46 protein-coding genes are annotated in these 50,082 nt (G+C 62.6%); 32 read left to right on the forward strand and 14 right to left on the reverse strand.

All coding sequences use genetic code 11. From position 1 onward, the window contains the following. Positions 1-86: 86 nt before the first annotated feature. From AC1RT2_RS31050 to AC1RT2_RS31090, 9 genes are all read right to left on the reverse strand, one after another. A complete protein-coding gene (locus AC1RT2_RS31050; RefSeq protein WP_493108230.1) occupies positions 87-1,400 on the reverse strand; it encodes an aspartate aminotransferase family protein in 1,314 nt (437 codons plus the stop codon). A 14-nt stretch (positions 1,401-1,414) separates the two neighbouring features. Then, complete coding sequence (locus AC1RT2_RS31055; protein WP_493108232.1) at positions 1,415-2,083, reverse strand: cysteine hydrolase family protein; 669 nt, start codon at positions 2,081-2,083, stop codon at positions 1,415-1,417. Further along, positions 2,080-3,108: a branched-chain amino acid ABC transporter permease gene (locus AC1RT2_RS31060; protein ID WP_493108234.1), complete on the reverse strand. Its 1,029-nt coding sequence runs from the start codon at positions 3,106-3,108 to the stop codon at positions 2,080-2,082. The genes AC1RT2_RS31055 and AC1RT2_RS31060 overlap by 4 nt, the downstream gene beginning before the upstream one ends. Positions 3,109-3,120: 12 nt before the next feature. Next, positions 3,121-4,011, reverse strand: coding sequence for a branched-chain amino acid ABC transporter permease (locus AC1RT2_RS31065; protein WP_069063518.1), 891 nt, complete (start codon positions 4,009-4,011; stop codon positions 3,121-3,123). 3 nt (positions 4,012-4,014) lie between these two features. Continuing rightward, a complete protein-coding gene (locus AC1RT2_RS31070) occupies positions 4,015-4,722 on the reverse strand; it encodes an ABC transporter ATP-binding protein (RefSeq protein ID WP_493108236.1) in 708 nt (235 codons plus the stop codon). Beyond that, positions 4,715-5,449 carry an ABC transporter ATP-binding protein gene (locus AC1RT2_RS31075; RefSeq protein WP_493108238.1) on the reverse strand — a complete coding sequence of 245 codons (735 nt, stop codon included), beginning with the start codon at positions 5,447-5,449 and terminating at the stop codon, positions 4,715-4,717. The genes AC1RT2_RS31070 and AC1RT2_RS31075 overlap by 8 nt, the downstream gene beginning before the upstream one ends. Before the next feature lie 143 nt (positions 5,450-5,592). Next, on the reverse strand, positions 5,593-6,762 hold the full coding sequence (locus tag AC1RT2_RS31080) for an ABC transporter substrate-binding protein (RefSeq protein WP_493108240.1): 1,170 nt from the start codon (positions 6,760-6,762) through the stop codon (positions 5,593-5,595). A 124-nt stretch (positions 6,763-6,886) separates the two neighbouring features. Continuing rightward, positions 6,887-7,537 (reverse strand): cysteine hydrolase family protein, encoded by a 651-nt coding sequence (locus tag AC1RT2_RS31085; protein WP_493108242.1) that lies wholly within the window; start codon positions 7,535-7,537, stop codon positions 6,887-6,889. Further along, on the reverse strand, positions 7,537-8,343 hold the full coding sequence (locus tag AC1RT2_RS31090) for an N-formylglutamate amidohydrolase (RefSeq protein WP_493108244.1): 807 nt from the start codon (positions 8,341-8,343) through the stop codon (positions 7,537-7,539). Before AC1RT2_RS31090 ends, AC1RT2_RS31085 begins: the two co-directional genes overlap by 1 nt. A 156-nt stretch (positions 8,344-8,499) precedes the next feature. Here AC1RT2_RS31090 and AC1RT2_RS31095 point away from each other — a divergent pair, with 156 nt between their 5' ends. From AC1RT2_RS31095 to AC1RT2_RS31130, 8 genes are all read left to right on the forward strand, one after another. Continuing rightward, positions 8,500-9,402 (forward strand): MurR/RpiR family transcriptional regulator, encoded by a 903-nt coding sequence (locus tag AC1RT2_RS31095; protein WP_493108246.1) that lies wholly within the window; start codon positions 8,500-8,502, stop codon positions 9,400-9,402. Further along, positions 9,392-10,705: a type I glutamate--ammonia ligase gene (locus AC1RT2_RS31100; protein ID WP_493108247.1), complete on the forward strand. Its 1,314-nt coding sequence runs from the start codon at positions 9,392-9,394 to the stop codon at positions 10,703-10,705. Before AC1RT2_RS31095 ends, AC1RT2_RS31100 begins: the two co-directional genes overlap by 11 nt. Before the next feature lie 26 nt (positions 10,706-10,731). After that, a complete protein-coding gene (locus AC1RT2_RS31105) occupies positions 10,732-12,045 on the forward strand; it encodes a M20 family metallopeptidase (protein ID WP_493108249.1) in 1,314 nt (437 codons plus the stop codon). Positions 12,046-12,093: 48 nt separating this feature from the next. Then, the gene (locus AC1RT2_RS31110) at positions 12,094-13,308 is read left to right on the forward strand and encodes an ABC transporter substrate-binding protein (protein ID WP_493108251.1); all 1,215 of its coding nucleotides are present in this window, start codon (positions 12,094-12,096) and stop codon (positions 13,306-13,308) included. Positions 13,309-13,376: 68 nt separating this feature from the next. Next, positions 13,377-14,126, forward strand: a complete 750-nt coding sequence (locus tag AC1RT2_RS31115) for an ABC transporter ATP-binding protein (RefSeq protein ID WP_493108253.1) — start codon at positions 13,377-13,379, stop codon at positions 14,124-14,126. After that, positions 14,110-14,835: an ABC transporter ATP-binding protein gene (locus AC1RT2_RS31120; RefSeq protein ID WP_069063507.1), complete on the forward strand. Its 726-nt coding sequence runs from the start codon at positions 14,110-14,112 to the stop codon at positions 14,833-14,835. The genes AC1RT2_RS31115 and AC1RT2_RS31120 overlap by 17 nt, the downstream gene beginning before the upstream one ends. Before the next feature lies 1 nt (position 14,836). Beyond that, positions 14,837-15,724 carry a branched-chain amino acid ABC transporter permease gene (locus AC1RT2_RS31125; RefSeq protein ID WP_493108255.1) on the forward strand — a complete coding sequence of 296 codons (888 nt, stop codon included), beginning with the start codon at positions 14,837-14,839 and terminating at the stop codon, positions 15,722-15,724. A gap of 7 nt (positions 15,725-15,731) precedes the next feature. After that, complete coding sequence (locus tag AC1RT2_RS31130) at positions 15,732-16,721, forward strand: branched-chain amino acid ABC transporter permease (protein ID WP_493108257.1); 990 nt, start codon at positions 15,732-15,734, stop codon at positions 16,719-16,721. Between the two features lie 484 nt (positions 16,722-17,205). Here the strand turns inward: AC1RT2_RS31130 and AC1RT2_RS31135 are convergent, their stop codons facing one another. Both AC1RT2_RS31135 and AC1RT2_RS31140 read right to left on the reverse strand, forming a co-directional pair. Next, positions 17,206-17,445, reverse strand: a complete 240-nt coding sequence (locus AC1RT2_RS31135; protein WP_493108259.1) for a hypothetical protein — start codon at positions 17,443-17,445, stop codon at positions 17,206-17,208. A 102-nt stretch (positions 17,446-17,547) separates the two neighbouring features. Next, on the reverse strand, positions 17,548-18,504 hold the full coding sequence (locus tag AC1RT2_RS31140; RefSeq protein ID WP_493108261.1) for an AraC family transcriptional regulator: 957 nt from the start codon (positions 18,502-18,504) through the stop codon (positions 17,548-17,550). Between the two features lie 241 nt (positions 18,505-18,745). On the opposite strand from AC1RT2_RS31140, the gene capB reads away from it, so the two are divergent. Both capB and capA read left to right on the forward strand, forming a co-directional pair. Further along, positions 18,746-20,506: a caprolactamase subunit beta gene (gene capB, locus AC1RT2_RS31145; protein WP_493108263.1), complete on the forward strand. Its 1,761-nt coding sequence runs from the start codon at positions 18,746-18,748 to the stop codon at positions 20,504-20,506. Between the two features lie 12 nt (positions 20,507-20,518). After that, a complete protein-coding gene (gene capA, locus AC1RT2_RS31150) occupies positions 20,519-22,600 on the forward strand; it encodes a caprolactamase subunit alpha (RefSeq protein WP_493108265.1) in 2,082 nt (693 codons plus the stop codon). Between the two features lie 136 nt (positions 22,601-22,736). Here capA and AC1RT2_RS31155 read toward each other — a convergent pair whose 3' ends face one another. After that, positions 22,737-23,747: a GntR family transcriptional regulator gene (locus AC1RT2_RS31155; RefSeq protein ID WP_493108307.1), complete on the reverse strand. Its 1,011-nt coding sequence runs from the start codon at positions 23,745-23,747 to the stop codon at positions 22,737-22,739. A 546-nt stretch (positions 23,748-24,293) separates the two neighbouring features. Between AC1RT2_RS31155 and AC1RT2_RS31160 the strand changes: the two genes are divergently transcribed. The 12 genes from AC1RT2_RS31160 (at position 24,294) to AC1RT2_RS31215 (ending at position 36,138) form a co-directional block, all read left to right on the forward strand. Further along, a complete protein-coding gene (locus AC1RT2_RS31160; protein WP_493108267.1) occupies positions 24,294-25,367 on the forward strand; it encodes an ABC transporter ATP-binding protein in 1,074 nt (357 codons plus the stop codon). Between the two features lie 45 nt (positions 25,368-25,412). Next, entirely contained in the window at positions 25,413-26,318 is a 906-nt protein-coding gene (locus AC1RT2_RS31165) for an ABC transporter permease (protein WP_493108269.1), read from the forward strand. Between the two features lie 2 nt (positions 26,319-26,320). Next, on the forward strand, positions 26,321-27,166 hold the full coding sequence (locus AC1RT2_RS31170; RefSeq protein ID WP_493108271.1) for an ABC transporter permease: 846 nt from the start codon (positions 26,321-26,323) through the stop codon (positions 27,164-27,166). Then, positions 27,166-27,903, forward strand: coding sequence for an SDR family NAD(P)-dependent oxidoreductase (locus tag AC1RT2_RS31175; RefSeq protein WP_493108273.1), 738 nt, complete (start codon positions 27,166-27,168; stop codon positions 27,901-27,903). Before AC1RT2_RS31170 ends, AC1RT2_RS31175 begins: the two co-directional genes overlap by 1 nt. A gap of 2 nt (positions 27,904-27,905) precedes the next feature. After that, positions 27,906-28,685 carry an SDR family NAD(P)-dependent oxidoreductase gene (locus tag AC1RT2_RS31180; protein WP_493108275.1) on the forward strand — a complete coding sequence of 260 codons (780 nt, stop codon included), beginning with the start codon at positions 27,906-27,908 and terminating at the stop codon, positions 28,683-28,685. 78 nt (positions 28,686-28,763) lie between these two features. Next, positions 28,764-29,996: an ABC transporter substrate-binding protein gene (locus AC1RT2_RS31185; protein WP_493108277.1), complete on the forward strand. Its 1,233-nt coding sequence runs from the start codon at positions 28,764-28,766 to the stop codon at positions 29,994-29,996. 63 nt (positions 29,997-30,059) lie between these two features. Next, positions 30,060-31,163, forward strand: coding sequence for an ABC transporter ATP-binding protein (locus tag AC1RT2_RS31190; RefSeq protein ID WP_493108279.1), 1,104 nt, complete (start codon positions 30,060-30,062; stop codon positions 31,161-31,163). Positions 31,164-31,204: 41 nt separating this feature from the next. Continuing rightward, complete coding sequence (locus AC1RT2_RS31195) at positions 31,205-32,086, forward strand: polysaccharide deacetylase family protein (protein ID WP_493108281.1); 882 nt, start codon at positions 31,205-31,207, stop codon at positions 32,084-32,086. A gap of 54 nt (positions 32,087-32,140) precedes the next feature. Continuing rightward, entirely contained in the window at positions 32,141-32,473 is a 333-nt protein-coding gene (locus tag AC1RT2_RS31200; RefSeq protein ID WP_493108282.1) for a hypothetical protein, read from the forward strand. Further along, the gene (locus tag AC1RT2_RS31205; protein WP_493108284.1) at positions 32,466-33,542 is read left to right on the forward strand and encodes a CobW family GTP-binding protein; all 1,077 of its coding nucleotides are present in this window, start codon (positions 32,466-32,468) and stop codon (positions 33,540-33,542) included. The genes AC1RT2_RS31200 and AC1RT2_RS31205 overlap by 8 nt, the downstream gene beginning before the upstream one ends. Continuing rightward, a complete protein-coding gene (locus AC1RT2_RS31210; RefSeq protein ID WP_493108286.1) occupies positions 33,542-34,774 on the forward strand; it encodes an ABC transporter substrate-binding protein in 1,233 nt (410 codons plus the stop codon). The genes AC1RT2_RS31205 and AC1RT2_RS31210 overlap by 1 nt, the downstream gene beginning before the upstream one ends. A gap of 2 nt (positions 34,775-34,776) precedes the next feature. After that, entirely contained in the window at positions 34,777-36,138 is a 1,362-nt protein-coding gene (locus AC1RT2_RS31215; RefSeq protein WP_493108288.1) for an amidase, read from the forward strand. 21 nt (positions 36,139-36,159) lie between these two features. Here AC1RT2_RS31215 and lhgO read toward each other — a convergent pair whose 3' ends face one another. Further along, complete coding sequence (gene lhgO / locus AC1RT2_RS31220) at positions 36,160-37,365, reverse strand: L-2-hydroxyglutarate oxidase (protein ID WP_493108309.1); 1,206 nt, start codon at positions 37,363-37,365, stop codon at positions 36,160-36,162. 26 nt (positions 37,366-37,391) lie between these two features. After that, on the reverse strand, positions 37,392-38,120 hold the full coding sequence (locus AC1RT2_RS31225; RefSeq protein ID WP_493108290.1) for an ABC transporter ATP-binding protein: 729 nt from the start codon (positions 38,118-38,120) through the stop codon (positions 37,392-37,394). Positions 38,121-38,284: 164 nt separating this feature from the next. Here AC1RT2_RS31225 and AC1RT2_RS31230 point away from each other — a divergent pair, with 164 nt between their 5' ends. The 10 genes from AC1RT2_RS31230 (at position 38,285) to AC1RT2_RS31275 (ending at position 49,880) form a co-directional block, all read left to right on the forward strand. Further along, the gene (locus AC1RT2_RS31230; RefSeq protein WP_493108292.1) at positions 38,285-39,481 is read left to right on the forward strand and encodes an ABC transporter substrate-binding protein; all 1,197 of its coding nucleotides are present in this window, start codon (positions 38,285-38,287) and stop codon (positions 39,479-39,481) included. 106 nt (positions 39,482-39,587) lie between these two features. Beyond that, positions 39,588-40,346, forward strand: coding sequence for an ABC transporter ATP-binding protein (locus AC1RT2_RS31235; RefSeq protein WP_286157338.1), 759 nt, complete (start codon positions 39,588-39,590; stop codon positions 40,344-40,346). Positions 40,347-40,356: 10 nt separating this feature from the next. Next, complete coding sequence (locus AC1RT2_RS31240) at positions 40,357-41,271, forward strand: branched-chain amino acid ABC transporter permease (RefSeq protein ID WP_083243111.1); 915 nt, start codon at positions 40,357-40,359, stop codon at positions 41,269-41,271. Further along, a complete protein-coding gene (locus AC1RT2_RS31245) occupies positions 41,271-42,329 on the forward strand; it encodes a branched-chain amino acid ABC transporter permease (RefSeq protein ID WP_493108295.1) in 1,059 nt (352 codons plus the stop codon). Before AC1RT2_RS31240 ends, AC1RT2_RS31245 begins: the two co-directional genes overlap by 1 nt. After that, complete coding sequence (locus AC1RT2_RS31250) at positions 42,322-43,026, forward strand: GntR family transcriptional regulator (RefSeq protein ID WP_493108297.1); 705 nt, start codon at positions 42,322-42,324, stop codon at positions 43,024-43,026. The genes AC1RT2_RS31245 and AC1RT2_RS31250 overlap by 8 nt, the downstream gene beginning before the upstream one ends. Positions 43,027-43,052: 26 nt before the next feature. Then, entirely contained in the window at positions 43,053-45,083 is a 2,031-nt protein-coding gene (locus AC1RT2_RS31255) for a hydantoinase/oxoprolinase family protein (RefSeq protein WP_493108299.1), read from the forward strand. Positions 45,084-45,094: 11 nt separating this feature from the next. Beyond that, positions 45,095-46,792, forward strand: coding sequence for a hydantoinase B/oxoprolinase family protein (locus AC1RT2_RS31260; RefSeq protein ID WP_493108301.1), 1,698 nt, complete (start codon positions 45,095-45,097; stop codon positions 46,790-46,792). A 4-nt stretch (positions 46,793-46,796) separates the two neighbouring features. Continuing rightward, the gene (locus AC1RT2_RS31265) at positions 46,797-46,988 is read left to right on the forward strand and encodes a hypothetical protein (RefSeq protein ID WP_069062488.1); all 192 of its coding nucleotides are present in this window, start codon (positions 46,797-46,799) and stop codon (positions 46,986-46,988) included. Positions 46,989-47,085: 97 nt separating this feature from the next. Next, positions 47,086-48,390: a 4-aminobutyrate--2-oxoglutarate transaminase gene (gabT, locus tag AC1RT2_RS31270; protein WP_493108303.1), complete on the forward strand. Its 1,305-nt coding sequence runs from the start codon at positions 47,086-47,088 to the stop codon at positions 48,388-48,390. Beyond that, positions 48,387-49,880, forward strand: coding sequence for an NAD-dependent succinate-semialdehyde dehydrogenase (locus tag AC1RT2_RS31275; RefSeq protein WP_493108305.1), 1,494 nt, complete (start codon positions 48,387-48,389; stop codon positions 49,878-49,880). Before gabT ends, AC1RT2_RS31275 begins: the two co-directional genes overlap by 4 nt. The last annotated feature ends 202 nt before the right edge of the window (positions 49,881-50,082 follow it).

Below are 50,082 nucleotides of genomic sequence, written 5' to 3' on the forward strand. Positions count from 1 at the left end.
CAAGGAGATCGGTCCGGCAGCCTATGCGGTCGAGATCGACGTGACGCGGCAGGCCTCGATCGATGCCGCGGTTGCCGAATGGCGAGCTACCAGCCGGCAAACTCTGCAAGCAGGCCTTCGTCGACCCGCCCTGCCGCGACATCGGCAAGGGCCTGATCAAGGATGGCGACACCCTCCTGCGCTTGGTTTTCGGTGAGCGTCAGGGGCGGGGTGAGTTCGAGCACGTTGGAGTGGACCCCGACGTAATAGAGCACGAGGCCGAGCTGGAAGGCGCGGTAGACGGTGAGCGCAGTTTGCCGTGCTGCTGGTTCTCGGCTCGCGCGGTCGGTGACGAGTTCGACGCCGAGAGCTAGGCCGCGGCCGCGTACGTTGCCGATCAGCGCCTGGCGGGCAGCGAGGCGGTCGAGGGCCTCGCGCAGCACCGTGCCGGTTCTCTCGGCGTTCTCGACGAGATAGTCGCGCTCGATCGTCTGGAGCACGGCAAGGGCCGCGGCGGCGCAGACGGGATTGCCGTGTACCGTTTGAAGCGAAAAGGCGACGGCGTGGTTCATGATGGCTTCCGGACCGACCACCGCCGAAATCGGCAGGCCACCGCCAAGGCCCTTGCCGAAGACGACGATGTCCGGCTCGATGCCGGAATGTTCGAAGGCGTTGAAGCGGCCGCTGCGGCCGAGGCCGACCTTCACCTCATCCGAGACGAGCAGGATGCCGTGCTTGCGGCAGAATGCTTCCACCGCCTTGAAGTAGCCGTCCGGTGGGACCAGCATGCCGCCGTCCGACTGGATCGGCTCGATGAAGAAAGCGGCCACCTCTTCCGGCGGCACGTCCGTCGCGAAAAGCGTTTCGAGATGGGCAAGTGCTGTATCCTTCGCGGCTTCCGGGCTGCCGGCGGCATAGCTGTTGGGATAGGGCACGAGCGTCAGGCCTTCGGCCCGAGTGCCTTGCTGTGCCGGATGGCCGGAGACGGCCATCGAGCCGACTGTGCCGCCGTGATAGGCGCCGCTGAAGGCGAGGATGCGCGGCCGGCCGGTGGCGGCAACGACCATGCGGGCGACCGTCTCGTTGGCGTCGGAGCCCGAATGGCCGAACCAGACCCGACCGCGGGCGCGCTCTGGCACCAGCGACAGGAGCTTTTCCGCAAGCAGCACGCAGGGCTCGTTTGCGGTCGAAAGGTAGCTGGCGCCCGCCTGGTCCGAGAGCGCACGATCGACCGCCGCGCGGACCGCCGGATGGGAGTGGCCGAGGCTGGCCGCGCCCCAGGAGGCGGCGAAGTCGAGGAGTTGTCGTCCGTCGTCGCCGGTGAGATAGGCACCGCTGCCGCCGACGATCGCCTGCGGGAAGAACCGCAGATGCGCCATTTTCGAGACCGATCGGCTTTCGCGGGCGTAGAGACTGGACATCGTGCTTTCCTCGCCTATTTGAAAAAGGTCAAAACCTCGTCGAGCTGGACGACATGGCAGTAGATCATGTTGATGATCTCGAGTTCCCGCCGGTGCAGTTCATCCGTTGCCGCAGCACCACAATCGTCGACGACCACCACGCCAAAACTTTCGTCGGCGAGGCTGCGCACCGTGGAGGAGACACACTGGTCGGTGAAGATGCCGCAGCAGATGACGTCCTTGATGCCCATATTGGCAAGGATCAGGCGGAGGTTTGTGCCGGTCAGCGCGCTGTCGGTCGTCTTGGTGATGACGATTTCGTCGGGGCGCGGCTCGAGCTCCGGTACGATCTGGCCTTCCGGCAGCTCCTTCGGCAGAAGCAGGTAGTTGAAGCCGGGCTTCTTCTGGCTGAGCGACCGGTCACGGCCATCCGGCTTCTGGCAGGCGATGCGGGCGTAGATGACCTCCACCTTGCGCTTGCGGCATTCGTCGATCAGCCGTGCGGTGTTCGGGATTACGGTCCCGCGCACGCGGTCGTAGAACGGTTGCCAGCGGGCGGTTTCTTCCGGCGTGTCCTTCGGGTCGAGATAGGTGTTCTGGAGGTCGATGACAAGCAACGCCGTCGTTTCCGGGTCGAGCACGATGTCGTCCGGCGCCTCGGCATTGGCGTAGTAGAAGGAACGGTAGGCGGTCTTCCAGCTCATGGTGCGGTTTCCTTCTTGCGTCGGGCGCGGGTGAGGATGTGGCCGATCTCGCGGTTCGGGAAGAGACCGCCGGGTTTCAGGATCATCACGGCGATCATGGCGAGCGCCAGCACGATTTCGGTAAGACCGATGACCTGGCCGGCGCCGACGGACGTGGCGTTCAGCGCCGACTCCGTGCTGCGCAGGCCCTCATAGGCGACGGTGATGAGGACCGTGCCGGCGACAGCGCCGGTCACCGTGTTGGCGCCGCCGATCACCAGCATGGTGACGATCAGGAAGGTCTCCTTGAGGTAGAAGGCTTTTGGCGCAAAGGACGTGATGAAGTGACCCCAGAGCGCGCCGCCAATGCCGGCGATGAAGGCGGCGAGGATGAAGGCACGCCAGCGCAGATGCGGGATGTTGGCGCCGAGGGCTGCGGTCGCGACTTCGTCCTCGCGGGAGGCGCGCAAAAGCTTGCCGGTGCGCGATTCCTTGAAGAGCAGGGCCACGATGACGACGATGCCGGCGACGATGGCGGCGATCGGCATGTCCGTCGTCTTCGGCAGGCCGAAAAGCGTGCGTGGGCCGTTGGTGAAGGCGCTCCAGTTGTTCATGACCGTGTAGAGCACGACGAGCAGCGCGAAGGAGGTGATGACCGACGCCGCATCGGAAAGCCGCATCAGCGGATAGGCGACGACAGCAGCAACGACTGCGGCCAGAACGCCGGCGGCGAGCATCGCGATAAGGGGCGAGACTTCCACCAGCTTCATAAATTCATAGAGATCCGGGAGCGCCATGCCCTTCATCTGCGCCGGGATGGTGAGCACGGCGGAGGTGTAGGCGCCAAGCCCCATGAAGCCGATATGGGCGAAGGACAGCAGGCCGGAATTGCCCATGAAGGTCTGCAATCCGATGACCAGCACCAGCGAGATCAACAGGTTGGTGGCGATGCGGTCATAGAGGCGGATGCCGAGAAGCTGGCTGCCGACGCCGATGACGAGGATGACGCCGATGAGGATGAGGGCGGTGAGATAGGAATGTTTCATGGGTTCCGCTCCTCAGGTCCGCTGACCGCTTGCCGGACCCTTGATGAGGCCTTCGGGGCGCCAGAGCAGGATCAGGATGACGAGGCTGAAGGTGAAGGCGTCGCGGAACTTCAGGAGGTCCTGCGACAGGGTATAGTTGAGCGTCGTGTCGATGAGCGCCAGCAGGAACCCGCCGACGACAGCGCCGGGCAGGCTGCGCATGCCGCCGATGACGGTGGCGATGAAGGCAATGAGCAGCGGCTCCAGGCCGACGCCCGGCACGACCGTGCCGATGCGACCGATCCACAGGATGCCGACCACGCCGGCGAGGAAGCCGGAGAGCGCGAAGGCGGACGAGATGATGAGGTTTGCCGGCACGCCGAGCATGCGCGCCATGGTGAAATTGGTCGCCGCTGCGCGCATGGCGATGCCGAGTGTCGTCTTGCGCATCAGGAAGGCGACGGCGGCGAGCAGCACGATGGAGGCTGCAATGGTAATGAGATTGCGCACCGGCGTGATGGCGCCGCCGATGGAGACGGTCTCGGAGAAAATCTCCGGCAGCGGCACGTTGCGCGGACGGGGGGAAATGAAGAGTAGGGCCGCGTTCTGCAACAGGTTGGAGAAGGCAAACGAGGTGATCAGCACTGCCGTGACCGACTTGGCGCGCACCGGGCGGAAGGCGGCATAGTCCGTGATGATGCCGAAGACGATCGCCATGACGACGGCGAGCACTGCCATGATGATCCAGGGGAGGCCGGAGCCGCTGGTGAGGAACATGGTGTAGCCGGCGACCATGATGAGTTCGCCATAGGCGAAGTTCACCAGCCGCAGGATGCCGTAGATGATGACGAGGCCGAGTGCCATGAGGGCGTAGGCGCCGCCGAGGCTCAAGACGTCGATGACGAACTGGATTGCGAAAGCCATGGGTCAGCCTCCCAGATAATGCGCGCTGAGATCGCTGGTTGCGCGGATCTCGTCGGGCGTGCCGGATGTGACGACCGCGCCGAGCCGCATGACATAGGCGCGATCGGCGACGGCGAGTGCCTGGTTCACGTTCTGCTCGACGAGCAGGATGGTGAGGCCGGACTTTTTCAGCGTCTCGATCATCTCGAAGATGCGTTCGACGATCGCTGGCGCAAGCCCGAGCGAGGGTTCGTCGAGCAGCAACACAGTGGGGCGCGACATCAGCGCACGGGCAATGACGAGCATCTGTTGCTCGCCGCCGGACAGCGTGCCGGCCGGCTGGCGCGAGCGCTCGGCAAGGCGCGGGAACAAGGTGTGCTGCCGTTCAAGGTTCTGCCGATTGCCGGCCTGGTCGCGGCGGTGGATGTAGGCGCCGAGCATCAGGTTTTCGGCGACTGTCAGGTCCGGAAACACGTCGCGGGTTTCGGGTACGGTGGCGAGACCGGCGCGCACAACCTGTTCGGGGCTGGCAGACGTGATGTCCTTGCCGTCGAGCGTGATGGACCCGCCCGACGCCTTCAACGCGCCGGCAATGCATTTGAGCGTCGAGGATTTGCCGGCGCCGTTCGCGCCGAGCAGGCTCACCAGCTCGCCCTCGCCAACGGTGAAGCTGATGCCGCGCACCGCGCGGATCGTGCCGTAGCTGACGGAGAGGTCGCGGATATCAAGCATTGGCCGCTCCCTTGCCGAGATAGGCCTCGATGACCGCCGGGTGGCCGCGGACATGGGCAGCATCCCCTTCCGCGATGGTGCGGCCGGAGGCGAGCACGTGCAGCCGGTGGCAAAGGCGCATGATGAGACCCATGTCGTGGTCGATGATAAGAAGGCCGAGGCCGCGTTTCTTCGGCAGCTCGGAGAGTGTGTGCAGCAAGGTTTCCGTCTCGGCGTCGTTCATGCCGGCCGCCGGTTCATCGAGCAGAAGGAAGCGTGGTTCGGCGGCGAGCGCCCGGGCAATTTCCACGCGCCGCTTGTCGCCGTAGCTCAGGCTTTCGCCCAGCTCGTCCGCCTTGGCCGTCAGGCCAAGTTCGTTCAGCAGGCCTTTCGCGCGCTCGGCGGCGACAGCAAGCGAAGCGCCCTTTGCCAGCGCTGCGGCCTCGACGTTTTCCAGAACCGTCATCGTGTTGAACAGCCGCACGATCTGGAACGAACGGCTGATGCCTTGCAGCGCGATCTCGCGCGGGGAGAGACCAGACAGCCTGGTATCGTCGGCGGTGATCGTACCGCCTGCCAGTTTCACCTGGCCGGTAATGGCGTTGATGAGCGTCGTCTTGCCGGAGCCGTTCGGCCCGATGAGGCCGACGATCTCGCCGGTCAAAACGGAGAGCGACACATGGTCGAGGGCGCGGAGGCCGGTGAATTCCACCGACACGTCGTTTACCGCGAGGCGCGTTTCAGACATGGCTTTTCCGAAGGTGATGGGCCGGTCGCCCCAGCAGCAGGCGTTGCCTGTTGCTGGAGCGCTTTTCGTTTGCGCATAATCCTTTCTTCAAATCGTTCCGATTTAAAGGGTTATGCGCGCAGCCGGCCCGTAAACGGGAACGATCAGGGCTTCGGCAAGGATTCCGGCTTGCGCCATCCGACGAAGGTCGGCTTGCCACCCTTGAGCTCGATCAAAGCCGCGGCCTTGTTCGGCACATGGCCTTCCTCGTTCGTACCGTAATCGAGGTCACCCGTGAGCAGCTTGAACTGGCCGTCTTCCAGTGCCTTGGCAACGGCTGCGCCATCGGTCGAGCCGGCCGCGGTAATCGCCTGGGCGAGCATCATGATCGTGTCCCAGCCGGTCGAGACGAAGGAAGTGTCCGGGTCCTTGCCGAACATCTCCTTGTAGAGGCCGATGAATTTTTCCATTTCTGGATCGGCCCCCGCTCCCATCCAGGTGTGGGTGACGAAATAGACGTTGTTGCCGAATTTCTCGCCGAGCGCTTCGTGCATGGCCGGGTCGTCATAGGCATCGCCACCGAGGATCGGCGCATCGTAGCCGACTTCGCGCAGGGCGCGGATGATCACGCCGATATCCGTGCCGTAGGACGAGACAAAAATCACGTCCGGCTTCTTGCCAAGCGCCTGGAGACGCGCGAGCTGGGCGGAAAAGTTGTTGTCGCCGTTCGTATAGGTGTCTTCGAGCAGGATCTCGCCGCCATCGGCCTTGAACTGTTCGACGAAGTATTTCGACAGCGACTTTGTATAGGCGATGAACTGGTCGGTGACGACATAAGCCGTCTTCCAGCCCTTTTCCTTGACCGCGAAGTCGGCGGCCGTCGCACCCATCGTGGTGTTCCACATGGAGAGCGTGAACTGCTTGTCGCCGAGCGACCACGAGGAATAGAGCGGGTCGGAAGCGCAGGTGGAGATGCCGACGAGGTTGGCGGTCTGCGCCTCGCGGCTGGCCGGCGAACCGAAGTCGAAGTCGCAGGGCGCGACGATGACCTGGGCGCCCTTGTCGATCAGCTCGACGGCGACGTTGCCGACCGTCACTGGATCCGATTTGCCGTCGATGTTGATGAACTCGATCTGCTTGCCGAGCACGCCGCCATTGTCGTTCAGATATTTCACGGCGACTTGCGCGCCATTATAGCCAGGCGTGTCGAGTGGTGCCTGAATGCCCGTCATCGACAGTGCCCCGCCGATCACGATCTTGTCGTCGGCGGCAAAGGCCGTGGTGGAGGCGAGCGCAAAACTCGCCGCCAGAAGCAATGTGGAAGTCTTCATCATGGTCGTTCCCCTTAGTGATGCCTTTTCGGCAATGAATGGATCAGCGGTCCGGCCTTTTTGTTTTGTTGTGCGGCCCGCTTTCGAATGCTCCTCGTTTCCGTCCCGTCGGTTCGCTCCGGGCTTCTTACTGCCCGATTTCCTTCAGGAGATCGTCGGTCGAAATCTGCCGGCAATAGCCCTTGATTGCGCTGAGCGATGTGTTGTGGCGTTCCTCGGAATAGGTGCCGCAGGCATCCGGCACGAGCGTCACTAGGTAATTGAGATCGCAGGCGTCGCGGATCGCCGATTCCACGCACTGGTCGGTGAGCAGTCCACAAAGCACAAGTTGCTTCACGCCGAGATTGCGCAGCGTGTAGTCGATATGCGTGGAGACGAAGACACTCGACGAACTTTTCGGGAAGACGATTTCGTCTTCCAGCGGCTCCAGCTCGTCGATCACCTTGCCGTCCCACGAGCCCTTCGGCACGTTGAAGCCGGTGATCTTGTAGTCGAGGCTGCGGTCGCGGCCGTCCTTGGTCAGACTTTCGATCGTCGTGTGCAGTACCTCGATGCCGGCCTTGCGGAAACCGGCTAGCAGGCGCTGCATGTTCGGGATCGCCACCTCGTGGATGCGCTTGAAATAGTAGCCGTATTTGCCGTCGATTTCCGCGTCGGAAACGTCCTTGAACTCGCCGCCCTCGCGGCGCACGGAAAAGTTCTGCACGTCGATGAAGAGGATGGCGGATTCCGCCGGATCGAGCGGTATTTCGCGGGTGGTGAGATGGTTAGCGGCCATCAGGCTTTTCCTTCGATTCTGTCTGCTGCAAGACGGAGGGGGCGGGCCAGACGGTCGGCCCATTCCTCCTGCCCGCGGGCATCGGTGATGAGATCGTTGCGCACTTCGAGAAGCACGTGCGGAATGCCGCGCCTCTCGCCATGCACGGGGATGGTGTAATCGGAGACGTCGTCGACATGATACGGCGCGTTGAGCTTGACGGTGACGTCCGGATTGGCGGCACGAAAAGCCTCCGCCAGCCGTTCGGCAAGGCGGGCGTCGCGATTGTAGAGCAGGCCGAGTTCAAAATCCCGCACGGCGCCCGTCGCACGCATGACCGGCGTGAAGCTGTGCACCGAGACGAGGAAGAGCGGTTTTCCGCTCGCCTGGCGCTGGTCGAGTGCCACGGCGATCGCCTCGTGCAGCGGCTGGTGGATTTCAACATAGCGGCGGGAGCGATCGAGATCCGTGATGTCGGCGTTGACCGGAACCACCGTGCCGTCGCTTTGCGTGACGATGCAGTCCTTTGCCTCCAGCGGGCGATTGCAATCGATGACGAGACGGCTGTAGCGCTGAAGGATGAGCGCCGCATCGAGCCGCTCGGCAAGGCCACGCGCCACACCCTCGGCGCCGACGTCATAGGCGATATGGCGCTCCATCTCCTCGGCCGGAATGCCGAGATCGCCGAGGGCGCGCGGCACGGCACGGCCGGCATGCTCGCAGGTCAGGAAGATCGGTGAAGAGCCGGCGGAGTTGATCCACTCCACGGGATCGGGGTCGCCCGTCTGCAGCAATCTGGTCGTGTCGCGGCCTGCGAACCTGAGCATGGAATGGCATCCGTCATGCGGCTCGGCGAGGGCCGGGCGCTGGCTTCTTATGGTGAGCAGTCAAAGAAATTTCTCGATCATAGTCAACATAATTTTTCCATTTGACTATTTTTTTTCATAGCGCAATATCCACGCCAACAACGGGAACGAACACCAATGAGCGATGGGAAATCATCGACGACGATCCGAACGAGGATCCGCGAGGCCGCAGCGCAGCTGACGGCGAGCGAGCGCAAGATTGCCAATGCCATCCTTGCCGACTACCCCTTCACGGGCCTCGAGAGTATCCAGGAACTGGCGGCGAAGACCGGGGTCAGCGCACCCTCGATCACCCGTTTCGTCAGCAAGATCGGCTGCAGTGGCTTCCAGGACCTGCAGCGCCAGTTGATCGCCGAGCTGAAGGAGGGGCAGCGCTCACCGCTGGACCTGAAGTCCAGCCAGAAGCCGGTCGGACATTCGGAATTCCTGTCGGAATATGTCGGCCGCGTTTCCGCCGTCATGCAGGAAATGACGGCAACGGTGTCGCAGGCGCAGTTCGACATTCTCGCCGGCCTGCTCGCCGATCCGTCGCGCAACATCTTCCTGCTCGGCGGTCGTGTCAGCGACAATGTCGCCGCGTTCCTGTCGATCCATCTCAGGCAGATCCGCAGCGGCATCTACCACATGGCGGACAACCCGGAATTCTGGCCGGAGCACGTGCTGCGCATGCGCAAGAAGGACGTTGTGCTGCTCTTCGATTTCCGGCGCTATCAGCTCAGCCTTTCGCGTCTTGCCGAAACGATCGCGGAAAAACGCGGCGCGACGATCGTCGTCGTCACCGACAAGTGGATGTCGCCGGCCGCTCGCAGCGCCGATCATATCGTGGCCCTGCCGATCGATGCCGGTACGGCGTGGGACACGGTGGCCGCTGCCATGGCGCTTGTCGAGGCGCTGATCGTGCGCGTCTCCGAGACCGATTGGGAAGCAACGCAAAAACGCATCAAGGATTGGGACGGCATTCGCTTCGAGATGCCGGGCTATGACCAGGACAAGATCAACGGGGACGCAGATGAAACGTGAGGAAATGATGGTTGCCTGCTGTGGCGACCTTTCGGGCAAGGTGCGCGGCAAGGCTTTTCCGTTGGTGCAGATGGAGAAGCGCCTGAAGCGGGGCGTTGGCTGGACGCCAACCAACGTGCAGATCACGTGCTTCGACAACATTGCCGAAAGCCCATTCGGCTCGCTTGGCGATCTCGTGCTGATTCCGGATCCTGCGACCAGCGTCAGCATCGAGAGCGAAGAGGGGGCACCGAACGAAAACTTCGTGCTCGGCAACATCCGCTACACGGATGGCCGGCCATGGGAATTCTGCACACGCTCCATCCTGGAAGCGGCGCTGGAGCGCCTGCAACGGGTGGCGGGCGTCACGCTCTACGGTGCGTTCGAGCACGAGTTCCAGATCAAGCATCTCGTCTCCGACATCGGCAAGGCCTTCACGCTCGGCGGCTTCCAGGAGGAGCGGCATTTCTGCGAGGCGATCATCGCCGCCATGCGTCAGGCGGGGGTCACGCCCGATACGATCCTCAAGGAATTCGGCGCCGGCCAATTCGAGGTCACGATGGGGCCGCAGAAGGGTGTCACGGTCGCCGACCATTCGCTGATCACCCGCGAACTCGTCGGCCTCGTCGCCCGCGAGCTTGGCTACGATCCGACGTTCACCCCGATCCGCGATCCGGCCGGTGTGGGCAACGGCGTGCATGTGCATATCAGCATGCTGGATTCGGTTGGCAATCCGGTCACGTACGATCCGGATGGTAAGCACGAGCTTTCCGATGTCGCCGGAAAATTCGTGGCCGGCATTCTGAAATATCTCGATTCGATCATCGCCATCACCGCGCCGAGCGTCGTCTCCTACCTGCGTCTCACCCCGCATCGCTGGAGTGCCGCCTTCAACAATCTCGGCTTCCGCGATCGCGAGGCCTCGGTGCGCATCTGCCCGGTCTCCGATATCAGCGACATCGCCCGAGCCGCCCAGTTCAATTTCGAATTCCGCGCCGCCGACGGCACCGCCAACCCGCACTTGACGCTCGCCGCGATCATCCACGCCGGGGTGCAGGGCATCGAGGAAGGGCTGGAGGTGCCGGAAGCGACGCAGGAGGACCTCTCGCTTCTGAACGTGGAGGCGCTTGCTGCACGCGGTTACGTCCGCCTGCCGCAAACGCTCGAAGCCGCCCTCCAGCGCTTCAAGGAGAATGCCACAGTTTGCGGCTGGTTTCCGGAAGGCTTTGCGGATGTCTACGTCAAGCACAAGGAAGGCGAAATCGCCTATCTCGCCGGCAAGACACAGAAGGAAATCTGCGAAGCCTACGAGAGTGCCTACTGAGGTAAGCGGGAAAAGGAGGATATTTCATGCACAAGCAGGATGCCATCAAGGCGGTTTGGGACATCATCGACGCGGATAGCAGCCATGTCGTCGGTTTGACACAGGATCTGGTACGAAGCCCGTCCGTCAATCCAAAATTCTTCCAGGATGCCGCGCAGAACCGCGAGCCCGAGGTCCAAAAGCGTTTGCAGGCGGAACTCGAAGATCTGGGCTTCTCCTGCGAGCAGTGGGATGTATTTCCAAACCGTCCCAATCTCGTCGGTACGGTTGCCGGGAACGAGGAGAAGAGCCTTATCCTCTGCGGCCACGTCGATACGGTGCCAATCAGCGATGAAAGCAAATGGACGGTCGATCCCTTCGGCGGAGAAATCAAGGAAGGCAAGCTCTACGGACGCGGTGCGCTCGACATGAAGGGCGGCGTCGCCGCTTGCGTTGCAGCCTATGCGGCGATCCGCAAGGCGGGCCTGACGCTTGATGGCCGGCTTTCGATACATGCCGTCGTTGACGAGGAGGCCGGTGGTTTCGGCGCGATGGATGCGGTAGCCAAAGGCAAGCTTGCCAAATCGGTGCTGGTTGCCGAGCCGACCTGGGGCGACATCCTGCCATGCGAGGGTGGCCTGCACTGGGTGCGCCTGACCATCAAGGGTCGGCAGGGCCACGCCGGCTGGCGCTTCAATGAGGTCTGGCCTCAGCCGGATTCACCAGGCCGGATTCAGCCGGGGGTCAACGCCGTCGAACTCGCCGCTCGCTTCCTGAATGCCTTGCGCGACTATGAAAGCATGCGCTGCCGCACGACCCATCATCCGCTTGTGCCGCCGGGGCTGAACACGATCAATCCGGGCGTGTTGCGCGCCGGCGCTGGCCTTGGCCCGGACGGACTGCCTATGGTGATGGGCAACCCCGCAATCATTCCCGATGTCGCAGTCCTCGACCTCGATTTCAAGTTCCTGCCGAACGAATCTCCGGAGCAGGTGCGGGCGGAATTCGAGGCCTTCATCCATCACTTCTGCCAGCAGGACCGCTGGCTGCGCGATAATCCGATCGCGATCGACTGGTATCTCGCCGATCTCTATTTCCCGCCGATGGACACGCCGGTCGACCATCCGATCGTCGCCTCGCTGGCAAGGCACAAGACGGCGTTGGGCAAGCCCTTCCGGATTCGTGGCTTCGAGGCCGTGTGTGATGCCGCGCACTATGCCGGCGCGGGTGCCGCGGGCGTCATCTACGGGCCGGCCGGCGACGGCCTGCATGGCTTTGACGAATTCGTCACGATCGAATCCCTCGTGGAAGCCACGAAAGTCATTGCCGCAGCGACGATCGATTTTTGCGGAACTAAATAGCCATAAAACAAGGGAACCGAACGCATGCGACACATCACAAGAACATTCATGCTGACAGTAGCGCTGTCATCCGGCGCGCTTGCTGCCTTGCCTGCGCTGGCGCAGGAGAAGATCGCCAGGATCGGCATATTGGCACCAATTTCCGGCGGTGCTGCGGCAGACGGGCAGGACACCCAGCAAGGCGCTACGCTTGCGGTCGAGGAGATTAACGCGGCTGGTGGTGTCAACGGCTACAAGCTCGAAATCGCTGTCGCCGATACGCGTGACCTCGGCCCTTCCGCTGTCACCAGTGCCGTCGAGCGCCTGCTGAGCGACGAAGGCGTCAACATGGTCATGACCGGCTATGCCAGTGCTTCCAACTTCGAGATTGAAGCGATGGCCGAGGCCGGCATGCCCTATTTCCTCGCCGGAAACTCGACACAGACCGCCGATATCATCGCAGATGCGCCGGACGATTTCCCGACGATCTGGTCCTTCGCCCCGTCCTATGATCTTTATGAAACCGGCATCATGCCTGTCATAGAGCGCTGGCAGAGCGAGAAGAAGCTGAAGCTTTCCAACAAGAAGATCGCCTTCATCACCTCCGACAACCCTTACTCCAAATCGATCTATGAAGGCATGATGGAAGATGCCAAGGCGCGCGGTTGGGAAATCACGGCAACGGAAGTCGTGCCGTTCGGCGAAATCAACGACTGGCGGGCGTTCCTCAGTAAAACCAGGCAGGATCCGCCGGCCGTGATCATCAATACGGATTACCTGCCCGGCAACGCGGCGACTTTCACCAGCCAGTTCCTGGAGAACCCGACGCAATCGCTGGTCTTCATCCAATATGCCCCGACGGTCCCCGAATATCTCGAGCTGACCAAGGAGAAGGCGACCGGCATCATCACCTCCACGATGATCGGCGTGCTTCCAAACGAGCGCGCGGCGGCGATAAACAAGGCATACAAAGCGCGCTATGACATTGATGCAAGCACCTATGCCCAAGCGCTCTACGAAATGGTCTACATCTATCGCGACATTCTTGCAGCGGGCGTCGACCCGGCGGATCGGCTCGCGGTCAGCAAGGCGATCGGCGACGTCAAGGATCGCGTCACTGCGCTCGGCATCGTTTCGTTCGACCCCAAGACGCACCTGGCCGTCGCTGGAGACGATTTCATGCCGCTGCAGATTTTCCAGGTCTGGGACGGTAAGCGCGCGCTCCTGTCTCCCGCACGCTGGGCAAACGGCGAGCTCCAGACGCCACCATGGCTGAAGAAGTAAGGTTGCCGGCGGCCGTAAACACGGCCGCCGGACTACCCGATCGTCCGAAAGCCAGCCAGGAGAACCAGATGGCGGCAATTCTTCTCGATGTCGGCAACGTCACCAAGCGCTTCGGTGCCTTCGTGGCGGTGAACGACGTCACGTTCGACGTCCGTGAGGGCGAAGTGCTCGGTATTGCCGGCCCGAACGGCAGCGGCAAGAGCACGCTCTTCAACATATTGACTGGAATCCCCTTCGGCCGCGACGCAGGCGAAATCCGCTTTCGCGGCCAGTCGGTCGAGCGGTTGAAGCCTTTCGAGATCGCTCGCCTCGGCCTAGTGCGCACGTTCCAGAAGGATAGCGACTTCAAGACCCTCTCCGCATTTGACAATGTCATGATGGGCACATGGTGTTGCGGCCCGATATCGGTCTCGCAAAAGCGCGATCTTGCGGCGGCGGCGCTCGATAAAGTCGGCTTCGCGCTCGAACGCTTCCACCTTACGGCCGGTGACCTTTCGGTCTTTGACAGAAAGCTACTGATGATCGCAAGCGCGCTTGTCTCCTCACCGCACTTGCTGATGCTCGACGAACCGGCCTCCGGCCTCACCAAGCCGGAGATTGACGCCCTGCGGGACCTGTTGATCGAGCTCAACGCCGGCGGCTTGACGATCGTCGTCATCGAACATGTGCTGCCCTTGCTCATGGCCGTGGCACAGCGGCTGATCGTGCTTAACGAAGGACGCATCCTTAGTCAGGGCGATCCTCAGGTGGTCGTTCGCGACGAGCGCGTCATCAGCGCCTATCTCGGAGGGCAAGCGAGCCATGCACACGCTTCTTGAAGTCGAAGACCTGACGGCGGGATATGGTGACCATCAGGTTCTGAACGGCCTATCGTTCAAAATGGCTAAGGACGAGAATATCGGTCTCTTTGGCCCCAACGGGCATGGCAAAACGACACTTTTCGAAACGATCAGCGGATTGATCAAACCGGCATCCGGCAAGATCACTTTCGACGGGCGCGACATAACCGGTCGCTCGCCGCGCGACATCGTCGAGATCGGCCTGATCCATGTGTCCCAGGGCAATCGGCTGTTTTCCGACATGATGGTCGGCGAGGTTCTCGCACTCGGTGCCTATTCCCGTCGGGCAAGAGCCCGCATGCGGCAGAACATCGAAATGGTGGAGGCGCTTTTTCCGCGGCTGGCGGAACGGCGCCGGCAGAAATGTGGCACGCTTTCGGGCGGCGAGCGGCAGATGCTGAACCTCGCCGTCGGGCTGATGGCCTGTCCGCGCCTCCTCATTCTGGATGAGCCCACGCTCGGCCTTTCGCCGCGATTGAAGGACGAACTTGCAGCGGCGATCGCGCGCATTGCGGAGGGCGGCATGCCGCTTCTCGTGGTCGAGCAGGATATCGATTTCCTGCTGCGGCTCGCCTCGCGGCTCTACCTCGTCAATCACGGCGTGGTCGCCCGCACAATCGAGGTCGGTAGCGACAGCTTCGGCCATGCCGATGTCATGAAGGAGTATTTTGGGATGACGGGGCACTGACATGGCTGATATCATCGTCTCGATCCTCGTCAGCGGCCTCGTGCTCGGCTCCCTCTACGCCCTGATGGCGAGCGGGTTGTCGATGGTCTGGACGACACTCGGCATCTTCAATTTCGCCCATGGCGTTTCGATGACTGTCGGGGCCTATGTGGCCTATGAAATCGCCCAGCGCCTGGGCCCCGGCCTATGGGTAGGATACTCGATCCTCATCGCGCTCGTCGTCATGGCCGCCATCGGCGCGGCGTTCGAATATCTGCTGATCCGTCCCTTCTATGGCCGCGACGACATGGTGCTCGTCACCATCATGACCACGCTTGCGGGCCTGACTTTCCTGGAAAACGGCGTGCTGACCGTCTGGGGGCCGCGGCTGAAGCAGTTGGAGCCGCTAATTGGCGGAAACATCTCCTATGGATTGGTGAACATCTCCCGGCAGGAGCTGATCATCGTGCTTGTCGCGCCGGTCATCCTCATGGCGCTGTTCTTTGTGCTCAACCATACCCAGATCGGCCGGGCAATCCGGGCGGTGGGGCAGAACCAGAAGTCTGCGCAACTGATCGGCATTCCGGTCACGCGGATGTTTCTCGTCTCCTTCGGGCTTGCGGCAGCGCTTGCCGGCCTCGCTGGCATGCTGCTTGCCGGGGTGCGGCTGATGACACCGACCATGGGCGCCGACCCGCTTATGAAGGCCTTGATTGTCGTGATCTTCGGCGGGCTGGGCTCCATCGGCGGCTCGATCGGGGCGGCCTATGTCATCGGCTTCCTCGAAGCGATCCTCATTTTTACGGTCGGTATCTACTGGACGCCGTCCATGCTGTTCCTGCTGATGGTTCTGGTTCTGCTGTTTAGGCCGCAAGGCCTGTTCGGTGCAAAAAACCCGTCGTCGCTATGAGGTGGATATGATCAACCGACCGCTCGCCATCGCCGCAGCCCTCATGTTGTTGCTGCTGCCGCTCGTCCTGCAAGGGCCGTACATTCGTCATCTTTTCATCCTGGCCTTTCTCTTTGCGATCGTTGCTGCGAGCTGGGACCTGACGCTCGGTCTCACCGGTCTCTTCAATTTCGGCCATATTGCCTTCTTCGGGCTCGGCGTCTATACGGCCGGAATCCTGACCACGCAGGCCGGCGTCGATCCATGGCTGGTCATTCCAATCGCCGGTATCGTCGCCGCGCTGGCTGCGTTGGTGGTGGCGGCGCCGACGCTTCGGCTGCGCGGCATCTATGTTGTGCTCGTCACCTTTGCCTTCTCGCAGCTTTGTCTGCAGGTCGTGATGAGCCAGGGCGATCTCACCGGTGGAGCCGGCGGCATCGTACGCGTACCCAGCCTCCGGATCGGTGACTACAACCTCGCCCGCGATCAACGGCTCGGCTACTATTATGTCTCCCTTGTCCTTTCCCTTGCCTGCATAGCGGCTCTTATCGCGATCGCGCGGTCGTCTCTCGGCAAGACGGCGCGGGCCGTGCGCGACAACCCGGAATACGCCGCTGCGCGCGGGATCGACCAGACACGCATCCGGCTGACGATGCTGGTTATCAGCGCCATTCCTACCGGTATTGCCGGCGCGCTCTACTGCATCTACTTCCGCGTCGCCGCGCCGGAAGTCTTCTCCTTCAGCACCTCGACGCTGATCCTCACGATGCTTCTGGTGGGGGGCGCCGGCAGCATCGTCGGCCCTGCGGTCGCGGCGGTCGGGATCGTCATGATCAGCGAGTATCTCGAACAGTTCCCCGATCTCAAGGCGACCAAGCACATGCTGCTCGCGGTTGGCATCATCCTGGTGCTGCGTTTCTTTCCCGGCGGATTGGCGCAGATATCGTCCAACATGTTCGCTAGGCCCGCCAAGACGGCCGACACCACCCCGGAACGATCTGAAAAGGTAGGCCGGTAGGTGAGCCATCGCTCTAAGGTTCAGCAGTTGGTGTTTGCGCGGCATGTGGATCATTTCGATGGCAGGCATTGTCGCGACCGCGGATTGGAAGGACTTTAAGGGGCAGAACAAGAGCAGCGCAAAATCGCACGCTAAGGTCGAGGGGACGGGCGAACGTCGTGCAGCGCGAAGGGTTCGGCCTGGAAGGGCAACGGCCTGAAGCCCTCCAGCATCCGCTGGGGCGTCCTAAGAATAGATGCCGGTGAGATTTACGTGCTCCCAACTGAGCGGCGAGATGTGCTTGAGCAATTCGTTAAGAATAATCCGGCGCTATTGTCGTTTGGCACTTAAATGGGGCTCTGACGCGCATTTTCTGACGTTTCGCGTTCTACGATGCGCCGATCAGTCGTGCTCGCAACAGATCGAGTTTTGCTCTCCCGTACATCTGGAGTTTGATGAGCTTTAAGCGAGTAATCTGATCTTCCGTTTGGCCGTTTGATCAGGGTTAGGTGATTGCGTTTCTGACAGCATCGAGGTCCTTTGCAACGCCGCGGGCAAACGATCCGACCAAGCTGTTCCTTGCAGCTTCTAACCATTCGTCGAGCTTTCGCGCGGTCTTTGAGCGGATCATGGACTGGAAGTCGCCGATGGCCGTACGGGCGACTACAAGTTCGGTAACGTTCACCTCAATTGCCGCCACGAGGATCGCCTCGGATTTTGCGAGGTCATCGCGCGCGGTGGTCATGAGCCGGGCGATGACCCGTGCGGAGGGCGTTCTGGCGAGCCCACGCTGATTAGCTTTTTCCGCACCTACCTGATAGACATTAGCCGCGGGGGATCCGCCTCTTCAGCGCCGTTTCTGGCATTCGGCTCGGAACTCTCCCGGCGGCACGCCGAACTGCGCCTTGAAGACGCGGGAGAATTGCGTCTGGTCGCCAAAACCCCAGCGGTAAGCGATCTCGGCGGCGGTCTGGACGTTGTCCGGGTCTTCCAGCGCCTCGCGACAGGCGGCCAGCCGCTGGTCGCGGATCCAGCTCCTTACCGTCTCGTTGGTGTCGCGAAACAGCTCATGAAGGTACCGGGTGGAGATGCCGCAGGCGCGCGCGATGCGGTCGGGGTCGAGGCGGAAATCCTGGAGATTGGCGCGGACATAGGCCTCGATGCGGGCCAGGTGGGCGGTGCGCACGGTCGAGTTGCCGGAGGCGAGCACCCGGTCGTCGGCCTTGATCGCCAGCACGAGCAGGTCCACCAACTGGCGGCCGACCGTCACCCGCGCTTCCTGCGTCATCCCGTCGAAACGGGCAGGCAGGAGATGCAGCATGTCGGTGAAGAGGCCGCCGGCACCGTTGTTTGCCTCGAACTGCAAGGTGCAGAAGCGGTCGGGCGCGCGCATACGCCCGCCAAGTGCATCGGCCTCGACCTTCAGCACCCACATGTCGGCGGCTTCCGCATGGCTGAACTGGTAGGGCTCGCTGCTGCGCTCCAGGAAGAACCCGCCGGGCCGGCATTTGACGTCGCGGCCGCCCTGGGAAAAGAACACTTCCGCCTTGGCCGGCACGGTGACGAGGAATTCCTCCTCGCGTGCCGCGCGGAAGTGATGCGGTAGCCGCAGATATTGCAGTGCATCGCAGGTGAGCCGCGAGATCGAAACGTCGCCGAATTCCCAGGTCGTCAGGTCACCGGAAAACTCGTCAGCATCGCGAAAGCGAAGGTCGAGCGGAAAATAGGCCGAGGCGATGGCCTCGTGCCAGTGGCGGCTGCGGTCCGGTGCGCGCGTCGCGCTTGTGGTGATGCTCGTCTTCATGCGGCTTCCCCTCTTGCAACAAAGGTATGCACATGGCCGCTGTCCGGCAATGAAAATGGCAGACTGTGCGTTCTGACGCAATTTGTTGTTCCCGCGCTGCAAAGACCGCTGCGGAAAACTCTGCCTAGATTGGGCCAGCTTCAACGGTGCGACAGATACCGGCGGCTCCGGGAACAGACATTTCGACCTATCCACGCAGTTTCCAGACCGTCGGTTCTCGCCCTCAACCAGCGTGAACACGATGCTTCATACCCAGACTTCGAAAGTAGACCCGATCATGCTCTCGGTCGTGCGCGGCATGCTCGAGACGACCCAGCGCGAAATGACGCTCGCGCTGGAAAAGACGGCGCGCTCGTCGGTCTTTAACCTGGCGCACGACTATTCGACGGCGCTGTTCAATGCGCGGCCGGAAATGATCCTGCAGGGCCAGGACATCCCGATCCATCTCGGCTCGCTTATTCCAGCGATGAAGGCGGTTGCCGGCTTCTTCGGCGACGATATCCACGAGGGTGACCTGATCCTCCACAACGACCCGGCCTTCGGCGGCAGCCATGCCATCGATACCTGCATGTACAAGCCGGTTTTCTACAAGGGTGAGCTGGTCTACTGGACCGTCTGCAAGGGCCATCTCACCGATATCGGTGGCCCGGTGCCGGCCGGCTACAATCCCAATGCGACCGAGATCTACGCCGAGTGCCTGCGTATTCCGCCGGTCAAGATCTGGGACCGCGGCAAGCCGCGCAACGACGTGCTCAACATGATCTTCACCAACATGCGAGCGCGCCGCGACCAGGAGGGCGATTTCCGCGCCCTTATCGGCGCCTGTCAGGTCGGCGAGCGCAACCTCATCGCCATGCTCGACAAATACGGCAAGGAGCAGGTGGACACCTGCGTCGACACGCTGCTCGACATGGCCGACCGTCACATGCGTGCGCTGATCGCCACCGTGCCGGATGGAACCTATCAAGGCGCGGCCATCCTGGAGGATGCCGGCCACGGTTTTGGCGATTTCGAGATCAAGGCTACGGTCACGATCACGGGAGACAGCTGCCATATCGCCATCGATAGCCCGCCGCAGATCCCCTATTTCATCAATTCCTACGAGGGCAATTCGCATTCCGGCGTCTATCTCGGCCTGATGATGTTTGCCGCACTGCCGCCGCCCTACAACGAAGGGCTCTATCGCTGCGTCAGCGTCGATTTCGGGCCGAAGGGCACGTTGTGCAATGCGCAAGAGCCGGCGCCGCACATGAACTGCACGACGACGCCGATGGAGACGCTGACGGATGCCGTGCGCCTCGCCTTCGAAAAGGCCATGCCCTCTAAGGTCTCCGCCTCCTGGGGCCATGCCAACGGCCTCAACATCGCCGGCCGCGACGCCCGCACCAACGAAGAATTCGTGACCATGGTGCTCGCCACCATCATCTCCGGCGGCGGTGCGACGCCGAAACAGGACGGCTGGCATGCGGTCGGCCCGGAATGCTGCTTCGGGGCGCTGACCTCCGGTGATGTGGAACTGCTCGAATATTCCTATCCGATCATCATCCATCGCTATTCGCTGATGACCGATTCCGGCGGCGCAGGAAAGTTTCGGGGCGGCTCGGGCACGGCCTGGGAAGTGGAGCCGCTCAACGGCGACATGCTGTGCATTGGTTTTGGCGAGGGGCGCCGTATCCCGGCCATGGGCGCTGCTGGCGCCAAATCGGCGGTGGTCGATACCAAGGTCGGCCGCGTCGAGCTGCGCCGCGATGGCGCCGTGCAGGTGGAACGCAAGAACATCATCGAGACGATCAAGCCAGGCCAGACGATCACCAACCTCAATCCGGGCGGCGGTGGCTACGGTAATCCCTTTGAGCGCCCCGTGGAGAAGGTGGTGTCCGACGTGCTGAACGGCCTCGTCTCGATCGCCGGTGCGCGCGCTGACTACGGCGTGGCGATCACGGACCGGGAGACCCTCGAGGTCGATCAGGCGGAAACCGAACGGCTCAGAGCCACTGCGTAAGGAAGACGAAACATGACCCTGCATTCCTATCGCCTCGGCATCGACGCCGGCGGCACCTTCACCGACTTCGTGATCGCCGACCGCGCCAGCGGAGAGGTCAAGCTGTTCAAGGCGCTCTCCACGCCGTCCGATCCCACACGGGCGATCGAGAACGGTCTCGGCCTGATCGCCACCGATCTGGCGCGACCGATCGAGGAGATCATCGCCAACTGCGACCTCTGCATCAACGGCACCACCGTCGGCCTCAACGCGCTCATTACGCATCGCGGCGGCAAGACGGGGCTGATCTGCACCGCGGGCCACGAGGATTCCATCGAGATCCGTAACGGGCATAAGGAAGACGGCTTCCGATACGATCCGGAATATCCGGCAGCGACCATGCTCGTGCCGCGTTATCTCCGGCGCGGCGTGCGCGAACGCATCCTCTCCGATGGCTCGGTGCGCACGCCGCTGCAGGAGGAAGACGTGCGCGACGCCTGCCGGCTCTTCCTCAAGAATGGCATCGAGACCGTCGCCATTTCCTTCGTCTGGTCGGTGCTCGATTCTCGGCATGAGGCGCGGGCGGCCGAGATCGTGCGCGAGATGATGCCGGATGCGATCCTGACCGTCGGCAGCGAGCTCTATCCTCAGGTCCGCGAATATACGCGTACCTCGACCGCCGTGACCAACGCCTATCTGGCACCGGTCATGCGCCGCTATGTTTCCGCCGTGGACGCCTATTTCCGCAAGCTCGGCGCCAAGCAGCCGGTGCGTTACTTCCAGTCGAACGGCGGGCTGGCGGTCGGCCAGGTCATGACCGACCGCTCCGTCTACGCCATCAATTCCGGGCCGGCATCGGCGCCGCAGGCCGGGCTCTATGCCGGTGCGCCTTTCGACCAGAAGAACGTCATCACCGTCGACATGGGCGGCACGTCCTTCGATATCACGCTGACCCGCAACGGACAGACCAACCTCAACAAGAACATCGATTTCCTGCGTTATCGCATCGGCGTACCGATGATCCAGGTCGAGACGCTGGGGGCGGGGGGCGGCTCGATCGGCTGGATCGATCCGCTCGGCCTGCTCCAGGTCGGCCCGCAATCGGCGGGCTCCGAACCCGGCCCCGCCTGCTACGGCCAGGGCGGCGTGGAGCCGACGACATCGGATGCGAACCTCGTGCTCGGCTACCTCAATCCCGATGGCCTGCTTGGCGGAAAGCTGCCGCTCGATATCGAAAATGCGCGCACGGCCGTGGCAAGGGTCGCGGAGCCGCTCGGCATTTCCGTCGAGCAGGCGGCCTATGGCATGTTCGCGATCGTCAACAACAGCATGGTCAACGGCATCCGCCGCGTCTCGGTCGAGCGCGGCTATGACCCGCGGGATTTCGTGCTGGTGGGGGCAGGCGGCGCCACGGCCGCGCATATCACCGCGCTGGCGCGGGAGATGGGCATCGACACCATCATCCTGTCGAAACTCGCCTCGGGGCTCTGCGCTTTCGGCCAGATCATCTCCGACGTGAAGTACAATTACATGGCCCCCGCGCCGGTGCGGCTCGACAATGCGGCCGCCTATGAGCGCATCGACAGCCTGTTCTGCGAGATCGAGGCCAAGGGTGTCGCCCATCTAGAAGCGGACGGCTTTGCACCTGCGGCGATCGATATCAAGCGCTCGATCGACATGCGTTATGTCGGTCAGGTGCATGAATGCACGGTGGATATCGGCACCTTCGCCATCGACGAAAGCACGATCGACCAAGTGAAGGACGCTTTCCACGCCCGACACGAGGAACTTTACACCTATTCCGAACGCCACAGCGCGGTCGAAGTGGTCAATCTCGAATCAACCATCTACGGCCGCATTGAGAAAGTCCGCCCGCCAAAACTCGCCGAAGGCGGAGGGGCGGAACAGGCGCTGAAGGGTTTTCGCGAGGCGATCTTCGACCAGTCCGGCAAGACCACATCCACGCCGATCTACGACGGCGGAAAGCTCGGGGCGGGTGCCCGCATCCATGGCCCTGCCATCATCGAGGAGGTGACGACGACCATCGTTATCGAGCCCGGCTGGACGAGCGCGCTGCATGAAAGCGGCAGCTATCTGCTGACCAGAGAAAACTGAGATTCACCCCGGTCGATCGGAAGCTGTCGACCGGACCTGACCAGTACAGGGGGTTGCCATGGCAGGGTCGCCACTCTTCGCAAAACGTGACCGCGGAAAAAGGGGCGCCGGTGGCGGCGCCCCGCTTGGTGGCCGATCAGTCGGGCATTGGTGTCAGATAGGCGGCCGTGACACTGGGGCCAGGTATGATCGCGACGATCTTCATCTGCGCGATGGTGCGATTGAGCGAGGCCTCGATGTGGGTCTCCAGCATCGACGCGGCTGCTTCCGTCGCGCCGCGCAGCAGAAGCTCCACGATCAGCCGCAGCTCCGTGATGATCGCCGGATCTCCCGGCAGGCCGAGACGACGGAGCAAACGATCGGTCGCGGTGACCGGAAGCAGGTTGTTGCGCACGAGGTCCTTCAGCCGCTCGTTCGGTGCGGCCAGCACGCAGTGCTCGATGAACTCGGCCTGCATGATTTCGATACCCCGCAAGGATCCGGAGGAGCCATCCGCTTCTGCCACGAGCAGTCGCTGAAGCAGGACCTCCAGCCGGGTCTGGCTTACCGTCCGTGCGCCGAGCCGAATCGCGGGCGGCTCCAGGATTTTTCGCAGCACGAAGTGGTCTTTCACCATCTGCGCCGTGAGCGGGCCGGCAATCCAATGCGAACTTTGGTTCTTTCGGACCAGCCCGCGCTCGCGCAAACGGGTCAGGACATCCCGCACCACTGTGCGGCTGACATTGAAATGGTTGGCAAGTTCCATCTCGACGATGCGGTAGCGGCCGAAGACCACGCAACCGGCGACGTCCGCCTCCACCTCGTTGTAGATCCGTTCCCAGGAGGACCGGCTCTGCAGCGCTTCGTCGGCATGGCGCGGCACGATCAGGCCCAGCGCCTTGATGTCGGTCCTGTTCGGTTCGATACCGGCGCCCGGTGGGCCGACGAGAAAACCGCGACCCGCAAAGCGATGCACCAGTCCTTCTGCCTCGATCGTTTGCAGGGCTCTTTGCACGGGTGCACGCGAAATCTGCAGGATATCGGCGATAGGACCTTCAAGAAGCACGAGCCCCGGTGGCAGGACGCCAGCCTCGATATTGCTGCGCAGCACGTCTTCGGCGATCTCGTAGCGCTTCTGCGTGCCGGTGGCTGTCTGTTCGTCCTTCATGGTTTCCATCGTCTCTGGCAGCGGTGGGAAGGCCGCACTCTGACGCATTCTCCACGGGAATGAAAGCGACGTACGAATGAGCATTGAATACAAAGTTTGAAATATTTTAGACCCTTGGTTGGCGGCCTACGTCGGCCTCGTGGCTTTGGTGGTTGCGGGCCGCCGCGCGGTGGAATGCTGTTTTCGGCGAGAAGCGGGAGTTACAGGCGAAGTATGGATGATTATTCGCCAAGTTTCGTCAAAAAATGAAAATGGAAAATCTTCCACTGTTGCGTAAATCGGCGCCGCATCATGCGAAACGCCCGGCCGCAAGAATTCATTAAAAGGCCTATTGAATACAAAAGACATTCATGCCATGCTTTTTACACCAAGGCGCCAGGAAGAGTTGCCGCAGGTGGAACGAAACGAAATGCCAAGGAACATCGCTGCAGCCTTCGCCTGATCTCAGGGCGAGAGGGTAGCCTGCTGCGTCGGGATGCCATTGCATCCGGCGGGTGCGGAGCTATGCGCGGAGACGTTCCCGGCTTCAAACTGGCAGGAACAGACGTGTCATCCGTCCTCCAACTGAAAAATGTCCGGAAGTCGTTTGCAGGCGTGCCCGCGCTGGCATGCATCGACGCCGCGCTTCCTAGGGATGCGTATATCTCACTGCTCGGGCCGAGCGGTTCGGGTAAGACGACTCTGCTGCGTGTCATAGCAGGCTTCGAACAGCCGGATGGCGGGGAGATTGTCTTCGCTGGGCGGCGCATCGACGGCGTGCCGCCCCATGAGCGCGGCATCGGCTTCGTCTTCCAGAATTTTGCGCTTTTCCCGCATCTGAGCGTTGCGCAGAACATCGCATTCGGGCTTAAGAACAGGGCGATCGACGCCATAGTTGACCCGAGGATTGTCGCGGCCAAAGTGCGCGACATGATTGCGCTGGTCGGCCTTTCCGGTCTGGAGGACCGCGCGGTCACGCAGATTTCCGGCGGCCAGAAGCAGCGAGTGGCCCTCGCGCGCACTCTGGTGACGGAGCCGAGCATGGTGCTTCTCGATGAGCCGCTCGGCGCACTGGATGCCAACTTGCGCACGCGTATGCGCAGCGAACTTCGGACGATCCGCGAACGCTGTGGCGTGACCTTTCTGCACGTGACGGGCAGCGAAACCGAGGCGCTTGCCATGGGCGATACGGTGCTCGTGCTCGATAGCGGGCGTATCGCCCAGTCCGCCGATGCCGGTACACTCTACAGCCAGCCCGCGTCTGCGGACGTGGCACGCTTCCTCAACTGCTACAACATTTTTCCCGGCGATGTTGCGGAGGAGGGGTTTAAAAGCCCCGTCGGCATGTTCGTACTCGGCGGCGCATGCCAGCCCTCCGGCAAGCCGGCCTATGCCATCCGCTATGACCGCGTTGCGATCCTTCCCGTAGATGCGGTGGCGGCTGGCGACGAAGTTCGCATCGAGGGCAGCTTCGTCGCCAGCGAATATTCCGGGGCCGCAATCAACTCCTTCTTCACGCTCGACGATGGCCGTGTCTTCGAGGTCGAGACGCATCTGAGCCACGCGGCGCCGGAAGCCTATGAGGAGCGCGGTCGCTACGCCCTCGTCTGGAAGCGGGAGGACGCCCTTGTCTTCGTCTGAACCCCGGCGTCCCGCACCCGTCCTTGCCCCATCGGAGAACGAGAGATGACGATGGCCGCCACCAGCCGTGATACGCCTGTCGAAACCACGCAAACGCCCACGCGTAAACAACCGGATCGCACATTCTGGCTGCTCGCTCCCGGCGTTCTTTGGATGCTGCTCTTCCTCGTCGCGCCGATCCTGATGATGGTCTACGTGTCGTTCTGGACGCAAACGACCTTTAAGATCGAGCCGACGCTGACGCTGAAGAGCTGGGTCACCTTTTTCTCCAGCGACACCTATCTCGGCGCGCTTTGGACGACGATCCGCATCTGGCTGATCGTGCTGGTTTCCACCGTTCTCGTCGGCTATCCGGCTGCGCTCTTTGTCGGGCTTTTCGTGAAGAACAAGACGCTCTCGACGGCGCTGCTGGTTCTCTGCGTCATTCCTTTCTGGACCTCCTTCCTCATACGCGTGCTGGCCTGGCGGCCCATGCTAGGCAAGGAGGGAGCTATCAACATGATCTTCATGTCTCTGGGCATCATCGACCAGCCGATCGAGGTGTTGCTGTTTTCCGAGCTGTCGGTGATCATCGGTATGACGCAGATCTACTGCGTCTTCATGGTCGGCCCGATCGCCTTCATGTTGGGGCGCATCGATCCGTCGGTGATCGAGGCGGCGCAGGATCTCGGTGCCAGCTCCTGGCGAATCTTCCGCACCATCATCCTGCCGCTCTCCATGCCGGGTGTGGTGGTTGGCGCGATCTTCGTCTCCGTCATGGTGCTCGGTGAGTTTGCCACCTCCGCAGCGCTCTCTGGCCGCAAGGTCAATTTGCTCGGCAACATCATCGTCACCCAGGTCGGTTCGCTGAAATGGGCGTTCGCCGCTGTCGCCGGCGTCGTGCTCACCATCCTGATGGGCGCTGTCGTCGCTGCCCTGTTGCGGGTCGTCGATCTCAGGAAGGAGCTCTGATCATGAATGCTACCGGCACCAAGTTCGGCCTCGGCCTCTACACGACGCTCTTCATCGTCTTCCTCTATGGTCCACTCGTCGTGCTTGCGATCCTCTCCTTCCAGACGGGACCGGAGGGCGGGCCGCAATTCCCGATCATCGAATGGTCGACCTACTGGTATAAACATCTTTTTGGCTTAACTCCGCCGTCACGCATTGCTCCGCTGCCGATCGAACAGGCGCTGGTGCGCTCGCTGGCGCTCGCCGTCATGACCATGATCGTCTCGACCGTGCTCGGCGTTACCGCCGCCCAGGCCTTCCGCAAAAAATTCCGCGGCTCGGGCATCGTCTTCTACCTCATCGTGCTTGGCATGATGGTGCCTGGCGTGCTGGTCGGCCTCGGCATGGCACTCGTTGCCAATACACTTGGCATCGACCGGCACTGGTGGGGTACAGCCTTCGTGCTGCACGTCGTCTACACTTTTCCCTTCGCCTTCCTGGTGATGCTCGCGATCTTTAACCGCTTCGATCCAAGCGTCGAGGAAGCCGCCTGGTCGCTCGGCGTCACTCCGGCGCGCACCTTCCGCAAGATCACCTTTCCGCTGATCTTTCCCGGTGTTCTCTCGGCCATGCTGTTTGCCTTCACGCTCTCCTATGACGAATTTTCGCGCACGCTGTTTGCCTCGGGCCGTGATCTGACGCTGCCGCTAGCGATCTACGGTACCTTTTCCGTGGAGGTGCATCCCAACGTCTTTGCCTTCGGCGTGCTTACGACGATCTTCTCCTTTGCGCTGCTCGGCACCTACGCGTTTCTCATGGCGCTCTCGGTTCGCCGCGCCAAGCGCCTCGCGATACAGGAGGAGGCGTGATGGCGGCCCGCTCTGCAATCGTCACCGGCGCCGGTTCCGGCATCGGCCGCGCCATCGCCATCAAACTCGCTGCCATCGGCTATGCCGTGACCGTCAACGACCTTTCTCTCGAGCGTGCCGAAGCCGTAGCCCTTGGAATCCGGACAACGGATGGAACCGCTGTGGCTGTCGCGGGCGACGTTTCCCGCGAAGCCGATGTCGCTGCCATCTACGCCGCCGCCGTCGTGGCACACGGGGAGGCCTCGCTGCTCGTCAACAATGCCGGGATCGCCCATCAGGCGTTGTTCGAGAACCTGACGGTGGTGGATTTCGACCGGATGTTTGCCGTCCATGTGCGCGGCAGCTTCCTGATGACCAAGGCCGTGCTGCCGGCCATGCTTTCCGCAGGCGAAGGCGTGATCATCAACATCGCCTCACAGCTCGGCCAGATCGGTGGCGTCGAACTCGTGCATTATTCCGCCGCCAAGGCGGCGATCATCGGCATGACCAAGGCGCTTGCCCGCGAGGTTTCGGCCCGCGGCGTGCGCGTCAATGCCGTCGCACCCGGCCCGATCAACACGCCACTGGTCATGGAGCTTTCCGAGGACTGGCGCGCTGCCAAGCGCGCAGGCCTTCCACTCGGCCGATTCGGCGAGTCGGAAGAGGTGGCCGAGACGGTCGCATTCCTCGCGTCACCCGCCGCCAGCCTCTTCGTCGGCCAGACGCTTGGACCCAATTCCGGCGATGTGATGCTTTGAACATGGAGCAACCCGTGACCGCAGAGAAAAAACGGATCGTTATCGTTACAGGTGCCGGCATCGGCATCGGCCGGGCAATGGTGAAGGCGTTCGGAGCGCTGGGCGACCACGTCGTCGTCACCGACGTCCTCGAAAGAGAGGGCCGCGAAACGGCGGAGGCTATCATCGCGGCAGGCGGCTCAGCGGAGTTCCGCTTCTACGATGTGCGGTCGACGGAGGAGACCGACCGGCTCGTCGCCCATGTCGAGGAACGCCATGGGCGGATCGACGTGGTCGTCGCCAATGCCGGCATCGCGCACCGCGTGCCGCTGGCAACCCTCACCGACGAGAAGTGGGACCTTACCTTCGACATAGACCTCAAGGGCATCTTCCGCCTCGTGCGTGCGGTCGCTCCTGGCATGCGTGCCCGCCGTTCAGGCGCTGTCATCGCACTCTCATCGATTATGGGCGTCGCCTATGGATGGGATGAGCATGTTCACTATTCCGCCGCCAAATCCGGCGTGGTGGGTCTTGTGCGCGGCCTTGCAGTGGAGATGGCGCGCGACGGCGTCAGGGTAAACGGCATTGCGCCGGGCTACATCCGCACCGCACAGCTTCTCTCCGAAGAAAACTCCCTCGGGCCGGCGGGTGCGGAGAAGGCTGCCGAATTCATTCCGATGGGACGGCTCGGGACGCCGGAGGACATTGCCGATGTCGCCACGTTCCTCGCCTCCGACAGCGCGAGATACATGACCGGCCAGGTGCTGGTCGTGGATGGCGGCCTGCTCGTGGGCCGGTACTGAAACGTCCCGCCGCAATGGGGCGAAAACAAGGGGTCGCGGAGCGGCTCCGGGGAACGATAAACAAACTGGAGAAGAGATATGATCAAGTCGGAAATCAATCGCCGCTCGCTCCTGAAGCGCTCGGCCGGCGTGATGGCGCTGGCGATCGGCGGTGGCGCGCCATTCCTGTCGTCGCGGATGGCCTTCGCACAGGCGGCGGACCTCGCCGGACAACAGTTGCGCACCATTGGCCTCTCGGTCACGGTGCAGGAACGCATCCTCGACGAATTCAAGAAAGCGTCCGGAGTCGGCACCACCTCGGGCACTGCCGCGACTTTTCCGGACGCGCAGACCAAGATCCTCTCCGGCTCGAAGGATTATGACTGCTGGGAGATCATCGCCGAGCGCCTGCCCTCCATCGTCATGACCGACAACGTCGAGACGATCCCAGCCGCTTCGCTCAAGAACTGGGCAAACATCCGCGACACGTTCACCACCGCAAGCGAGAAGTGGGACCGGGCTTCGCAGATCGTCGGCCAGATTTGGGCGGACGAGGCTCAGACCGTGCTGAACATGGTGCCCGCCGTCTACAACTACGATTCCATCGGCTATAATCCGGATGTGCTCTCCGACGAGGAGGCCAACACCTGGACGGCGATCTTCGATGCGAAGTGGAAGGGCAAGTCCGGTCTCAACACCGATCCGCTGATCGCCTTCGGCCAGGCCATCATGGCGATGAACACGCTCGGCCTTTCCGACGTAAAGAATCCCGGCAACCCCACCGTTGCCGAAATCGACGAGGCCGCCGCCTTCCTCGTCTCCAAGAAGAAGGAAGGTCAGTTCCGTGCGCTCTGGGGCGATTTCGGCGAACTGGTCAACCTCATGGCTTCCGGCGAAATGGTCGTCTGCGACGCCTGGCAGCCCGCCGTCATGGCCGTCAAGGCGCAGGGAAAACCCTGCAAATATGCCGTGCCGAAGGAAGGTTATCGCGGCTGGGCAATCGGCCCCTCCATGATCGCCGGCACGGCGAACCGGGACGCCGTCATCGCCTATGCTGACTACTGGCTCTCGGGCGAGCCGGGCATCACCGTTTCCGAGCAGGGTTACTATTCGCCTTCCACCAAAATCAAGGATGTGATGGCGCCGGAGAAATATGCCTTTTGGTACGAGGGCAAGCCCTGGGTCGGTGCCGAGGAGCGCGGCATCAAGGAAGGCGACCTGCGCGACGGTGGCTCGCTCGAAGAGCGCGCCAAGAACGTCGCCTACTGGCACCAGTGGCCGGAAGAATACGATCACCTCATCCAGAAGTGGGACGAGTTTCTCAACGCATGATCCTAAGACTGCGGACCGGGGCTAGATGCCCCGGTCCCGACCGATCCTCCGGGAGACGCCCCCATGATATTCGATCTGGAACTCAACACTGTCGGCAAGGTTTATGACAACGGCACGCCGGCGGTCATCGACTTCAACCTGTCGGTCGCCAAGGGTGAGTTCATCGCCTTCCTTGGCCCGTCCGGCTGCGGCAAGACGACGACGCTGCGCATGATCGCCGGCTTCGAGAGCATTTCCTCGGGCGAGATGCTGATCCGCGGCGAGCGCATGAACGATGTTCCACCGCAACGCCGCCCGACCTCAACGATCTTTCAGAACTACGCGCTCTTCCCGCACATGTCCGTGCGCCGCAACATCGGCTACGGGTTGGAAGTGAAGGGAACAGCCAGGGCTGAACGCGACGCGAAGGTGGATCGCATCCTCGCAACGCTCGGTCTGGAGGACATCGCCGAACGCAAGCCGGACAGGCTTTCCGGCGGCCAGCGCCAGCGCATCGCGCTTGCGCGCGGCCTCGTCGTGGAACCGGACATCCTGCTGCTCGATGAGCCGCTCGGCGCTCTCGACGCCAACCTGCGCAAGGCGATCCAGAACGAGCTGAAGCTGTTGCAGAAGCGCCTCGGCGTTACCTTCATCTTCGTCACGCATGCCCAGTCGGAGGCGCTGGCGCTTTCCGACCGCATCGTGGTGATGAACCAGGGCCGCGTGGAGCAGGTAAGCCCGCCGCACCAGCTCTATACGCGGCCCAACACGCCCTTCGTGGCGCAGTTTATCGGCCGCAATACCGTGCTCTTGGGCGAGGTTGCCGGCAATGATGGCGCCGACATCGTGGTGGCGACGGGGATCGGCACGCTTGCCGGTCGCGCCAACGGCACGCTCGCGGGCAACAGCCGCGTCAACCTCGTTATTCCGGCAGAAGCCATCGAAGTGCACGCGGTGGCACGGCGCGAAGCGCTCGCCGCAGCCGGCACACGCAACCTCGTCGATGCCTGCATCGAGCGTTCCGAGGTAGTGGGGCATATCGCCCACCTGACGGCGCGCCTCGGCGACGGGCGCTCCGTTTCTCTGGAAGCCCATGTCGACAAGTACCGTCCGGGCGATTTTCCGGCCGGAAGCAACGTGTTCCTGAGCTGGAACCCCGCCGAGGCGACGGTCATTCCCGCTCATTGACGATCCTAGAAGACCCAAGGAAACCAAAGGAGAGACACCCAATGGCGAAAGAGATATTGTGTAGTTTCGGCGTCGATGTCGATGCTGTGGCCGGATGGATCGGCTCTTATGGCGGCGAGGACTCGCCCGACGACATTTCGCGCGGCATTTTTGCCGGAGAGGTCGGCAGCCTGCGGCTCCTGAAGCTGTTCGAGCGCTTCGGGATCAAGACGACGTGGTTCATCCCGGGCCATTCGATCGAGACCTTCCCCGAGCAGATGCAGGCCGTGGCCGATGCCGGGCACGAGATCGGCATCCATGGTTATACCCACGAAAACCCGATCGCAATGACGCGCGAGCAGGAGACGGAAGTGCTCGACAAGAGCATCGAACTCGTCACCAAACTGTCCGGCAAGCGGCCGACCGGCTATGTCGCGCCGTGGTGGGAGTTTTCCAACGTCACCAACGAACTGCTGCTGGAACGCGGCATCAAGTACGATCATTCGCTGATGCACAACGACTTCACACCCTACTATGTGCGTGTCGGCGACAGCTGGACCAAGATCGACTATTCGCGCAAGCCTTCCGACTGGATGATTCCGCTGAAGAGGGGCAAGGAAACCGACCTGATCGAAATCCCGGCCTCATGGTATCTCGACGACCTGCCGCCGATGATGTTCATGAAGAAGGCGCCGAACAGCCACGGCTTCGTCAACCCGCGCGATATCGAGCAGATGTGGCGTGACCAGTTCGACTGGGTCTATCGCGAGATGGACTATGCCGTCTTCCCGCTCACCATCCATCCGGATGTGGCCGGTCGCCCGCAGGTGCTGATGATGCTCGAACGCCTCTATGCGCATATGATCAAGCATCCTGGCGTGAAGTTCGTGACGATGAACGAGATGGCAGACGACTTCGCCAAGCGCGCGCCGCGCAAGACATAAGGGCAGGAGGGAGCGGGTTTGCCCGCTCCCTCGAACGATTGGAAAGGAAGTGCCATGTGTTCGCTTTGCGGTGTGCTCGGTGGAAATGAGCACTGGACGGATGCCGTTGCACGGCCCGGCGTTTTCACACGTAATGTCGAGCGGCTCGACCGGCGCCGTGAGCGGGCGCGGCGGGTGACGGTCGCCAACCGCACACTCGCGGCCTTCGGCATGAGCCTGTCCGATTGGCAGGGCTCGTCCTTCGTTCTCTCCACGCAGACCGGCAAGAGCGAGGTGATCGAGGATCTCGGTCATCTGTGGCCGGCGGCCGAACGGCTGTCGGGTCGTCTGTGTGACCCACTCGATCCGCTCCTCATTGCGCGTATGGAAGAGGGCAGGGATGGTTGATGCACCGGTCTTCACGCCCGTCCACCTGCTGACCGGCTTTCTCGGCTCCGGCAAGACGACACTGCTGAAACGGCTGCTTGCCGATCCGGCACTTGCCGACACCGCCGTGCTGATCAACGAGTTCGGCGAGGTCGGCCTCGACCACCACCTCGTCGAACGCATCGATGACACGGTGGTGTTGCTGCAATCCGGCTGCGTCTGCTGCACCGTGCGCGGCGAGCTTGCCGATTCCCTGCGCGAACTGCACTCGAAGCGTGAACGCGGTCTCGTGCCTCCGTTCACGCGCGTGGTGATCGAGAGCACCGGACTTGCCGATCCCTTTCCGGTTCTCTCGACGCTCAAGTCCGATCCTGTACTGCGCCACCATTTCCGGGCCGGCAGCGTTGTGACGACTGTCGATGCCGTCAACGGCCTTGCCCAGCTCGCCACCTATGTCGAATCCAATCGCCAGGCGGCCATCGCCGACCGGATCGTCATCACCAAGGCGGATCTTTGCGAGGGCGCGACCGTCTCCGCGGCGCTTGTCGAGCGACTGGCACAGCTCAACCCGGATGCGATCCGCCATATCGCGACAACGGACGGCCCCGACGCCGAAACGTTGCTCGGTGCCGGAGAGGCACAGCGCGCGGCACAACTGCAATCGGCGAGCGGCTTCTACTGCGATGCCGCCGCGACGCTGCTGACGGCAGACGGCACGACGCATCAGACGGCAATCTCTTCTTTCGTGATCGCCGTCGACGAGTCGATCGACTGGACCGGTTTCGGGGTGTGGCTCACCATGCTCCTCAACCGCCACGGCGAACGGGTGCTGCGGGTGAAGGGCATTCTCGACATTGCAGGCGAGGAGCGACCCGTGGCCATTCACGGCGTGCAGCATCTCGTCCATCCGCCGGTGCATCTGGAGGCCTGGCCCACGGCGGAACGCGTGTCGCGGATCGTCTTTATTGTTGACGGTCTCGACGCGAACCTGTTGAAACGGTCATTCAGCGCCTTCTCGCTTGTCGGGAGGGTAGCTGGCAATCCGCAGCCAGAGGCGGCAGCGCAGGCCCGTAACGCCCAGAGCACTTGATGAACAAACATTCCCCGAAACCGGAACCTTCAGCACCGGCCATCCACACGGCTGGCCGGCCGAAATTGCGCGTGCTCGGCACCGCAATCTCCCTGCTGGAAGAGTTGCGGGTAAAGGCTGAGGCCGATCTCGGTATCGATGTCAGTTTCGACAACAATGACTTCATCGTCACCCAGCACAAGGCCGCGCAGGAGCCGGACAGCTACGACATCTACGACCAGTGTTTCCACAACCTGGACATCGTCTGGTACTGGCGTGCGATCCAGCCGATCGAGATTTCGCGCATCGCGCTATGGGACGAGATCAACGACCTGACGAAGACCGGCCAGATCAGTCCGAGCGCCCGCATGGGACAGGGCGACGTGCCGGCCCGCAAGCTCTACGTCCAGCCAAGCCTCGCCCTTGGCGATACGCCGACCGGACGGATTTCGATGCTGCCGACGACGCATAATTTCGACAGTTTCGCCTATCGCAGCGATGCCGTCGAGCACCTGCCATCGATGAACAGCTGGGCAGCTCTTTTCGACGAGCGTTGGAGCGGCCGCGCTGCCCTCGTCGACGAGCCGGCGATCGGCATCTTCGATGCGGCGCTCGCGGCGCAGGCGTCCGGCCTTATGACCTTCGGCAATATCGGCAACATGACCGTCGCCGAAATCGACCAGCTGGTGGACATTCTGGAGGCTAGGCGCAAGGTGGGCTTCTTCCGCGGCTTCTGGCGCACGGCGGAAGACGCCGCCGCGCTGATGATCGACAGCGAGACCGATATCCAGAGCATGTGGTCGACGGGAATCGGCATCCTTAACGGCCGCGGCTTCCCCGTCGAACAGGCGGCGCCTGCTGAAGGCTATCGCGCTTGGCATGGCGGCCTCTGCCTCTCCAGGCATCTCAGCGGCCGTATGCTCGACGTTGCCTACGAGTACCTCAACTGGTGGATTTCCGGCTGGCCCGGCGCGGTGGTCGCGCGGCAGGGTTACTACATCTCCACGCCTGAACGCTCGCGCCGTTACATGACGGCCGCTGAATGGGATTACTGGTACGAGGGCCTTCCGGCGCGCGAAGACCTCGCCGGTCCCGACGGTGCCATCCGCGTCAAGCGTGGTTCCGTGCGCAGCGGCGGCTCCTATTGGCAGCGCGCCAACGGTATCGCGGTGTGGAACACCACCATGGATGAACACAACTACCTCGTTCGCCGCTGGATGCAGCTTGTCGGGCGTGCAGAGAAGGACATTTGACGATGTCGAGACGCCCCCGATCGGTCGCCCAGCTTTCCGTTCTCCTCCAGTCCGGCACGCTGGATCCCGTGGAGCTTACGGAAGAGACGCTGAAGGCGATCGAAGGCAATACGGACACCGCGATCTTTACCTATCTGTTGAAGGACCGGGCGAAAGCCGAGGCGGAAGCCTCTCGCCGCCGCATTCGCGAAGGCCGTTCGCTCGGCGTGCTCGATGGCGTGCCGATTGCCTGGAAAGACCTTTTCGATATCGAGGGCCTGCCGACGACGGCCGGCTCCCGCGTGCTTGCCAGCAATGAGCCGGCGAACACGGACGCTGCCGTGGTGCGGGCGCTTGCGGGTGCGGGCATGGTCAGCGTCGGGCGCGTGAACATGAGCGAATTCGCCTTTTCCGGCCTCGGCCTCAACCCGCATTACGGCACGCCGCGCAATCCGGCCTCGCCCGCCGGCGAGCATCGTATTCCCGGCGGCTCGTCGTCCGGTTCCGGGGTTGCGGTGGCCACGGGCCTTGTGCCTGTTTCCATCGGTACGGATACCGGTGGCTCCGTGCGCATCCCCGCAGCCTTCAACGGTACCGTCGGCTACAAGGCGACCCGGGGCCGATATGCCATGGACGGCGTGTTCCCGCTGTCGAAGAGTCTCGATTCTCTGGGGCCGCTGTGCCACACCGTGCAGGATGCGATCTGGATTGACGCCGCCATGCGCGGCTTGCCGGCAGCCGACGCACTCCCGCGCCCCAGCCCAACCGATCTTTCGTTCGTTATTCCGGAGACCGTGTTCTTCGATGACGCCGAGCCGGAGGTCGTTGTGGCGTTCGAGGCCGCGGTCGAGCGGCTGGAAAGGGCTGGAGCCCATATCAGGCGCACGGCTTTCCCGGAATTCACCGCGATCTTCGATCTCATGGCAAAACATGGCGCACTCGTCACGGCCGAAGCCTTCGTCCTGCACCGCGATCGCCTCACTGGACCGGTCGCTGCCGGCATGGACCCTCGCGTCGTCAAGCGCGCGGCCCTGGGCGCAAAGATCTCGCTGGCCGACTATATCGAGACGCTGAACGCGCGAGAAAGACTGATCGCATCCTTCGAGACGCGGCTTGGCCGGGACAGCGTCCTGATCAGCCCAACGCTGCCCCATGTCGCCCCGCCGCTCCAGCCGCTCGCGGATGACGAGGACCTGTTCTTCCGGGTGAACGCGAAGACACTCCGCAATCCCCTTATCGGCAATTTCCTGGATTGGTGCGGCGTGTCGCTCCCCTGCTGCGTCGGCGCCGGCGGCATGCCCGCCGGGCTTCTGGTCTCGGCGCCGAAGGGAAGCGATGCGCGCCTCCTGGCTATCGCCTCGGCAGTGGAAAGCCTGTTGGGCTAATCCCTCCCTGGCATCTGCGCACTACGAGACCTGCAAGCGGTGTTCCTGCGTCATGCGGTCGATGATCATCTCCGCAATCGGGATCGCTGATGTCGCGGCAGGTGAGGGGGCGTTGCAAACGTGCAGCATGCGATCTGTTTGTGCGAACAGGAAATCGTGGATGAGTGCGCCATCTTCGCGCACGGCCTGCGCGCGGATGCCGGCTTCGTGCGGCAGCAGGTCGGCGAGCTCGAGGCTCGGCCAGTATTTCCGGCACTCCTCCAGATAGCCTGGTTTCCAGAGAGAGTTTTTGAGTTCGGTGACCGCCGATTTTCGGTTGGCGAACACGGTTTTCCAGAAGCCGGGAAACAGCGCGTAATCGGCCAGGTCGGCGAAATTGACGGAAAGGCGTGGGTAGCCCTCGCGGGCAAAACCGATCACGGCATTCGGCCCGACGGTCACGCTACCGTCGATCATTCGTGTCAGATGCACGCCGAGGAAGGGTAGGGTGGGATCCGGAATAGGGTAGATCAGGTGGCGGACGATGTCGTTCTTCGCTGCCGGAAGGCGATAGTACTCGCCACGGAAGGGAACGATGCGATGCTCGATCGATAGTCCGGCGAGCACAGCCAGCCGGTCCGACTGGAGACCGCCGCAGACCACCAGCTTTTTCGCCTGCCAGCTTTCGCCAGCCGATGCGATACCGACGGAATCGATGGATTCGCGAATGCCGGTGATGCGCGTCGAGAGGCGGACTTCGCCACCGAGCGTCTTGATGCGCCGCCCCATGGCCTGGCAGATTTCGGCATAACTCACGATGCCGGTCGATGGCACGAAAAGCGCGCCGAGACCGCGGATGTTCGGTTCCCGTTCCTTCAATTCGCCTTCGCTGACGCGTTGAACCTCGATCGTGTTCTCTCGAGAACGTTCGTAGAGGGCCTCCATGCGCGACACTTCGAGCGCTGAGGTCGCGACGAGCAGCTTGCCGCATACCTCGAAACGGATACCGTTTTCCGCGCAGAAGGTCTTGGTGGCATCCGCGCCCTTGCGGCATAACTCGGCCTTCAGGCTACCCGGTGGATAGTAGATGCCGGCGTGGATGACGCCGCTGTTGTGACCGGTCTGGTGCTTGCCGAGTGCATCCTCCTTTTCGATAAGGATCAGGGTGCTGCCGGGATATGTCTCAAGCAGCCGCATGGCGGTCGCCAGGCCGACGATGCCTCCGCCGATGACGCAATAGTCGAAAATCATCTGTCCTGCCCTTGTCTGCCGGATTATGCGTGCGCGGACTGGCGGCCGCTGTAACCGAAATAAGCCTCTTCCAGCGCATGCCCATCGGCAAGTTCGCTTGCCGATCCCTCCAGAGCGACGTGGCCGTTGCGAAGCACGTAGATACGGGACGCGAGGTCGAGAATACGGGCGGTGGACTGTTCGACGACGAGCAGGGTCAGTCCGCCGGCATTGAGCTGGCGGATGCTTTCGTAAACCTGGTCGATCACCAGCGGCGCAAGGCCGAGCGACGGTTCGTCGATCATCATCAGCGACGGGCGTTGCAGGATGGCGCGGGCGATGGCGAGCTGCTGCTGTTCGCCGCCGGAAAGGTGGCCGGCAACGCCGCGATAGCGACTTCTCAGGATCGGAAAAATCTCCAGCACTCGTTCCAGATCGGCAGCCGCTTCGGCCTTGTCCTTGCGGATCATGCCGCCGAGCAGCAAATTTTCCTGAACCGTCAGCGTGCGAAAAATACTGCGACCTTCCGGCACCAGGGCCAAACCTTTCCGGCAGAGCTTTTCCGGCGCCTGACCGGCGATCGGCTCGCCATTGAAGGCGAGTGTGCCTCCTGTGGGCGCCATCAGCCCGGAAATCGTTTTCAGGAGTGTGGATTTGCCGGCGCCGTTCGGCCCGACGACGAAGACGATCTCGCCTTTCCTTACCTCGAGGTCGATCGATTTCAAGGCAGCAAGCCGGCCATAGCCGGCAGTGAGGCCGCGTACTTCAAGCATGTCGTTCCCCTTTAGCGCGGCTGAGGCCACTGATCGAAATCGGAAAGGCTCGCCGTTTTTTGCCGTTGACAAAAAAAATCTAACCCGCATTCTGTCTTCTGTCCACAGAGGACTATGTGCAAATAATTATGGCGGTGCATCGTTCATCGCCAAGGGGAACGACGATGAGATCTGTTGCTGTGGCCGCCTCGGCCGCAATTGCCCTTCTGTTGCCTGTGACCAGCGTACGTGCCGAAGAGCCGATCAAGATCGGCTTTGCCATCGCGGAATCCGGCTGGCTCTCGAACTACGACAGCGCGCCCTTCAAGGCGGCCGTCATGAAGATCGAGGAAATCAACAAGGCTGGCGGCCTGCTGGGGCGCCAGATCGAATATTCCGTCATGGACACCAAGACGGAGCAGGCGCGTGCGGCATCCGTCGGCGCGCAGCTCGTCGACGGCGGCGTCGACATGCTGGTCGTATCCTGCGACTACGATTTCGGTGCGCCAGCGGCTCTAGCCGCCAAGCAGGCGGGGAAAATAGCCTTCAGCCTTTGCGCGGCGGATCCGAAGATGGGCGTTCAGGGCGTTGGTCCGCTGACCTTCACCGCCAACAGCGCGGCACAGTCGGAAGGCATCGCGATTGCTGAATATGCTCAGAAGAAGATGAACCTGAAGTCGGTCTACGTGCTCGAAGACCTGACGATCGAATACAACAAGTCGGCCTGCGCCGGGTTCCGTGCGGCCTGGGCCGCGGGTGGTGGCGAGGAAACGATCCTCGGCAACGACACGTTCAAGAACGACGACCCGTCGATCGCCTCGCAGATCACCCGCCTCAAGGGGCTCGCAACGCAACCGGAAGCGGTTTTCGTCTGCTCGTTCACGCCGGGCGGGGCTTCCGCCGTGCGCCAGCTGCGCGCCGCTGGCATCGATCTTCCGATCCTCGCCAACACGGCGATGGTCGACAATTACTGGCTGAACGCCGTGCCGGGCCTGAAAGACTTCTACCTGCCCGCCTTCATGTCGCTTTACGGCGATGATCCGCGCCCGGAAATGAACAAATTCCTCGAAAGCCACAAGGCGCGTTACGGCGAGCCGCCTGTCTCTTCCTACTCGGTTCTCGGCTATAGCCTCATCGAGCAGTGGGCCTATGCGGTCGAGCAGGCGAAGACGACGGAATCCGAAGCGGTGGTCGGCGTCATGAACACCTTCAAGGACCAGCCGTTCACCGCCGGCCCGACGTCGTTTACCGATCAACTGCATATCCAGGTCGACCGTCCTTGGTTGATCATGAAGGTCGAGAACGACTCCTTCCGTGCCGTCGAGGTCTACCGGAACTCGTTCAAGCCGGACATGAAGCTTCTGTTCCGCGTCGGGCAGTAACCGGCTGCGATCCGCCGGCCGCATGGCGGTGCGGCTGGCGGAACCAATCTCCTGAAAAATTTACAGACGAGCTTACGAATAGGTCTCGCCCGATATGTCACGTCCATTGAAAAGATCGGCTCCGAAAGAACGGCTTGAAGCCCGCGGTGTTGCCGTTGCCTTTGGCGGCATCCGGGCGCTCAGCGGTGTCGACCTCGAACTCCGGCGCGGCGAAGTTCTCGGCCTCATCGGTCCGAACGGCGCCGGCAAGACGACCATGGTCAATGTGCTGAGCGGCTTCCAGCGTCCGACCAGTGGTAGCATCCAGCTTGACGGCGTCGATGTTTCGAAACTGACGGCCCGCAAGATCGCCCAGGCCGGTGTCGGCCGCAGTTTCCAGGCGGCGCGCCTCTTCCGGGCGATGACAATGGAGCAAAACCTCTCCGTCGCGGCCATCGGCAGCGGGCTTTCGCTGAGGGCCGCCCGGGAGCGGGCGCTTGATATCCTTGACTGGATGGGTCTGGCCAAAAAGGCCGATCACCGCTGCGACAGCCTTTCCTATGGCGATGAGCGGCGCGTCAGCATTGCCCGGGCACTTGCCTTGCAGCCGTCCTTTGCGCTGCTTGATGAGCCGGCCTCCGGCATGAACGATGCTGAATGCGAGGCGCTGATGGAAATCATCGCCGAGCTACCGGCCCGCTTCGGCTGCGGCGTACTGCTGATCGAACACAATATGAAGGTGATCATGGGGGTGTGCCAACGCATCCATGTACTCGATGGCGGGCAGAGTCTCGCCGAGGGCTCACCACAGGATATCCAGATGAATCCCGCCGTCCGCCGCGCCTATCTGGGCGAAAAGGCGGGTGACAGCACCCTCGCGATCTAGGACCGACGCCATGGCCAACATCGTTCAAGTTCTCGTCGATGCGATTGCGCTGGGCAGCCTTTATGCTCTTGTCGCACTGGCGATCGGCCTCGTCTTCGGCGTCATGCGGCTCGTCAATTTCGCGCAGGCCGACTACATCACCATTGGCGCCTATGCGCTGGTGGTGCCGACCGCGAGCGTCACGCCACCGCTGTTGCTCGGTGCGTTGCCGTCTGCGTTGATGATCGGTGGCGTGCTCGTCGTCGTGATGGCTCTGGCGCTTCTGACCGAGCGTGTGGCGTTCCGGCCGCTGCGCAATTCCAACCCGTCGACCCTGCTCATCTCCTCCTTCGCCGTCAGCTATTTCCTGCAGAACCTCGTCATGCTCGTCCATACCGGCCGGCCGAAATCGGTCGGCATCGGACAGGGCCTTGCCAATGCGGTGGAGATCGGCGGCGTGCGTGTTCCCGGCATCCAGCTCCTGACCATGGTCGTCACTGCCGGGCTGCTCGTTGCGCTCGTGCTCTTCCTCAAGAAGACGCCGCTCGGCATCCAAATGCGGGCGGCGGCGGAAAACTTCCAGATGGCCCGCCTGCTCGGCATGCCGGCAAACCGGGTGATCGCGCTCGCCTTCGCCATCTCCGGCCTGCTCGGCGGTGCGGTCTCACTGCTCTTGACGATCCAGACCGGCACGCTCGACCTGCGCATGGGCCTGATGCCTGTCGTCTACGCTTTCTTCGCCACCGTCATCGGCGGCATGGGCTCTCTGCCGGGGGCAGCGCTCGGCGGGTTTCTCGTCGGTGTCGTAAGCGTGCTCCTGCAAACCTATTTGCCGGCCGATCTGCGACCCTTCCGCGATGCCGGCGTGTTCATGATGGTCATCCTGATCCTCCTCGTGCGCCCACAGGGCCTGATCGTCACCAGCGCCGCGAAGGAGCGTGTATAATGAAGAGCGATACCATGTCCTTCGCAACGATCGGCCGTTTCTGGTTTCCGGTGCTTGCTCTCGTCGTTCCGCTTGCGATCATCGTCGTGGTGACGGGCCAGTTCGGCGGCCTGTCCATCCAGCGCACCGTCATTGAAATGCTGATCAGCATCGTCATCGTCGTCGGGCTTTACGTCTTCGTCGGCAATTCCGGCATCATTTCCTTCGGCCATGCAACCTTCATGGCGATTGCCGCTTACGCCTCCGCCTGGCAGACCTGCTGCGAGATGCTGAAGCCGATCACCATGTCCGGCCTGCCGCCGTTCCTGCGCGACCAGAGCATTCCGCTGCTGCCGTCCGCCGTGGTCTCGGTGCTGCTCGCGGGTGCCGCCGCTTTCTTCACCGGCCTCGTCATCATGCGGCTCACCGGTCTGGCGGCCTCGATTTCCACGCTTGCTGTGCTGTTCATCCTGAACGTCGTCTATTCCAACTGGGACAGCGTCACGATGGGCTCGGCCTCGATCGTCGGCCTGCCGACCTATGTGACGGCCTGGCTGGCACTGGGCTGCGCGGTGTTTGCGATCGTCATCGCCTATCTCTACCAGGTCTCCGCCTTCGGCCTTGCCATCCGCGCAACACGCGAAGACGAGGTCGCGGCGGCAGCGTCGGGCATCTCGCTCTATTGGTCGCGGCTCATCGCCTTCACGCTCTCGGGCTTCATGGTCGGTCTCGGCGGCGTCCTCCAGGCGCACTACCTTGGCACGGTGTCGATCAACAGTTTCTTCCTCAGCTTCACTTTCCTCGCACTCGCAATGCTCATCGTCGGCGGCATGGGCAGCCTTGCCGGCGCGGTCACCGGCGTCGTCGTCATCACGGCGATGGTCGATGTCTTCCGCCGGCTTGAAGGCGGGATTTCGATCGGCGGTGAGCAGTGGTCGCTGCCGGCGGGCACGCAGGAGCTTATCATCGCAGCCTTTATGCTGTTGATACTGGTCTTCCGGAAAGACGGAATCATGGCAGGGCGAGAAATGACCCTGCCGGAGCAGGAACAACGCGAGAAAGGGCTCATCAATGGCTAACAATCTACTCTTCAACAGCGACGAGCCAATTGGCATCATCGACAACAGGATGCTTTCCGACCAGGTTTCGGCCTTTCTCGTGCGCGAACTGATCTTCGGCCGGCTCCAGCCCGGCCAGCGCATCAACGAGGCGGAGCTGGCCCGCCAGCTCGGCATCAGCCGCAACCCCATACGCGAGGCGATCCGCCGGCTGGAGGAGCGTGGCTTGCTCGTCGCGGTTCCCCGCAAAGGCACGTTCGTGCGCACCTTCCTGCACAGCGATATCGACGAGATCTTCTCGTTCCGCGTCGTGGTCGAGCGCTTCGCCGTCGAGCAGGCGTTGCCGCAGATGACCGACGCCGACATCGAGCGTATTGCCGGCTTCGTCGATGCGATGGTCGCGGCCGCCAATGCCAATGACGAAATCGCGCTGGTCGAAAACGACCTCGCCTTCCACCTCGAAATCTGCCGGCTCTCGAAGAACCGCCAGACGTTGCACGCCTTCACCAACATCCAGGCGGAAGTGCAGATGCTCATCACCATGGCCGAGCGCCAGTTCGAGAGCCAGATGGCGGCGGCCGTCGATCACTGGCCGGTCGTCGAGGCGCTGCGCACCCGCAATCCCGAAAAGGCGATGGACGCCATCCGCGATCACATCCGCGATTCCTGGCGCCATCTGCTTGAAGCTTACGAGCGGGAAAACCCCCGCTCGTCCTGATCCTATCCATGAGAAAAGAGGGAACAATGCCTGACAGAAAAATCATCGGCATCGACATTGGGGGAACGTTCACCGACTTCGTTTCCTACGATGCGGCGACCGGCACCATCGAGAACTGGAAGAACCTCACGACGCCCTCCGAACCGATCGAAGGCGTGCTCCAGGGGCTCGGACAGGTGGACGATGTCGCCAGCGTCGACAAGATCCGTCTCGGCACGACGATCGCGACCAATGCGCTCCTGACGCGCCGCGGCGCCAAGGTTGCCTATGTCACGACATCAGGTTTTCGCGATGTTCCCTTCATCCAGCGCGGCGACCGCCGCAGCCACTACGACATTACCTGGATCAAGACCAAGCCGCTGATGAAGCGTGCTGACACCTATGAGATCGGCGGGCGTTTCAGCGCCAAGGGTGAGTTGGTCACGGCGCTCGACGAAGCGGCCGTGCGCGAGCTTGCCGCGACGATCAAGGCCGACGGTACGATCGAGGCGATCGCCGTCTGCACGCTGTTCTCCTATATCGACCCGAGCCACGAGCAGCGCATCCGCGACATTCTGGCCGAAGAACTGCCGGGCATGCCGATCTCGATTTCCTACGAGGTCCTGCCGAAGTGGAAGGAATACGACCGTGCCTCCACGACGATCGCGGACGCCTACCTGAAGCCGATTGTCTCCGACAATTTCCACCGCATGCAGAAGCGGCTCGACGCCATCGGTATCGGCGACCGGATCGGCGTGATCAAGTCGAACGGCGGTGAATCGACGCTGAAGGGAGCGGCCGAAGCGCCGGTGCAGATGACGCTGTCCGGCCCGACGGGCGCGGTCGTCGCCACCCGCGTTCTCTCCGAGCTGACCGGCATCAAGAACCTCGTCACCTTCGACATGGGCGGCACCTCCACCGATTGCTCGACCGTCGTCGACGGCATGGAGCATGTGACGACCAGTTTCGAGATCGAATGGGGCCTGCCGATCCAGATCCCGATGATCGACATCCACACGATCGGCGCCGGCGGCGGCTCCATCGCCTGGATCGACAAGGGCGGTATGCTGCGCATGGGCCCGCAATCGGCCGGTGCCGCGCCGGGACCGGCCTGCTATGGCCGCGGCGGCGAGAATGCCACCGTGACGGATGCGAACGTCGTGCTCGGCCGCATCAACCCCGATTACTTCCTCGGCGGCAAGATGAAGCTCGACGCGGAGGCGGCGCATCGCGCCGTGAAGAGGATCGCCGACCAGCTCGGCCTTGAGGTCGATGCGGCGGCTTTCGCCATGGTGCAGATCGCCAACAACAACATGCTCGGCGCGCTGCGTGCCGTTCTGCTCCAGCGCGGCCTCGATCCACGCGATTTCTCGCTCGTCGCCTCCGGCGGCGCGGGTCCGGTGCACATTTGCGACCTGATGGATATTTCCGGCATTCCGCAGGGCATCGTGCCGAACTATCCCGGCCAGTTCTCGGCCTTCGGCTTCATCATGACCGATGCCCGCGTCGACCGGCACCGCACCGTGCAGCAGATATCGAAGTACTTCGACGGTGCCCGTGCCACGGCGGCGATGACGGAACTGGTGGATGGCGCCATCGCCGAGCTGGTCTCGCAGGGCTACCAGCAGAAGGTGGAGATCTACCGTTCCATCGAGGCCCGCTATTTCGGCCAGAACCACGAGTTGGAACTGAGCTTCCCGGCCAACCAGTTTACCGAGGAAACCATCGCAAGCCTCTGGGAGCGCTTCCACGAGGAGCACCAGAACCGCTTCGGCTTCTCCATTCCCGGCGAGACCATCGAGACGGTCAATCTCAAGGTCGTGGCCGTTGCCGTTTCGGAAAAGCCGCAGATGCGGGAGCTCGAAAAGGGCGAGGGCACGCCTGCCTCTTCCGGCAGCCGCAAGGTGCGCTTCGAGGACGGCTGGCACGAGGTGAAGACCTACGACCGCGGCACCTTCAAGCAGGGCCAGACCGTCACCGGTCCCGCCATTGTCGAGGAAAACGCCTCCGTCACCACTCTGCAGCCGAAACAGACGCTCCGCGTCGACCGGCTCGGCAACCTGATCATTTCGGCCTGAGGAGTACCGTCATGGACTTCGTTACGATGAACATCCTGGAATCCAGCATGGTCTCTCTCTGCAAGGAGATGGGGATCGTGCTGATGAAGACGTCCTATTCGACGATCTTCAACGAGGCGCTCGACTTCACCTGCGGCCTCGCGGACATGAACGGCGACATGATCGCCGTTGCCGACTATTGCCCGGCGCAGATCGGCGGCATGCCGCTGCTCGTCAAATCCTGCCTCAAGGAAATCCCGATCGACGAGATCGAGGAGGGTGACGTCATCCTCCACAACGACCCCTATCGCGGCGGTCTGCACACGCCGGAGCATACTTTCTTCAAGCCGATCTTCGTCGATGGCGAGATCATGGGCTTTGCGGTGGCGATCGGCCATATCGCCGAAGTCGGCGGCATGGCGCCTGGCGGCTTCTGCGGTGAGGCCACGGAAATCTTCCAGGAGGGGCTTCGCATTCCCCCGGTGAAGATCAAGAAGCGCGGAAAGGACAATATCGAGGTCTGGAAGCTGCTTCTCGCCAATGTGCGCACGCCGCGCGTCAACTACGGCGACCTTCGCGCCCTCATCGCCGCCGTCGATCTCGGCGAAAAGCAGATGACGCTGATCTATCAGAAGTACGGCAAGGAGAAGATCAAGGAGACTGTCAACGACCTGCTGCTCTATTCGGAGCGCCGCATGCGCGCCGAACTGGAACTGATCCCGGACGGCATCTACGCCTTCTCCGACACGATCGAGAGCGACGGTATCGACGCCGACCGCACCTATACGGTCGCCGTGGAAGTGCACAAGCGTGGCGGCGAGATCATCGTCGACTATCACGGTTCCTCGCCGCAGGCTTCAGGCCCGATCAACGCGACGCTCGGCGTCGCCACATCGGCCGCCTACAACGCCGTGCTGCACATGACCGACCCGACGATCCCGCGCAATTCCGGCTGCTTCCGGCCGATCCGCGTGATGGCGCCGCCCGGCACCATCGTCAATGTCGATTTCCCGGCACCAGAAGTCGGCGGCAACACCGAAACCCACCCGCGCATCGTCGGCACCATCCTCGGCGCCATGGCGACGGCTGTTCCGCACCGCGTGATGGCGGCGGAAGGGGCGACGCATTGCAACTTCGTCTTCGGCGGCGTCGATGCCGATACGGGCGAATACTTCGCCTGCTACGATCTGGAAGCCGTCGGCTGGGGCGGCCGCGCCTTTGCCGATGGCAATGACGGCGTCGACTCGATCAACGGGAATTGCCGCATCACGCCGGTCGAAGTCTACGAGACGCGCTTCCCCTGGCGCATCGAAAGCCTCGCCTTCAACGTCGATGCCGGCGGTGCCGGCGAGTTCCGCGGCGGGGTCGGCTATTCCAAGCAGATGCTGTGCCTCAACGACAAGATCATCTGCTCGCAGATGACCGACCGCCATCTGCTGGCGCCGTGGGGCCTGAACGGCGGCACGGAAGGCGGCCTCGGCGCGACACTGGTCATGAAGGACGGTCGCGAGGACTGGCAGACGATGCGCGAAGCCTATGGCAAGGCCTCGACCAGCCGCTATTCCAACGTCTCGATCCGCCGCGGCGACCGTGTGCGGCTCGTCACCCCCGGCGGCGGCGGCTACGGCGAACCGGCAAAGCGCGACCCGGCAGCGGTCGCGGAGGATGTCCGCGAGGGCTACGTCTCCAAGGCGGCCGCCCAGAAACACTACGGCTACCAGGAGGCCTGAGACCATGAAGTTTTCGCTGAACGGGCTTTATATCGAAAGCTATACCAAATGCGCCAATTGCGGCGTCTTGATCTATGAAGCCTCGGAAGAGGATTCCAGCCGCAAGAAGACGCACGATGGCAGTATCTACTGCTCGCAGGAATGCGTCGATTGGAAGCTCGAGCGTGATGCCCGCCGCGCTAAGGCGACCGTCTAGGAATTGAGGTGCTGGTCCCGTCCATCAGGGGCGGGGCCTGCCATCTTGAAGCGCCGCGATAGCGGCGCACCATAACAAACTGTCCAAGGAGACATCCATGTCCACGAACGCTGCCTTCACGGCGCGGCGCGCTGCCGCTATTCCGGCCGGCCTGGCGAAACATCTCGACGTCTATATCGAGAAGGCGGAAAACGCCGAATTGTGGGACGTCGAAGGCAAGCGCTACATCGATTTTGCCGCCGGTATTGCCGTCAACAACACGGGTCATCGCCATCCGAAAGTGGTCGAGCGCGTGCGCAACCAACTCGACAAGGTCACCCACACCTCGTTCCAGACCACGCCCTATATCGACTATGTCACGGTCTGCGAGAAGCTGAACGCGCTGGTGCCCGGCGACTTCCCGAAGAAGACGTTTCTCGTCTCCACCGGCGCTGAAGCCATCGAAAACGCTGCCAAGATTGCCCGCGCCGCTACCGGCCGCTCGGCCTTCGTCGCCTTCTCCGGCGCCTTCCACGGCCGCACGCTGATGGCGATGACGCTGACCGGCAAGACCGCGCCCTACAAGGCCGGCTTCGGTCCGCTGGTGCCGGATGTCTTCCACCTGCCGTTCCCGATCCCCTATCACGGCATTTCCGAACAGGAATCGCTGACCGCGCTCGACCGCTTCTTCCGCTCCGAGGTCGATCCCACCCGCGTCGCCGGCATCTTCGTCGAGCCGGTGCAGGGCGAGGGCGGTTTCTACCCCGCGCCCGTCACCTTCCTGCGTACGCTGCGCGAGATCTGCGACAAACACGGCATCCTGCTGATCGCCGACGAGATCCAGACAGGTTTTGCCCGTACCGGCAAAATGTTTGCGATGGAACATGCCGGCGTTGCCGCCGATATCGTCACCATGGCCAAGGGGCTTGGCGGCGGTTTCCCGATTGCCGCCGTCACCGGTCGCGCCGACATCATGGACAAGATCCCGATGGGCGGCGTCGGCTCGACCTTCGCCGGCAATCCGCTGTCCTGCGCAGCGTCGCTCGCCGTGATGGAGATCATCGAGGACGAGAAACTGATCGATCGCGCCAACGCGGTCGGCAGCCGGCTGAAGGCGGTCTTTGAGGACTGGCAGGAGGGCAATGAGTTTGCCTGCATCGGCGAGGTGCGCGGCCTTGGCGCCATGGTGGCGATCGAATTCGTGCGCGACCGCGAGACGCGCCAGCCCTGGCCGGAACTGGTGAAGGCCATCACGCACACCGCCGCCGAAAAGGGCCTGCTGCTGCTCTCGTGCGGCGTGCATGGCAATGTCGTGCGCGTGCTGACGCCGCTGACCATCCCCTTCGACCATCTCGACGAGGGCATCGCCATCCTCAAGGACAGCCTGCGGGCGGCGCTTGAAAAGGTGGAGGCCGGGCAATGACGCTCGCGCTGCTGCACGACCAGGCCTTCATCGACGGCGCCTGGGCCGGGGCGGAGACGGGCGCGACCTTCGAGGTGCGCAATCCGGCGACGGGCGACGTTCTTGCCCGCGTCGCCGATCTTGCCGCCGCCGATGTCGAACGGGCAATCCTTGCGGCCGAGCGCGCGCAGGTGGACTGGCGCCAGCGCCCGGCCAAGGAGCGGGCAAAACTGCTGCGCGTCTGGTTCGACCTGATCACCGCCCATACGGAGGACCTTGCCCGGTTGATCACGGCCGAGCAGGGCAAGCCGCTCTACGAGGCGCGCGGCGAGGTGGCGTTCGGCGCTTCCTTCGTCGACTGGTTTTCCGAAGAAGCCAAGCGCATCTACGGCGACGTTATCCCGTCGGCCGGGCGCGACCGGCGCTTCATCGTGCTTAAACAGCCGATTGGCGTCTGCGCCGCCATCACGCCCTGGAACTTTCCGCTGGCGATGATCACCCGAAAGGCGGCCGCAGCACTCGCCGCCGGCTGCACCATGGTCGTCAAACCTTCGGAGGAAACGCCGCTGACGGCGCTCGCCATGGCCGAGCTCACCCGACAGGCCGGCATTCCGGCCGGCGTGCTCAACATCGTACCTTCGACGGATTCCGCCGGCATCGGTCGCCTGCTCTGCGAACATCCGGTCATCCGAAAACTCTCCTTCACCGGCTCGACCGCCGTCGGCAAGCTCCTGATGCGGCAATGTGCCGACACACTCAAAAAACTGTCGTTGGAACTCGGCGGCAATGCTCCCTTCATCGTCTTCGACGACGCCGACCTCGATCTCGCCGTCGCCGGCGCCATCGCCTCGAAATTCCGCAACTCCGGCCAGACCTGCGTCTGCACCAACCGCATCTACGTGCAGGACGGCATCCACGATGCCTTCGTTGCGAAGCTGACCGAAGAGGTTGCCAGGCTGAAGGTGGGAGATGGTGCTGTGCCGGAAGTGGTGCAAGGGCCGCTCATCAATGGTAAGGCCGTAGCGAAGGTGGCGGAGCTGATCGGCGACGCCGTGGGCCACGGCGCCCGCGTCGAAACCGGCGGGAAGGCGCACGCGCTTGGCGGCACCTGGTTCGAGCCGACGGTGCTGAGCGGCATGCAGTCATCGATGCGGCTCGCGCAGGAAGAGGCCTTCGGCCCAGTTGCACCAGTCTTCCGCTTCAAGGGCGAAGCGGAGGTTATCCGCCTCGCCAACGACACACGCTACGGCCTGATGGCCTATTTCTACGCACGCGACATCAACCGCATCTGGCATGTACTTGAAGAGTTAGAATTTGGCATGGTCGGCATCAACGAGGGACTGATCTCCACCGAACTCGCGCCCTTCGGCGGCATCAAGGAAAGCGGTTTTGGTCGAGAGGGCTCCAAGTATGGCATCGAGGAATATGTGGAGTTGAAATACGCCTGCTTCGGTGGGCTGCGGCGGGCACAACCTGAATGCCACAAGCAAAATACCGCAGGGTTGCAATGATCGCCGAAGCCTCCCGCGGCCTCAGTTTGGCCTTGCTGGGGCGTTTCTCTCAAAGGGTTGGTAGGTTCATCGCGACAGTGCGGGACAACCTCGGCCGTTCGGTGCTCGAAGCGCTAGCGACAAAAGGTAATCCTCCCGTTTTTAACGGGGCTCTACGGTAGAATTCACGCAGCCCTCTTCAGTTTTTGTGCGGGTGTGATGC

This window comes from Shinella sp. GW821-FHT11G07 (assembly GCF_058808115.1).

Excerpts from the sequence above, each read along its gene's own strand:
- AC1RT2_RS31050 (WP_493108230.1), bottom strand. The coding sequence starts at position 1,400 with ATGTCCAGTCTCTACGCCCGCGAAAGCCGATCGGTCTCGAAAATGGCG.
- AC1RT2_RS31055 (WP_493108232.1), bottom strand. The coding sequence starts at position 2,083 with ATGAGCTGGAAGACCGCCTACCGTTCCTTCTACTACGCCAATGCCGAG.
- AC1RT2_RS31060 (WP_493108234.1), bottom strand. The coding sequence starts at position 3,108 with ATGAAACATTCCTATCTCACCGCCCTCATCCTCATCGGCGTCATCCTC.
- AC1RT2_RS31065 (WP_069063518.1), bottom strand. The coding sequence starts at position 4,011 with ATGGCTTTCGCAATCCAGTTCGTCATCGACGTCTTGAGCCTCGGCGGC.
- AC1RT2_RS31070 (WP_493108236.1), bottom strand. The coding sequence starts at position 4,722 with ATGCTTGATATCCGCGACCTCTCCGTCAGCTACGGCACGATCCGCGCG.
- AC1RT2_RS31075 (WP_493108238.1), bottom strand. The coding sequence starts at position 5,449 with ATGTCTGAAACGCGCCTCGCGGTAAACGACGTGTCGGTGGAATTCACC.
- AC1RT2_RS31080 (WP_493108240.1), bottom strand. The coding sequence starts at position 6,762 with ATGATGAAGACTTCCACATTGCTTCTGGCGGCGAGTTTTGCGCTCGCC.
- AC1RT2_RS31085 (WP_493108242.1), bottom strand. The coding sequence starts at position 7,537 with ATGGCCGCTAACCATCTCACCACCCGCGAAATACCGCTCGATCCGGCG.
- AC1RT2_RS31090 (WP_493108244.1), bottom strand. The coding sequence starts at position 8,343 with ATGCTCAGGTTCGCAGGCCGCGACACGACCAGATTGCTGCAGACGGGC.
- AC1RT2_RS31095 (WP_493108246.1), top strand. The coding sequence starts at position 8,500 with ATGAGCGATGGGAAATCATCGACGACGATCCGAACGAGGATCCGCGAG.
- AC1RT2_RS31100 (WP_493108247.1), top strand. The coding sequence starts at position 9,392 with ATGAAACGTGAGGAAATGATGGTTGCCTGCTGTGGCGACCTTTCGGGC.
- AC1RT2_RS31105 (WP_493108249.1), top strand. The coding sequence starts at position 10,732 with ATGCACAAGCAGGATGCCATCAAGGCGGTTTGGGACATCATCGACGCG.
- AC1RT2_RS31110 (WP_493108251.1), top strand. The coding sequence starts at position 12,094 with ATGCTGACAGTAGCGCTGTCATCCGGCGCGCTTGCTGCCTTGCCTGCG.
- AC1RT2_RS31115 (WP_493108253.1), top strand. The coding sequence starts at position 13,377 with ATGGCGGCAATTCTTCTCGATGTCGGCAACGTCACCAAGCGCTTCGGT.
- AC1RT2_RS31120 (WP_069063507.1), top strand. The coding sequence starts at position 14,110 with ATGCACACGCTTCTTGAAGTCGAAGACCTGACGGCGGGATATGGTGAC.
- AC1RT2_RS31125 (WP_493108255.1), top strand. The coding sequence starts at position 14,837 with ATGGCTGATATCATCGTCTCGATCCTCGTCAGCGGCCTCGTGCTCGGC.
- AC1RT2_RS31130 (WP_493108257.1), top strand. The coding sequence starts at position 15,732 with ATGATCAACCGACCGCTCGCCATCGCCGCAGCCCTCATGTTGTTGCTG.
- AC1RT2_RS31135 (WP_493108259.1), bottom strand. The coding sequence starts at position 17,445 with ATGACCACCGCGCGCGATGACCTCGCAAAATCCGAGGCGATCCTCGTG.
- AC1RT2_RS31140 (WP_493108261.1), bottom strand. The coding sequence starts at position 18,504 with ATGAAGACGAGCATCACCACAAGCGCGACGCGCGCACCGGACCGCAGC.
- capB (WP_493108263.1), top strand. The coding sequence starts at position 18,746 with ATGCTTCATACCCAGACTTCGAAAGTAGACCCGATCATGCTCTCGGTC.
- capA (WP_493108265.1), top strand. The coding sequence starts at position 20,519 with ATGACCCTGCATTCCTATCGCCTCGGCATCGACGCCGGCGGCACCTTC.
- AC1RT2_RS31155 (WP_493108307.1), bottom strand. The coding sequence starts at position 23,747 with ATGAAGGACGAACAGACAGCCACCGGCACGCAGAAGCGCTACGAGATC.
- AC1RT2_RS31165 (WP_493108269.1), top strand. The coding sequence starts at position 25,413 with ATGACGATGGCCGCCACCAGCCGTGATACGCCTGTCGAAACCACGCAA.
- AC1RT2_RS31170 (WP_493108271.1), top strand. The coding sequence starts at position 26,321 with ATGAATGCTACCGGCACCAAGTTCGGCCTCGGCCTCTACACGACGCTC.
- AC1RT2_RS31175 (WP_493108273.1), top strand. The coding sequence starts at position 27,166 with ATGGCGGCCCGCTCTGCAATCGTCACCGGCGCCGGTTCCGGCATCGGC.
- AC1RT2_RS31180 (WP_493108275.1), top strand. The coding sequence starts at position 27,906 with ATGGAGCAACCCGTGACCGCAGAGAAAAAACGGATCGTTATCGTTACA.
- AC1RT2_RS31185 (WP_493108277.1), top strand. The coding sequence starts at position 28,764 with ATGATCAAGTCGGAAATCAATCGCCGCTCGCTCCTGAAGCGCTCGGCC.
- AC1RT2_RS31190 (WP_493108279.1), top strand. The coding sequence starts at position 30,060 with ATGATATTCGATCTGGAACTCAACACTGTCGGCAAGGTTTATGACAAC.
- AC1RT2_RS31195 (WP_493108281.1), top strand. The coding sequence starts at position 31,205 with ATGGCGAAAGAGATATTGTGTAGTTTCGGCGTCGATGTCGATGCTGTG.
- AC1RT2_RS31200 (WP_493108282.1), top strand. The coding sequence starts at position 32,141 with ATGTGTTCGCTTTGCGGTGTGCTCGGTGGAAATGAGCACTGGACGGAT.
- AC1RT2_RS31205 (WP_493108284.1), top strand. The coding sequence starts at position 32,466 with ATGGTTGATGCACCGGTCTTCACGCCCGTCCACCTGCTGACCGGCTTT.
- AC1RT2_RS31210 (WP_493108286.1), top strand. The coding sequence starts at position 33,542 with ATGAACAAACATTCCCCGAAACCGGAACCTTCAGCACCGGCCATCCAC.
- AC1RT2_RS31215 (WP_493108288.1), top strand. The coding sequence starts at position 34,777 with ATGTCGAGACGCCCCCGATCGGTCGCCCAGCTTTCCGTTCTCCTCCAG.
- AC1RT2_RS31225 (WP_493108290.1), bottom strand. The coding sequence starts at position 38,120 with ATGCTTGAAGTACGCGGCCTCACTGCCGGCTATGGCCGGCTTGCTGCC.
- AC1RT2_RS31230 (WP_493108292.1), top strand. The coding sequence starts at position 38,285 with ATGAGATCTGTTGCTGTGGCCGCCTCGGCCGCAATTGCCCTTCTGTTG.
- AC1RT2_RS31240 (WP_083243111.1), top strand. The coding sequence starts at position 40,357 with ATGGCCAACATCGTTCAAGTTCTCGTCGATGCGATTGCGCTGGGCAGC.
- AC1RT2_RS31245 (WP_493108295.1), top strand. The coding sequence starts at position 41,271 with ATGAAGAGCGATACCATGTCCTTCGCAACGATCGGCCGTTTCTGGTTT.
- AC1RT2_RS31250 (WP_493108297.1), top strand. The coding sequence starts at position 42,322 with ATGGCTAACAATCTACTCTTCAACAGCGACGAGCCAATTGGCATCATC.
- AC1RT2_RS31255 (WP_493108299.1), top strand. The coding sequence starts at position 43,053 with ATGCCTGACAGAAAAATCATCGGCATCGACATTGGGGGAACGTTCACC.
- AC1RT2_RS31260 (WP_493108301.1), top strand. The coding sequence starts at position 45,095 with ATGGACTTCGTTACGATGAACATCCTGGAATCCAGCATGGTCTCTCTC.
- AC1RT2_RS31265 (WP_069062488.1), top strand. The coding sequence starts at position 46,797 with ATGAAGTTTTCGCTGAACGGGCTTTATATCGAAAGCTATACCAAATGC.
- gabT (WP_493108303.1), top strand. The coding sequence starts at position 47,086 with ATGTCCACGAACGCTGCCTTCACGGCGCGGCGCGCTGCCGCTATTCCG.
- AC1RT2_RS31275 (WP_493108305.1), top strand. The coding sequence starts at position 48,387 with ATGACGCTCGCGCTGCTGCACGACCAGGCCTTCATCGACGGCGCCTGG.